The organism is Micrococcales bacterium, assembly GCA_009784895.1.
GTDB lineage: Bacteria > Actinomycetota > Actinomycetes > Actinomycetales > WQXJ01 > WQXJ01.
In genome coordinates this window covers 57,672-114,492 of sequence record WQXJ01000001.1, presented here as the reverse complement: position 1 = coordinate 114,492, position 56,821 = coordinate 57,672, and the positions used below count along the sequence as shown (strand labels likewise).

At 62.0% G+C, this 56,821-nt stretch carries 48 protein-coding genes (1 of these 48 running past the window's edge); 38 read left to right on the top strand and 10 right to left on the bottom strand.

Going from position 1 to position 56,821, the window contains the following annotated elements; genetic code table 11:
- From FWD29_00500 to FWD29_00480, 5 genes are all read left to right on the top strand, one after another.
- A partial coding sequence (locus tag FWD29_00500; protein MCL2802425.1) for a peptide chain release factor 1 occupies positions 1-530 on the top strand: 530 nt, incomplete at its 5' end.
- A 1-nt stretch (position 531) separates the two neighbouring features.
- A complete protein-coding gene (gene prmC, locus FWD29_00495) occupies positions 532-1,395 on the top strand; it encodes a peptide chain release factor N(5)-glutamine methyltransferase (protein ID MCL2802424.1) in 864 nt (287 codons plus the stop codon).
- A gap of 426 nt (positions 1,396-1,821) precedes the next feature.
- Entirely contained in the window at positions 1,822-3,663 is a 1,842-nt protein-coding gene (locus tag FWD29_00490; GenBank protein MCL2802423.1) for a polysaccharide biosynthesis protein, read from the top strand.
- 166 nt (positions 3,664-3,829) lie between these two features.
- A complete protein-coding gene (locus tag FWD29_00485) occupies positions 3,830-5,125 on the top strand; it encodes a glycosyltransferase family 4 protein (GenBank protein MCL2802422.1) in 1,296 nt (431 codons plus the stop codon).
- Positions 5,122-6,201 (top strand): glycosyltransferase, encoded by a 1,080-nt coding sequence (locus FWD29_00480; GenBank protein MCL2802421.1) that lies wholly within the window; start codon positions 5,122-5,124, stop codon positions 6,199-6,201. The genes FWD29_00485 and FWD29_00480 overlap by 4 nt, the downstream gene beginning before the upstream one ends.
- A gap of 16 nt (positions 6,202-6,217) precedes the next feature.
- Here FWD29_00480 and FWD29_00475 read toward each other — a convergent pair whose 3' ends face one another.
- A complete protein-coding gene (locus tag FWD29_00475; protein MCL2802420.1) occupies positions 6,218-7,519 on the bottom strand; it encodes an oligosaccharide flippase family protein in 1,302 nt (433 codons plus the stop codon).
- A gap of 729 nt (positions 7,520-8,248) precedes the next feature.
- Between FWD29_00475 and FWD29_00470 the strand changes: the two genes are divergently transcribed.
- Positions 8,249-9,379: an O-antigen ligase family protein gene (locus FWD29_00470; protein MCL2802419.1), complete on the top strand. Its 1,131-nt coding sequence runs from the start codon at positions 8,249-8,251 to the stop codon at positions 9,377-9,379.
- Between the two features lie 86 nt (positions 9,380-9,465).
- On the opposite strand, the gene FWD29_00465 is transcribed toward FWD29_00470, so the two are convergent.
- Positions 9,466-10,581 carry a glycosyltransferase gene (locus FWD29_00465; protein MCL2802418.1) on the bottom strand — a complete coding sequence of 372 codons (1,116 nt, stop codon included), beginning with the start codon at positions 10,579-10,581 and terminating at the stop codon, positions 9,466-9,468.
- Between the two features lie 350 nt (positions 10,582-10,931).
- On the opposite strand from FWD29_00465, the gene FWD29_00460 reads away from it, so the two are divergent.
- From FWD29_00460 to FWD29_00395, 14 genes are all read left to right on the top strand, one after another.
- The gene (locus tag FWD29_00460; GenBank protein ID MCL2802417.1) at positions 10,932-12,311 is read left to right on the top strand and encodes an LCP family protein; all 1,380 of its coding nucleotides are present in this window, start codon (positions 10,932-10,934) and stop codon (positions 12,309-12,311) included.
- Between the two features lie 141 nt (positions 12,312-12,452).
- On the top strand, positions 12,453-14,168 hold the full coding sequence (locus FWD29_00455) for a polysaccharide biosynthesis tyrosine autokinase (GenBank protein MCL2802416.1): 1,716 nt from the start codon (positions 12,453-12,455) through the stop codon (positions 14,166-14,168).
- Positions 14,169-14,759 carry a low molecular weight phosphatase family protein gene (locus tag FWD29_00450; GenBank protein ID MCL2802415.1) on the top strand — a complete coding sequence of 197 codons (591 nt, stop codon included), beginning with the start codon at positions 14,169-14,171 and terminating at the stop codon, positions 14,757-14,759.
- Between the two features lie 34 nt (positions 14,760-14,793).
- Positions 14,794-15,429: an L-threonylcarbamoyladenylate synthase gene (locus FWD29_00445; GenBank protein MCL2802414.1), complete on the top strand. Its 636-nt coding sequence runs from the start codon at positions 14,794-14,796 to the stop codon at positions 15,427-15,429.
- Positions 15,426-16,562, top strand: coding sequence for an undecaprenyl/decaprenyl-phosphate alpha-N-acetylglucosaminyl 1-phosphate transferase (locus FWD29_00440; protein ID MCL2802413.1), 1,137 nt, complete (start codon positions 15,426-15,428; stop codon positions 16,560-16,562). Before FWD29_00445 ends, FWD29_00440 begins: the two co-directional genes overlap by 4 nt.
- A gap of 8 nt (positions 16,563-16,570) precedes the next feature.
- Positions 16,571-16,993 (top strand): hypothetical protein, encoded by a 423-nt coding sequence (locus FWD29_00435; protein MCL2802412.1) that lies wholly within the window; start codon positions 16,571-16,573, stop codon positions 16,991-16,993.
- A 271-nt stretch (positions 16,994-17,264) separates the two neighbouring features.
- A complete protein-coding gene (gene atpB, locus FWD29_00430; GenBank protein MCL2802411.1) occupies positions 17,265-18,089 on the top strand; it encodes a F0F1 ATP synthase subunit A in 825 nt (274 codons plus the stop codon).
- A 57-nt stretch (positions 18,090-18,146) separates the two neighbouring features.
- On the top strand, positions 18,147-18,374 hold the full coding sequence (atpE, locus tag FWD29_00425) for an ATP synthase F0 subunit C (protein ID MCL2802410.1): 228 nt from the start codon (positions 18,147-18,149) through the stop codon (positions 18,372-18,374).
- A gap of 5 nt (positions 18,375-18,379) precedes the next feature.
- The gene (locus FWD29_00420) at positions 18,380-18,937 is read left to right on the top strand and encodes a F0F1 ATP synthase subunit B (GenBank protein MCL2802409.1); all 558 of its coding nucleotides are present in this window, start codon (positions 18,380-18,382) and stop codon (positions 18,935-18,937) included.
- Positions 18,938-19,750, top strand: coding sequence for a F0F1 ATP synthase subunit delta (locus tag FWD29_00415; GenBank protein ID MCL2802408.1), 813 nt, complete (start codon positions 18,938-18,940; stop codon positions 19,748-19,750).
- A gap of 43 nt (positions 19,751-19,793) precedes the next feature.
- Complete coding sequence (gene atpA / locus FWD29_00410; GenBank protein ID MCL2802407.1) at positions 19,794-21,422, top strand: F0F1 ATP synthase subunit alpha; 1,629 nt, start codon at positions 19,794-19,796, stop codon at positions 21,420-21,422.
- Between the two features lie 6 nt (positions 21,423-21,428).
- Positions 21,429-22,382 carry a F0F1 ATP synthase subunit gamma gene (locus FWD29_00405; protein ID MCL2802406.1) on the top strand — a complete coding sequence of 318 codons (954 nt, stop codon included), beginning with the start codon at positions 21,429-21,431 and terminating at the stop codon, positions 22,380-22,382.
- A gap of 32 nt (positions 22,383-22,414) precedes the next feature.
- Complete coding sequence (gene atpD / locus FWD29_00400; GenBank protein MCL2802405.1) at positions 22,415-23,890, top strand: F0F1 ATP synthase subunit beta; 1,476 nt, start codon at positions 22,415-22,417, stop codon at positions 23,888-23,890.
- Position 23,891: 1 nt separating this feature from the next.
- Positions 23,892-24,164 (top strand): F0F1 ATP synthase subunit epsilon, encoded by a 273-nt coding sequence (locus FWD29_00395; protein ID MCL2802404.1) that lies wholly within the window; start codon positions 23,892-23,894, stop codon positions 24,162-24,164.
- Between the two features lie 50 nt (positions 24,165-24,214).
- Here the strand turns inward: FWD29_00395 and FWD29_00390 are convergent, their stop codons facing one another.
- Positions 24,215-24,826 carry a cob(I)yrinic acid a,c-diamide adenosyltransferase gene (locus FWD29_00390; GenBank protein MCL2802403.1) on the bottom strand — a complete coding sequence of 204 codons (612 nt, stop codon included), beginning with the start codon at positions 24,824-24,826 and terminating at the stop codon, positions 24,215-24,217.
- 59 nt (positions 24,827-24,885) lie between these two features.
- Between FWD29_00390 and nucS the strand changes: the two genes are divergently transcribed.
- The 3 genes from nucS to FWD29_00375 all read left to right on the top strand — a co-directional run bounded on the left by nucS (position 24,886) and on the right by FWD29_00375 (position 27,535).
- On the top strand, positions 24,886-25,581 hold the full coding sequence (gene nucS, locus FWD29_00385; protein ID MCL2802402.1) for an endonuclease NucS: 696 nt from the start codon (positions 24,886-24,888) through the stop codon (positions 25,579-25,581).
- Between the two features lie 362 nt (positions 25,582-25,943).
- Positions 25,944-26,711 carry an alpha/beta hydrolase gene (locus FWD29_00380; protein MCL2802401.1) on the top strand — a complete coding sequence of 256 codons (768 nt, stop codon included), beginning with the start codon at positions 25,944-25,946 and terminating at the stop codon, positions 26,709-26,711.
- Positions 26,708-27,535 (top strand): alpha/beta hydrolase, encoded by an 828-nt coding sequence (locus FWD29_00375; protein MCL2802400.1) that lies wholly within the window; start codon positions 26,708-26,710, stop codon positions 27,533-27,535. Before FWD29_00380 ends, FWD29_00375 begins: the two co-directional genes overlap by 4 nt.
- On the opposite strand, the gene FWD29_00370 is transcribed toward FWD29_00375, so the two are convergent.
- On the bottom strand, positions 27,532-29,265 hold the full coding sequence (locus tag FWD29_00370) for a hypothetical protein (GenBank protein MCL2802399.1): 1,734 nt from the start codon (positions 29,263-29,265) through the stop codon (positions 27,532-27,534). The genes FWD29_00375 and FWD29_00370 overlap by 4 nt on opposite strands.
- 36 nt (positions 29,266-29,301) lie before the next feature.
- Positions 29,302-31,218, bottom strand: coding sequence for a hypothetical protein (locus FWD29_00365; GenBank protein MCL2802398.1), 1,917 nt, complete (start codon positions 31,216-31,218; stop codon positions 29,302-29,304).
- 221 nt (positions 31,219-31,439) lie between these two features.
- Between FWD29_00365 and FWD29_00360 the strand changes: the two genes are divergently transcribed.
- The 4 genes from FWD29_00360 to FWD29_00345 are packed head-to-tail and all read left to right on the top strand — an operon-like array spanning position 31,440 to position 36,568.
- Positions 31,440-33,392 carry a hypothetical protein gene (locus FWD29_00360; protein ID MCL2802397.1) on the top strand — a complete coding sequence of 651 codons (1,953 nt, stop codon included), beginning with the start codon at positions 31,440-31,442 and terminating at the stop codon, positions 33,390-33,392.
- Positions 33,389-34,423, top strand: a complete 1,035-nt coding sequence (locus FWD29_00355) for a hypothetical protein (GenBank protein MCL2802396.1) — start codon at positions 33,389-33,391, stop codon at positions 34,421-34,423. Before FWD29_00360 ends, FWD29_00355 begins: the two co-directional genes overlap by 4 nt.
- A gap of 19 nt (positions 34,424-34,442) precedes the next feature.
- Complete coding sequence (locus FWD29_00350; protein ID MCL2802395.1) at positions 34,443-35,681, top strand: DUF1015 domain-containing protein; 1,239 nt, start codon at positions 34,443-34,445, stop codon at positions 35,679-35,681.
- Positions 35,678-36,568 (top strand): tetratricopeptide repeat protein, encoded by an 891-nt coding sequence (locus tag FWD29_00345; protein MCL2802394.1) that lies wholly within the window; start codon positions 35,678-35,680, stop codon positions 36,566-36,568. Before FWD29_00350 ends, FWD29_00345 begins: the two co-directional genes overlap by 4 nt.
- A gap of 50 nt (positions 36,569-36,618) precedes the next feature.
- Here FWD29_00345 and FWD29_00340 read toward each other — a convergent pair whose 3' ends face one another.
- Complete coding sequence (locus tag FWD29_00340; GenBank protein MCL2802393.1) at positions 36,619-37,860, bottom strand: glucose-1-phosphate adenylyltransferase; 1,242 nt, start codon at positions 37,858-37,860, stop codon at positions 36,619-36,621.
- Between the two features lie 54 nt (positions 37,861-37,914).
- On the opposite strand from FWD29_00340, the gene glgA reads away from it, so the two are divergent.
- From glgA to FWD29_00305, 7 genes are all read left to right on the top strand, one after another.
- Entirely contained in the window at positions 37,915-39,123 is a 1,209-nt protein-coding gene (gene glgA, locus FWD29_00335) for a glycogen synthase (protein ID MCL2802392.1), read from the top strand.
- Between the two features lie 151 nt (positions 39,124-39,274).
- Complete coding sequence (locus FWD29_00330) at positions 39,275-40,060, top strand: ABC transporter ATP-binding protein (GenBank protein ID MCL2802391.1); 786 nt, start codon at positions 39,275-39,277, stop codon at positions 40,058-40,060.
- 190 nt (positions 40,061-40,250) lie between these two features.
- Positions 40,251-40,688, top strand: coding sequence for an NfeD family protein (locus tag FWD29_00325; GenBank protein MCL2802390.1), 438 nt, complete (start codon positions 40,251-40,253; stop codon positions 40,686-40,688).
- A gap of 13 nt (positions 40,689-40,701) precedes the next feature.
- Entirely contained in the window at positions 40,702-41,832 is a 1,131-nt protein-coding gene (locus FWD29_00320) for an SPFH/Band 7/PHB domain protein (protein MCL2802389.1), read from the top strand.
- A 42-nt stretch (positions 41,833-41,874) separates the two neighbouring features.
- Positions 41,875-43,608: an ABC transporter ATP-binding protein/permease gene (locus FWD29_00315; GenBank protein ID MCL2802388.1), complete on the top strand. Its 1,734-nt coding sequence runs from the start codon at positions 41,875-41,877 to the stop codon at positions 43,606-43,608.
- Positions 43,609-43,811: 203 nt separating this feature from the next.
- A complete protein-coding gene (locus tag FWD29_00310; protein MCL2802387.1) occupies positions 43,812-45,791 on the top strand; it encodes an ABC transporter ATP-binding protein/permease in 1,980 nt (659 codons plus the stop codon).
- Between the two features lie 12 nt (positions 45,792-45,803).
- Positions 45,804-46,613: an RNA methyltransferase gene (locus FWD29_00305; GenBank protein MCL2802386.1), complete on the top strand. Its 810-nt coding sequence runs from the start codon at positions 45,804-45,806 to the stop codon at positions 46,611-46,613.
- A gap of 68 nt (positions 46,614-46,681) precedes the next feature.
- Here the strand turns inward: FWD29_00305 and FWD29_00300 are convergent, their stop codons facing one another.
- Both FWD29_00300 and FWD29_00295 read right to left on the bottom strand, forming a co-directional pair.
- Positions 46,682-47,617 carry an aldo/keto reductase gene (locus FWD29_00300; GenBank protein MCL2802385.1) on the bottom strand — a complete coding sequence of 312 codons (936 nt, stop codon included), beginning with the start codon at positions 47,615-47,617 and terminating at the stop codon, positions 46,682-46,684.
- Between the two features lie 15 nt (positions 47,618-47,632).
- Complete coding sequence (locus tag FWD29_00295; protein MCL2802384.1) at positions 47,633-48,166, bottom strand: YbhB/YbcL family Raf kinase inhibitor-like protein; 534 nt, start codon at positions 48,164-48,166, stop codon at positions 47,633-47,635.
- Between the two features lie 368 nt (positions 48,167-48,534).
- On the opposite strand from FWD29_00295, the gene FWD29_00290 reads away from it, so the two are divergent.
- From FWD29_00290 to rarD, 4 genes are all read left to right on the top strand, one after another.
- Positions 48,535-49,284: a hypothetical protein gene (locus FWD29_00290; protein ID MCL2802383.1), complete on the top strand. Its 750-nt coding sequence runs from the start codon at positions 48,535-48,537 to the stop codon at positions 49,282-49,284.
- Between the two features lie 11 nt (positions 49,285-49,295).
- The gene (locus FWD29_00285) at positions 49,296-51,005 is read left to right on the top strand and encodes a DNA polymerase Y family protein (GenBank protein ID MCL2802382.1); all 1,710 of its coding nucleotides are present in this window, start codon (positions 49,296-49,298) and stop codon (positions 51,003-51,005) included.
- On the top strand, positions 50,998-54,372 hold the full coding sequence (locus FWD29_00280; GenBank protein MCL2802381.1) for an error-prone DNA polymerase: 3,375 nt from the start codon (positions 50,998-51,000) through the stop codon (positions 54,370-54,372). Before FWD29_00285 ends, FWD29_00280 begins: the two co-directional genes overlap by 8 nt.
- A 71-nt stretch (positions 54,373-54,443) precedes the next feature.
- Positions 54,444-55,343 carry an EamA family transporter RarD gene (gene rarD, locus FWD29_00275; GenBank protein ID MCL2802380.1) on the top strand — a complete coding sequence of 300 codons (900 nt, stop codon included), beginning with the start codon at positions 54,444-54,446 and terminating at the stop codon, positions 55,341-55,343.
- A gap of 114 nt (positions 55,344-55,457) precedes the next feature.
- Here rarD and FWD29_00270 read toward each other — a convergent pair whose 3' ends face one another.
- Entirely contained in the window at positions 55,458-56,087 is a 630-nt protein-coding gene (locus tag FWD29_00270; GenBank protein ID MCL2802379.1) for a hypothetical protein, read from the bottom strand.
- A gap of 51 nt (positions 56,088-56,138) precedes the next feature.
- Positions 56,139-56,821: the 3' portion of an AI-2E family transporter gene (locus FWD29_00265; protein MCL2802378.1), read on the bottom strand. Its footprint extends 412 nt past the window's final position; 683 of the gene's 1,095 nt are visible here — the last part of the coding sequence; the start codon falls outside the window, past its right edge; its stop codon occupies positions 56,139-56,141.

Sequence of the window (56,821 nt, the reverse complement as noted above, 5' to 3'; positions counted from 1 at the left end):
GAGTTCAGCGAGTCCCGGTGACTGAGTCGCAAGGCCGGGTCCACACCTCAGCTGCGGGGGTGCTGGTGATGCCGGAGGCGGACGATCCAACCGAACTCGAGATCGACGCGCACGACCTGAAGATTGACGTCTACCGGTCTTCTGGGCCAGGCGGGCAGTCTGTCAACACGACTGACTCGGCCGTCAGGATTACCCACCTGCCGACCGGCCTGGTGGTTTCGTGCCAAAACGAAAAGTCCCAGCTGCAAAACCGCGAACAGGCCCTGCGGGTGTTGCGTTCGCGCTTGTTGCAGATAGCAGCAGAGGCGGCCGCGGCCGCCGCGGCCGAATCGCGGCGTTCGCAGGTGCGCACAGTTGATCGCTCGGAGCGGATTAGAACCTACAATTTCCCGGAAAACCGGGTCGCCGACCACCGCACCGGTTTCAAGGCCTACAACCTAGACCGGGTGCTGGCCGGCGAACTTGGTCCGGTGGTGGCCTCAGCCATTGAGGCGGAGGCGGCGGCCCGTTTGGCCGGGACCGCCAGTTGACGTGAAAAGCGCCGATGCCGCCTGCCGGCTTGGGTGCGCCGCTGACCGGCTTGAGGGCAGCGGTGGGGGCAACGGCCAGTTAGAGGCCGAGCTGTTGGCGGCTGACCTGCTGGCTGTGAGCCCTGGACGGCTTAGAGCCTTGGCCCTGACTGGGAACCTGAAACTGCCTGCTAGCTTCGAGGCCGCCATCTCGCGGCGATTGGCCGGTGAGCCGCTGCAGTACATCACTGGCAAGGCGGCTTTTCTTGGACTGGACCTGGCCGTGGGCCCAGGGGTTTTTGTACCACGACCGGAGACAGAATTGTTGGCCGAAGAGGCCATCAACCTTGCCATAAGCCGTGAACTAGACCTGGTGGTCGATCTGGGGACCGGCTGTGGGGCGCTGGCCGCGGCTTTGGCGACGGCCTGCCCGGATCTGCGAGTGGTGGCGGTAGAGGTCTCAACGGTGGCTTTGGGTTACGCCGAGCTGAACACTGCCGGCCTGGCAGTGGAGCTAGTTGAGGGCGATGCCACCTGCGGGCAAACCTTGGCCAACTTAGATGGTCAAGTGGGGTTGGTGGTGGCTAATCCGCCGTATTTGCCCCAGGGCACGCCGCTGGAAGGGGCGGCCGCCGGATACGAGCCTGATTTGGCCTTATGGGGTGGGGGAGAGCGTGGCCTGGAGTTGCCGCGGGCTTTCCTCAACACTGCCCGTCGGCTGCTGGGCCCTGGCGGATGGGCGTTATTCGAGCTCGACCCCTCCCAGGCTGGGGCTTTACGATCCTGGGCCAGTTCAATTGGGTTCGAACAGGTGACAACGAAACCGGACCTAGTTGGACGGACCCGCATTCTCCAGGCTGGGCTGGCTGAACTGGGCGTCGGCTAGGTAGAAGTCCTTGAAGCTTTGAGGCCGTTCGCTTGTGGCCAAGCCGGGTAGGCCAAGGCGACACTGGCAACCAAGTGGCAGCTCCGCGGAGAATTCACATGCGGGATTGAGGCATCAACGCTGCTCAGGCAGCTGGGTATTTCTACAGCCGGTTCCCTGGGCCGCTGGATGCCATTCGGCTCGGCTGGCTGGCCCTGTGACATGGGCTGTTGCCCGGCGCGCCGCTCTTGCCACTGGTTACAGCTGGCCCTAAAGTGGCTCAGAGTCGACCAGATAGGGCCATGTGACAGCCGTCACAGTGGAACCGAAAAAAGGGGGAAGCCGGCCATGGGCTGGGACAGCGTTACTGTGATCGAGCCGCCTAATTTGGCGGGTGGGTCGCTAGATATGCACCCCAGGACGCGGGTTAAAGGCTAATTCTCGGTAATGGAAACTGCTGAATACCCATCAGGCCGGGCCCAGGTAAATGGGACCGACCCGACAATTGGCGTGAGCCGGCTGTCTGCTCGTTGGGCCGTGCTTGATGTCGCCTGTTGGGCTTTGGCGGTGGTCGTGGCGGAAGTATTGCGCTACGACCTGGAAGTCTCGCGCATAAGCCTGTTGCCGACGGCCATTCTGATTGGCGTGGTCATGGTCGTGTGGCTGTGTTGCGCCTGGCCGGCCCGCTTGTACAGCCGGCGGCACGTTAGCGGATCCTTTGAAGAAGCCAGGGCCGTGACGGGGGCCGGTTTGGCTTGTGGCCTGGTGGTTGGTGTACCAGTTTTGCTGATCGGTTCGGAACACGGGATTCCTAGATCAACCCTACTTATGACCTTTCCCTTGGCCGTAGTGCTGATGCTGTGTTTGCGCTACTTACGGCGCCTTGTTAGTGAACAGCGCCACCTCAAGCAGGTTGACCGGGACCCGGCCGTGATCTACGGGGCCGGTTTTCTGGGCGGCGTGCTGGTGCGTCACGTCACAGGTGATAATCAGTCGCCTTACCGCCCAGTTGCCCTGCTTGACGACGACCCAAGCAAGGCCAAAGCCCGCATTGGCAACGTCTCAGTCATGGGGGCGCTGGATGATCTGCCGGCGGTGGCCGCAAAGACTGGAGCCAAGGCCCTGCTGGTGGCGATAGCGGCGGCCGATGCCGAGCTGATGCAGCGAGTCGCCAACGTGGCTGACAAGACCGGCATCGTCGTGAAAGTGGTGCCCCCGCTCGACCGGATCCTAACCGGGGCCGCTCGGCAAATTGACCTGCGTGATCTCTCGATAGAGGACGTGGTTGGCCGCCGGCCAGTCAAGATCGACGTTGAACAAACTTCAGGCTATTTGTCATCCCAACGTGTGCTGGTGACCGGCGCGGGTGGCTCCATCGGCCGGGAGCTTTGCGCCCAAATCAACCGTTTTGGACCGTCTCAGCTGATCATGCTGGACCGCGATGAGACGGCCCTGCAGGGTGTTGACATGGACCTGCACGGCAACGGACTGCTCAACACGCCGGCCACAGTGCTGCTGGACATCCGTGACGAGACGGCTTTGACAGAAGTTTTTGAGCACTACCGGCCGCAGGTTGTCTTTCACGCCGCGGCGCTCAAGCACCTGCCCATGCTCCAGCGCTTTCCTGAGGAAGCCTGGAAGACAAATGTGCTTGGAACGCTTAACGTTCTCAAAGCGGCGCATGTGGTTGGGGTGGAGGTTTTTGTCAATGTTTCAACCGACAAAGCGGCTGATCCGACCTCTGTGCTGGGCCAGTCGAAACTCCAAGCAGAGCGATTGACAGCCTGGATGGCAAAGCAAAACGGTGGCGTCTACCTTTCAGTTCGCTTTGGCAACGTCCTGGGTAGCCGCGGTTCGATGCTGCCGGTGTTTAACAAGATGATTGAAAAGGGCGGTCCTGTGACCGTGACCGACCCAGAGGCCACGCGCTATTTCATGACCATCCCCGAAGCCTGCCAATTGGTGCTGCAGGCCGGTGGCATAGGTCGGGCCGGCGAGGTGCTGGTGCTTGACATGGGTGAGCCGGTCAAGATCGACGACATCGCCCGGCGCATGATCGACTTGTCCGGCCGGGACATAGATATTGTCTACACCGGTCTCAGACCTGGTGAAAAACTGCACGAGACCCTGATTAGCCGGGACGAAAGCGCTGCCAGACCGTTCCACCCGCTGATATCGCACACCCCGGCCGAACCACTGTCGCCAACGGCGCTTGAGGCCAGGCCCTGGCCTGTGTCCGCCCCAGCGCCAGGCACGCCTTTGCCGGCGGCGTCCAAGAGCGCCCGATAGGCAGCTTGTGGCTGTCGCAGGCTTCTCAGGCGCGCCGCCAATCCGGTCCGCTGGTTATCCAGGGCGTCGAGCGCAACTCCCAGAACAAGCCCTGGTTGCTGCACCTAAGTGGCGGTTGAGTCGGCCCGCCCCGGCCGATCCAATATGAACAAGAGTCGGCGCCCACATGAATGAAATGACGGGCGAGGAGGGGAGAGGGCCGAAGGTTTCGGCGAAGACCCGCCATGTCTGGATCGTCAACCACTACGCTGCGATTCCCTCCAAGGACGGCGGTGAGGGCAGGCATCTTGGGTTGGCCCGGCATCTGGCCAACCATGGCTGGACGGCAACCTTGTTTGTCGCCAGTACGAGGCATCCTGCGGGCACCCAGGCGATCTCTGGGCCGGCGCTCAGGCGACGGACAATCGAGCAAGGCGTGCGCTGCCAATGGATACGGACGCCCAAGTACGACGGCAACTCCGGGGTCATGCGGGCGGTAAACATGGCCGTGTTCACGATAAGTGTTCTCGCACCCGGGTTGACCAAGGGCATGCCTCACCCTGCCGTCATTGTCGGTAGCACCGTCCATCCATTTGCCGCCTGGGCTGCCTCGCGGCTGGCCCGGCGCAAGAAGGTGCCATTCGTCTTCGAAATTCGCGATGTTTGGCCTGAAACGCTGGTTGACCTGGGGAAACTCCGGTCAGGCGGCCTGTTGGACAAGGCCATGGCCGGGTTGTTCACCACTTTGTGCGCCAGCGCCGCCGCAGTGGTATCGCCGTTGCCGGGCCTGCGGAAATACCTGGACGAGCGCGGGTTTTCAGACACTCCATTCTTCTGGATCCCGAACGGCGTGGAGGCAGAAGCCGCCTCCAGGACCGTTGCAGGCGACGGAAAGGGGTTCTCGTTTGGCTACCTTGGGTCTCACGGTAACGCCAACGCGCTTGACGGGTTGCTTGATGGATTTGATGAGTACTGCCGGCGGTCGAAAGACACCACTTCAACATTGACGCTGATTGGCGACGGCCCGTTGAAGCCATCTCTGATTGAGCAGAGCACCAGGCTTGCCTCGCGCGACAGGATCCGCTTCGAAGCCCGGGTTCCCAGGCGTGAGGCGATTCGCAGAAGTCGCCGGGCCGATTGCCTTGTCGTCACGTTCCGGGATCTGCCGGTCTATCGCTATGGCGTCAGCCCAAACAAGCTGTTTGACTACATGCTGGCTGGACGGCCAATCATTTTGGCCGGCGGCGCATCGGAAAGCCCGGTCATAGCGGCAAACTGCGGACTGGTTGTCGAGCCAGATGACAAAGGTGCACTGGCCGATGCAATGGCCGCCTTGCGGAGTATGAGCCCTGAACACCTCAATGAAATGGGAGCGCGTGGCCGTGATTACGTTACGGATCACTACACCTATGCGGCACTGGCGGGGCGACTGGCAACCGCACTGCAATCAGTATCGCCAGGTCAAGGGAGAGGGGCGACATGAGGATCTGCTTTCTGGCTGATTCAGGCAGCGCCCACACGCGAAAATGGTGTAGGTACTTCTCGGATAGGGGCCATGAAGTCCACGTGGTCACGTTTTGGCCAGGCTCGAATGGACACGCCAGGTGCCACGAATTGCCTTGGCCGGTAGACCCACATGGAAGTCAATTCACCAAACTGAAATACCTAGTCCAAGGGCGCTCTATTAGACAACTGATAGCACGGATTGCCCCGGAAATAGTTCACGCACACTACGCGTCAAGCTACGGTGCAGCCTGCGCTGCGGCAGGCCTGAGCGGACACTTCTTGTCAGTCTGGGGATCTGACATCTATAGTTTCCCGGGGTCCAGCCCACTACACAGAGCACTAATATCGCGGTCACTGGCGAAGGCCGGCTTTCTGTTGTCCACAAGCCGCGCGATGGCGAAAGAGGCTAGCAAGTACACCAGCCGCCCATTTGGAATTACGCCGTTTGGGGTGGATATGAATCTCTTCTCCCCGGCGGCGCGGGACCGAATTCGGGGTGACGGGCAGTTCGTGGTCGGTACTGTGAAGACCTTGACGCGAGGTTACGGTATTGACCGATTGCTGAGAGCGAGCAGGCTGCTGCTCGACAGAAATCCGGATGTACCGCTGAAGATAAGAATTGCGGGGCGTGGGCGAGAAGAAGCTGAATTGAAGGCTTTGTGCCACGAGTTGGGGCTTGCCGGTCGAACGTGTTGGCTTGGCCAGATATCTCAAGAGGCGGCAGTGAAGGAGTGGGCCAACATGGACATCGCCGTCATTCCAAGTCTGCGAGAGAGCTTTGGCGTGTCAGCGATCGAGGCACAGGCCTGCGCCCGCCCGGTAATCGTAAGCGACGCTCCGGGACTTCTCGAGTCGACTGCACCCGGAACGAGCAGCATTGTGGTAAATGGCGCAGAGGTGAATGGGCTGGCCCTGGCGATGGAAACGCTGTACCTGGATGCCGGTATTAGAGCTGCAATGGGTGCGGCTGGCAGGCGATTCGTCAGCGGTAATTTCGAACTGTCATCCTGTTTCCGCCGGGTTGAAGAGCTTTATGAGGAGAGCATTGCCTGAAAGCGATGCTGGCTCTCTATTCGGTCGGGTGACCATTGGCGCCGTGGCTTGGATCTGGGTCGGGGGCATTCGCCCGCGCGCGTTCCTCCCGGGTGACGATCCTTAGTCCATAGGACCACAGGGCAACGTAGTAGATCACCTGTGCCGCCACAAGGAACCAACATGCCTCGAGGGGACCATAGGAATTGAGCTGGATGAAAACGGCGACGGCGCAGATGAGGGCAACACGTGACAGATCCATGACAAGGGTGGCGGCCGACTGAAATAGCAGATAAACCGTGCTGACCGGTGCGACCACGAGGGCGCAAGCCGCAGAGAGCGCCAGAGCCTGCGCCAGGGTACCGCTGTTTTGCCACTGCGAACCAAGGAAGAATGGAAAGGCCCAAGGGCTGAGCAGAACGAAGGCAACCAGAACGACGAGCGCCAACCCGCCAGTGGCGAGAGACGTGCGCAAGTAATAGCGCCGACAACCGCCACTGCGTTCGCGTAGCCTTCTGGCGGTCTCGGCACCAAAGACCTGGGCGATGGCGCCCCCAATCACGGAGCCGGGCAGAATCACGAGACGCTGGGCCATCCCTAGTTCACCTGCGGTGGTGGCGCCAAACCAGGCCGCCATTAGGAGCAGCGGTAGCTGGATGCCTAGGGAGTTAAGCAGTGCCGATGGCGCCAGAATGACCGGAAAGCGCCAGTATTGCCTAACGGTGGCGGCGTAGCTACCGCCGCGCGGGCGGACCAGAAGAGGCCGGATGGTCTTGAGCAGGGCGGTCAGGCCAAAGGCGCGGCCAACGACCTGCGCCGCGACGAGACTGACCGACGAGCGCGACAAGGCAGCGAACCCGACTTGGGTTATCGCCGTCGCGGCGGACTGGATGGGAGCTCTCTTGGCCACGACCTTGTAGGCCCTAAAGCGCAGGGCGGCTTGGGTCAGTACGGTGAAAGTGCCGCCCAAAAAGACTAGAAGTCCAGCCCACAACGGTGCCAGGGGAACGGCCGCCCAAGGAGTACCTGGCCATGCAACCCAAACCACACCGACGGCGATGGCGGAGAGCACGGAAGACAAGACCACTGCCCCAAGGGCGATACGGACTAGCCTTCGGGCCTGGTCTAGGTCTTCGGGCAGGACAACTGAGAATTCGAAGCGGAACGCCGCAGCGGGGATGATGACCGCCGTAGCGGCAATGAGGGCCGAATACCGACCGAATTCTCCGGTCGAATAGAGCCTGGATACAACCGGCGCCATCAAGACGATAATCGCTTGGCTCGCTACCGTGCCACTGGCAATTGTCGCGACTCCGCCTAGCGATCCTTTTAGCTTCATCGCTATCGCGTGTCCCTCTGGCGTGGGCGCGGCCCAACGTAGGTTTGCCCCGACTGAGCGAGAGAGCCACTGACGGCCTGGTCTGGCCCGCCGTGCGGCCACCGGCCGTTGGCTCCCGCCGCTGGGCCGACCTCTACCCTGCGATGCGCCACCTAGCCCCGATCCCCGCCGTCAACGTGCACTGTAACCAACCCTCCGGGCCGCAGGCGCCTCCCGGGCCGCAACTATGGAGTCTGGCCCGTCGCGTGCCTGGTCCACCCTCTGGGAACAACTGAATCCTTAGAAGACTACTTGACAAGTGCCGTGGACAAAAGCGACCCCGCAGGCTGCAGCAGCACTGGCGGCGTCGGTTCAGGTTATCAATTGCCGGCTGGGCCTGCCGGCGGCGTCAGGCTGCTGACAGGCGGATCGAAAGCCGGGGTATCCAACCGAGCGGTGCTACAGTTGCTGCCCACGGCATCGGCCCCCTGAGAAAGGCCTCGACCTTGTGACTAGTATCAAGCCGGCGAGCCTCTAATGGCCGAGAGAGTCTCAGGCCACCTGTCGCTTGGCCTCGGCCGAAGGTCCCCAAGGCGCCAAGCCGGGCTCGAGGCAGACCTGGCGGCACCATCAGGGGGCAGGGTTTCCGTCTCAGGGGCTTTTGCGCTGGTATTCATCGCTGTCTACACAAGCGGAGCAACGTATTCCTGGTATGGGTACATTGGCATCGCTTTGTTTGGCCTGTGGGTGGTGTCAATAATTCCGGCCCCCTGGCGACCAACTTCACGGGCCATTCAAACCAACACCCTGCACGATGGCGCGGTCATCGCCCTGGCAGCTTTTCTCGGGTATTACGCGGTAACCGGTCTGATGGGCGAGACTCCATCCTACGTCATTCCTCACGTCGGGGCACATTTGCTCGTCTATTCCCCGCTGCTAATGTATCAATTCTACTTCAACAGGAACCTAGAGGAATTGAAAACACTTGGAACCGCTGCATCGTGGATCCTTGCCGCCTACGGCGTTGCCTATTTGGCGTTTCTTATCAAGAACCCCGGCATCGGCCGGGTGTTGGCCAGCCGCTCACTACCCTACGCGACCATCCTCGGTTCGGCCTATTATGCAGCCTATGCTGCGGCCCTGGCTTGCCCATTCCTGCTGGCGTTGTGGCGATACCACGCAACAAAACGCCAGATTCACAGGTTCGCCTATGCGTCTATCCTTGTAGTATGCGTGCTGGTCGTGTATCTAACGGGATCAACCATTACCATGGTAGCCATGGCGGCTGGAATTGTCTTGAGCCTAGTCCTATTCAGCCGTAACAGACTGGTTACGGTCTTCTTTGTAGCGGTGGTTATGGTGTTCTTTTCTTTGATCAGGCAGTCGGTTGGGAAATTCATTCTTGACTCGCAAACTGACTCCAGTGGCGCAGTTGCGGTTCGCCTTCGAGAGTTGGGCGAATTGATAATGTATGGCGAGACGAGCGGTCACGGCCTAGATGCTCGCAACGCAACGTACGTACGCTCAATTAGGGTGTTCCTTGACTACCCAGTGTTCGGAGTGGGACATCGATTTGGGAACAACGCAGCTGTCGCAAAGATGGAAGTGGCTTTTGGCAACCATTCGGAGTTGTTTGATACGTTGGCGATGTACGGGTTAATCGGGTTTATCCTCTTGGCGATAGTGTTTTGGCGGTGCTATCGGAGAATCCGGGAGGCGGCCCCTGGTTTGTTGGTGTTGCCGATGGTAGTAACATTCGGTATTATGGCCATGTTCAACCCATTGTCGTGCTTTCACGTGAGTCTATTGTTGATGTTTGTTATTCCCGCGCTGCTTTTGAGGATAAAGCCGGTCGAAGGGGAACGCCCAAGGGCTCCGTAGGGCCGATAGGGCGTGGAGACTTGCCTTAGGCGAAGTCAGGGTTTGAGCTCGGGGCTTCACCGGAGATTCAGGAGAGACACTGGCTACTATGTCTCGTGGTTCGAAGGCGAGGGACCGCGTTGGACAAGGCGGACTATCAGGCGTTCATATTGTTGATTGGCTGCACGCCGGGAGTATTGTTGGCGGTTGGACAAACCCAGTTCAGTGGTGTCCTGCCTGAGAGCTTTGAGGACGGCGGTCTTCACATCTTCCCGGCTGTGGCAAAGCCATCCGCCGTTGGCTTTCTCGATGAACCGGGCCAGACCACTATTTGGCTCAACACTGGCAATAATGGGCACATTGGCGCCGATATAGTCGAAGACCTTGGTTCCGTATGCGTTCATATAGGAACCGCTCACGATTCCGGCTATAGACCCTGCTACCAGGGCCATCCCAACGGCGTAGTCGACATAACCGGTATTGAGTACGGTGCCGGGCGGCAATCCGACTTCAGCCGCGATTTGCTCGACCGCGCCCTCGGGTTCACCGATGTGAAGGAGGCGAATCTCTTGGCCTGACTGGATAACATCGCCTAGGCCCTCCAATACCTGGCGGACATGCTTGAGTCCGTAGTACGAGAATTTACCGAAGTACGCAAGGTAGGGTGATTCCGAGCGGCTGGAAACATCCGCGCCTAGGCCCAACTCGTCGTAGCCGTTGAGTATGCAGTGAATTTTGTTTGCGCTGCGGGGATATCGCCTGCGCATTACTTGTTGATCCGGTGGACACACGACGACCATTCCGAGAGCCCTGGTTAGTGCGTGGTGCTCCGCAGGAAGACGCCCAAAATGCGCCAAACGTCGCAGCACCCGGTAGTACACTGGTTTCGGTTGCAACAGCTGCCTGAATAGCCAGAGATCACGCTGCTCAATGATGTATTCCTGGGCATACTTGCGCCGGATCCAGGGGCCGAGCCTGATGGCATAGAACGGGCCGCAAGAGAAGACAACGACGTGAAACCGCCTGACCCGAAGCAGACTCTTCAGACAGGTCCGGTAGTCCTTCAAGCCTGGAAGTCCGCCAGTGGCAGAGCGGACGTTGATGAAGTCGGTTTGAGTGCCGGTATGCGCGGGAGTCTCGGTACTCGTAGTTTGTGCCGGTGAGTTGCGCATAACCGTAACGTTGTGGTCATTTGCTTGTAGGTGTCTAGCAAGGCTGGTCATCCGAAGGGCTCCTACTCCGGCGTAAGGGGCGAAGTACGGCGACACGATTAGTATCTCCATTGAACCCTTCTTGCTAGCCCGGGATCGGCCTGTCTGACCTGGCGCGAGGTGGTATCCGGGCGCTGTGGCACCGTATCACGGGGGAGCTGGACGGGGTGGTGGTGTGTCCTCTGGGGCGCGGCGTTGCCGGGTGTTGGGGCTGGGCGCCGTGTAGCCTTGTTACCCGTGAAGAGTCATCGCCGAGAGGACCCGGCGGCGCGTTTGTGAGCGAACCATCTTCCGCTCGTGGCAGTTTTCGGCGACGCCATTCTCGACGAAGAGGTGGTCGAGGCGCCGGGCGCATTCTCAGTGTGATCTTCGTGGCCATCTACCTGGTGTCAGTGGCCGTAGCATGGGGTGTTGGGGTTGTCCCTAGAAACAAACTGCTGGTTGCGGCCGCCTGCGGAGCCTGCCTGGTGGGTGTGGTCGCGGCTGGGCTTTGGCGGACCAAGGCCAGGCGCCACAAGGTGCGTTTTGGCGCGCTGGTCACCCTTGCAGCCATCGGTGCAGCAGTGTCGGTTGTGCTGGCGTTGGTTAACCTTGACGTGGCCGGATTCGTGGGCCGGATTCAAAACTCTGTCCCTCCATCGGTGACCTACGTGGTGGTGGCTCCGCCCGATCACCCGGATGGCGTGGAATCACTTGGTGGCGAGGTGGTCGGCTTTATCCCTAACGACCCGAACGTTGACCGGGTCAGAGCCCACCTGACTTCGCGGGTAGAGATAACTATGGCCGCCACCGGGGACATCACCAAGGCGACCCAGGCAGTGGTCGCCGGAAACATTGACGCGGCAGCCATTAACTTGAACATTTGGCAAGTGTTTGAAGAGAACGATCCCGGGCGGGCTGGCGACCTAAAGGTCATTTACCAGTTCGAAATCACCCAGCCGCTCGGCGACTTGCAGGCACGCGACCGGGATCCCAAAGAAGGCTTCATTGTCTACATCAGCGGTATCGACGTGGCTGGTCCGCTGACGACAGTGTCCCGAAGCGATGTCAATATGCTTATGGTGGTCAACCCAACCACTCACAAGGTTCTGCTGGTTAATACGCCGCGCGACTACTACGTCCAACTGCATGGCACCCAGGGGACGAAAGACAAGCTGACTCACGCAGGTATCTATGGAATTGACATGTCGATCAACACCCTCCAGGACGTCTATGGGGTGGAAATCGACTACTACGTCAGGCTCAATTTCTCATCGATGGTCACCTTGGTCGACACCGTAGGCCCGATTCAGGTCAACTCGGACTACGACTTCACCACGGGCCAGCACCACTTCGTCAAAGGCTGGAACGAAATGAACGGCACCCAAGCGCTTGCCTTTTCGCGGGCCAGGAAGAACTTTGCTGAGGGTGACCGGCAGCGTGGCAAGCACCAACAGGCCGTCATTGATGCCCTTATTAGGAAGCTGACCGAGCGACCTAACCTGTTGCGCTACAACGAGATCCTGACCGCCCTAGAGGGGACAATCGGCACCAATGTGACGACTACTCGAATCCGAGCACTAGTTGACGCCCAACTCAGTTCAATGCGGGGATGGCAAGTCGAAAGCATCAGCGTAGACGGCGCCGGTGCTTCAGAACCGACTTACTCAATGGGATCGATGAAGCTCTATGTCATGGTGCCTGACCAGAAGACCGTAGACGCGGCCAAGACGAAGATCGATCAAGTCCTGGCGGGCAACTAGACGTCGCTCCTGGCAGCGCGCCTGGGACAAGCCAATTAGCGGTCCGTCTAGTATGGTGGCCTGTCGGCTCAAAGTGACCCGACGGGTTGAGGCATATGACAGAGGCACGGGGTACCGCCCAACGCCCCAGGAGCGACAAAGGTGCAGATAAAGGACTACCTAGACATCATCCGTCGGCATTGGCTGATTGTGTTCATCCTTCTGGTGCTCAGCACCGCGACCGGTATGACCTACTCGTTACTGGCTACCAAGCAATACGACGCTACTGCCAAGCTCTACGTTTCGGTTAGGGGTACCGACAGCGCCACTGACATGTTGCAGGGCACCAACTACGCCAGGCAGGCCGTTACCAGCTATGTCGATGTGGTCAAGAGCAAGCTGGTGTTGGATCAGGTTATCGAGGATCTGGGCCTCGACCTAAGTACCGGCCAGCTGGCCAGCAAGATATCGGCCCAGTCTCCTGCCAACAGTGTCTTGATCAACATCACGTTGAGGGATCCCAATCCCCAAATGGCGGCAGAACTGGCCAATTCGGTGGCTCAGGTCTTCACTGACGTTGTCGCAAACGAGCTCGACCGGCCAGTCGAAGGTTCCAGCCCGGTTCGGGTGACAGTGGTTTCACCGGCGGCGGCGCCGAGTCGCGCGGCCGCGCCACGGGTCAGCCAGAACCTGGCGTTGAGCATCCTGGTTGGGCTGGCTTTTGGGGCCGGTGCGGCCCTGTTGCGCAACGCCACCGAGACCCGGATTCGCTCGCGGGAGGACATCGAACGGCTTTCAGACAAGCCGATACTCGGTTTGACCGCGCGCGATTCCGATCCGAAGAAGCGCTCGCTCTTGCTCGACTCTGACACCCTTGACCCAAGGGCAGAGGCCTACCGGCGCATCCGCGCATCGCTGATGTTTTCCAACATAGAAGGCTCGGCCAACACCATCATTGTGACTTCGCCTGGCCCATCCGAAGGCAAGACCGTCACGGCCGCCAATTTGTCCATTTCGCTGGCCGATTCGGGCTTCAAAGTTCTGCTAGTGGACTGTGACCTGCACCGGCCGCGAATCGCCACGTATATGGGCCTTGAAGGTGGTGCCGGTTTGACCGATGTTCTGATTGGACGGGCCACAGTTGAGGAAGTCACCCAACGTTGGGGCAACGATCAGCTTTATGTCTTGGCCGCGGGACGGTTGCCGCCCAATCCCAGCCGCTTGCTCGGTAGCTCGGCCATGCAGGGACTACACCAGGCGCTGGCCAGGCAATACGACTTTGTCTTGCTTGATTCGCCGCCGCTGCTGCTAACCACCGACGCGGTTGTGCTGTCACGCACGGTCGAATCAGAAGTGGTCCTGGTTGGGGCCATGGGTACCACTCGCAAACGTAGTATTTCGGCGGCGTTGGCGGCCCTGGAGACGGTCGACGCCCAGGTGCTTGGCCTGATCTTGACCATGGCGCCAACTAAGACCATGGATGTCTACGGCTACGGCGATTACAACTACGGCTACGCCTATAGGCATGGCGGACCAGGCCTGCGTGGCCGCAAGCGGCGGCAAGCCGCCAAGAAGCAGGCCCAGCTGGCCCGGGAGCAGATCCGGACCCAGGCTCGAGCCACTAGCCCGGCCTCGCCTGAACAAGGAGCAGGCATCAAGCGGCCGGCCCGGCCTCGGCAGGCTGGCCCCAGCCGCCAGCCGCAACAAGCCTCGTGGGCAGCCGTTGTCACCGGTGAAGGCTATCCACCAGGCCAAGGTGCCAAAGGCACATCGCCGCGGCCAGCCGAGGGCGAGGAGCCATCCTGGCCGGTGGAGTGGCCTGCCTCCAACGGTGCGCCGCCCTGGAGCCCGGTTGGCCCTGACAAGTCGGCCCACTAGGTGGAACCCTTTAGAGTCCTGGTTGTCTGCACGGGCAACATCTGCCGCTCGCCCATGGCCCAGTTCATTCTGGCTGCCGCGCTGCCCAAGGAACAGGTTGAAGTTACCTCTGCCGGTACGGCCGCGATGGTGGGCTACCCGATTGAGCCGGACGCCCTTCGGGTGCTAAAGGGCATGGGCCTGGCCAAGGCCGCCGCCGGCCACCGGGCCAGGCAGGTGACCAAGCCAATGGTGGCGGAGGCTGACCTGATCTTGACCGCCACCCGGGACCACCGCGCCCGCCTGGTTGAGGCCTATCCGGCCTTGATGCGCCGGGCCATGACGCTGCGTGAATTTGCCCGGCTGGCCGGGCCAGCCCAGTCCGATGCCGCTTGGCCGGGGCGCGAAAGTGGGGCTCAGTCAGTCGACCGCTTGCGCCAGGCGGTCACGCTGGTGGTGGCGCAGCGCGGCCGGGCGCCTGTTCCCGCCGTCGCAGCCGATGACGATGTCATGGACCCCTATGGCCTAGGTTTGGAGGCGTTTGAAGCCTCGGCTGGCCAGATCAGACCGGCCGTTATTGCCGGTGCTGCCGCCCTGCGGTCCCTGCTCTAGGGGTCGCGGCCGCCGGTCGTTATGATGCTTGCCAATGACGAATCCAGCTGTTGTAGGGCCTGACAGGGCCGGATTGGCCCGGGCAGTTCAGGCCCTGAAGCGTGGTCAACTGGTTGTAACCCCTACTGACACTGTCTACGGTGTGGCGGCCAAGCCGGATTTGGCGCCGGCAGTGGCGGCCTTGTTTGCCGCCAAGGGCCGTGACCGGCGCCAGCCGGTGCCGGTCCTGGTGGCCAATCTTGCGCAGGCAGAAAAACTGGCAGAACTGTCCGATCAAGCCCGAGGTCTAATAGCGGCCCACTGGCCAGGTGCCTTGACCCTGGTTCTCCCAGCCAAAGATGCAGTGACCTGGGATCTGGGCCAACGTGGTGGCACCATCGCGCTCAGGCAACCGAGAGACGAAACCTGCCTTGAGCTATTGGACTTGGCCGGGCCGCTAGCCGTCAGCTCGGCCAATCGCAGCGGGGACGTACCTGCCTTGGACGCCAGCGAGTCCCTGGCTAAATTGGGCCAGCAAGTAGCGGTCTACGTTGACGCCGGACCGGCCAGGGGCGGACAGGCCTCGTCTGTGCTGGATCTAACCGGCCTGGCGCCTGGGCTACTGCGGCCAGGGCCAATTGGCGCCGACCAACTCTTGCCCAGGGCCAAGCGGGGGAGCGGGACCAGGTGAGGGTACACCTGCTGCTATGCGCCATTGCCGCCATCGTGACCTACCTGGCGGTCTGGCCGGTGCGACGCCTAGCCACCTGGACCGGGGCCATCACACCGGTGCGCCCACGCGACGTGCATGACAGGCCCACCCCACGCCTGGGTGGGCTGGCCATGGTCCTTGGCATTGCGGCCGGCCTGGGCGTGGCCTCGCAGCTGAGTTTCCTTTCCCCGGTTTTCTCATCCTCGCACGCCGTTTGGGGTGTTTTGGGCGCAGCCGCACTGGTTTGTCTGCTCGGGGCGGCCGATGACTGGTTTGACCTCAGTTGGTGGACCAAACTGGCCGGTCAAGCCTTAGCCGCAGGCATCTTGGCCTGGCAAGGGGTCCAGCTGGTGACCTTCCCGATTGCCGGGCTGACAATTGTCTCATCAAGGCTGTCACTGGTGGTATCGATCGTGGTGGTGGTAGCCGCCATCAACGCCATCAACTTTGTTGACGGTCTAGACGGGCTGGCGGCCGGGATAACCGCCATCGGCTGTGGCGCCTTTTTTGTCTACTCCTATTTCCTCTCCCGGGAGATGGGCATGGCCGACTACGCCTCGTTGTCGACCCTGCTGCTGGCGGTTACCGTGGGCGCCTGCCTCGGTTTCTTGCCCCACAACTTCCACCCGGCCTCGATTTTCATGGGGGATAGCGGCTCAATGCTGCTTGGGTTGATGTTCGCCGCCGCTACTATCGCGGTCACTGGCCAAGTTGACCCCGGTGCGGCCGGAGACATTACGCAAGGTCAGGCCTGGGGTGCTTTCCTGCCCATCCTGTTACCCTTCGCCGTACTGGCCTTGCCCTTGCTAGACATGCTGATGGCGATCTCGAGGCGAATGCGAGCCGGACTCTCCCCCTTCCACGCCGACCGCATGCACCTGCACCATCGCCTGCTCCGACTGGGCCACACCCACCGCCGGGCTGTGGTGATAATGTACTGCTGGACTGCGGTCTTGGCCTTTGGGGCGGCGGCACTAGCGGTCCTTCCGGCCCGGCAGGTCGGCATTGGGGTTGGCGTCGGTTTGGTTTTGGCCTTCGTCTTGACCGTTGTCCCAAGCCATCTGGGCGAACGCTCGCGCCAGCGGGCGCGCGGACCGAGCCACCGAATCTAGGAGGGACAGTGGGAACCACCGGTAAACCGACCAACTACGCCCAGGTCTACCGACGCATCATCCAGCAAGTGTTCCTCTTCGCGGCCGTGCTCGGTGGGCTGGCTGTGGTGATGGGCTACCTGGTTGATGGCACTAATGGGCTCTGGGGCGCCTTAATTGGCGCCGGTGTCATCGCGATTTTCTTTACTGTCTCGGCTGTGGTCATGCTGAAGAGCCAGGGTCAGCCCCCTGTGACTCAGATTCGTAACCAGGTCATCTCCTTCGCCATCAAGATCATCTCGCTATTTGGCTTGATCTTCGTTTTGGGCCAGGCCACCTGGATGAACCCCAAGATCTTCGCGGCCACCATCTTGGCCGGCGTCATCGGTTCTCTTATGCTGGAATGGCGGGCCATAGTTGGAGCCCGGGTGCCGCCCAGTGGTGGCGTCTAACTAGCGCTTTGATTGGCCGATGCCGGGGGCCTAAGGTCCCGCTCATCCCGCGGCCTCAGCATTTCGTCAAATTCCCGGCTTGACCTCGACTGACAGAACCCAGAAAAGCCCTCGCTGGGTGGTTGATTAGTTTGCGCTGAAATTGGCGCGCCTTGTGCTAGGTTAGTGACGACCTAGTGAGCTAAACCCCAGCCAGACCGACAGCGACGTGCGTGGCAACTGGCCCGGGGTGACCGTGGCAGGAGGGCCCAGGTTGACAGGCATCGGCGTCGTGGCAACCAAGTTGTTCGGCAGCACCCTATGTGCCAGCCCCGGGATTCTGGCTGAAGAGGGCGGCGGCATTCACTATCCAACAATGAATGAGCTTTACCCAAAGCCATTCGTCGAGTGGGGCTGGTTCGCCATTGGCCGCCTCGACCTAGCGCGATTTATCGCCACCGTGGTGGTGGTACTCCTAGTTGTCCTGGCCGCCCGGCGGATGAAGCTGGTGCCCGGTCGTGGACAATCGACCTGGGAGATGGCGGTGGGCTTTGTCCAGAACCAGATTGTGGCTGTGGCGATGCCGGCGCATATGGTGCGCAAGTATCTGCCGTTCATCGCCACCATTTTCTTCGGCGTGCTCGGCTTGAACCTGACGGGCATTATCCCGTTTATTAACGTCTCGTCTAACGCATTGGTGGCGGTGCCACTGCTCTTGGCGCTCTGCGCTTGGGTGGCGTTCATCGTGCGAGGCGTCCAAACCCATGGCGTTGGCCATTTCCTGGCCGACAACCTCTTCCCCAAGGGCGCACCGAAGGTTATGTACATCCTGCTGGCGCCAATCGAACTGGTCTCAACCTTCATCTTGCGGCCAGTCACGCTGACCATCCGGCTTATGGGCAATATGATCGCCGGCCACTTCTTGCTAGCGGTTTTCTTCGTCATGACCAGTTACCTGGTGATGGAAGCCGGCCCGGCGCTGAAAGGCGTGGGCGTGGTGACCTTCTTGGCCGCCTTCATCTTCACCTGCTTTGAGATCTTTGTTGCCGGCCTACAGGCCTTCATTTTCTCTTTGCTGACCTCTGTTTACATCGGGCTCTCAATGGAAGGGCACTGATGAACCAAACGCGCCGCCAGGCCCCTGGTGGTTTGCACAACCGAAAGGAACCGAAACGTGGATCTGTTAGCAGCTGCTGATGTGACCGGTAGTCTCTCGGCCGTCGGCTATGGCCTCTCGGCGATTGGCCCCGGTATTGGTGTCGGTATCGTCGTCGGCAAGGCTCTTGAGGCCACTGCGCGTCAACCGGAAATGGCCGGCAAGCTCATGGGCACCATGTTCATTGGCGTCGGCATGTCTGAGGCGCTGGCCCTGATTGGCCTTGTGGCCGGCTTTATCTTCTGACGATCATGTGGTTGGCAGAAGAGAGCTTGGTGCCGGACGGCATCTTGATGTTCGTCCCCCCGTGGGACGAGGTCATTTTGTCGGCCATCTGCCTAGTTCTGATCGCCTTGGCGGTGGCCAAGTACGGCGTACCGCGCTACCTCAAGATGCTCGATGAACGGGCGGACCTAATCGAAGGTGGGCTGAAGCGAGCCGAAGCCGCCCAAGATGAAATTGACCAGGTCCGGTCCGGCTTGGGCGATGAGATCGAACAGGCCAGGGTTGAGGCTGCCCGCATCAGGGAGGAAGCCAAGGCTGACGCCGCGGCGATTCAAGCCGATTCCCGGACCAAGGCCAAGGATGAGGCTGGTGCCATTTTGGCAGCGGCCCAGCGCCAGATCGAATCCGAGCATAAGTCTGCCCAGGTGGCGCTGCGCCAAGATGTTGGCGCCTTGGCTACCGAACTGGCCGAGCGAATTGTCGGCGAGGCGTTGAAGGACTCGGCCCTGGCGGGCCGCGTGATCGACCGCTTCCTAGCCGATCTTGAAACGAACGAGCAGGCCACAGCGGCCAAGGAGAGCTAAATGCTTGGAGGATCGCTCGCTGCGCTGAATCAATGCACCGACCGCCTCGACCAGGTGGTTGGCGATGACGCGGCCACGGCCGAGCAGGTTTCGCAGACCTTGTTTGCCTTGGTCTACGCGCTTGACAAGTCACCAGCACTGGTGAGGGCGCTGGCCAACCCAAACCGGGACGCGGCCTCGCGTGAGCAGGTGCTGCGGCAGTCGTTGGAGTCCTTTCCGGCCAAGGCGGTTGAACTAGCAGCCTTTGTTGTCTCCCAGCGGTGGAGCCATGATGCTGATCTAGCCGACGCGCTGGAGCAACTTGGCTACGACGCTGTCCTATTGGGGGCGCAGCTCAAGGGCCTGCTGAAGCAGGTTGAATCCGAGCTATTCGAACTTGATGTCATGCTCGTGTCCAACCGCGACCTGCGCACCGCCCTGGGGGACATAGTCGCGCCCAGTCAGGCTCGGCTGGTGCTGGTTGACCAAGTCTTTGACGGACAGGTGTTACCCGAGACCCTGCTATTGGTGCGCCGGGCCTCAACCCATCCGCGGGGCAAGGGCATCCGCACTTCACTCGGTCACCTCGGTGACTTGGTGGCGGCCCGCCGCAACCGACTGGTGGCAGTGGTCACCACGGCCAAGGCCCTGAGCCAAGCCCAAATCGACAAATTGAGTGCCCTACTCGAAAACGAGTACGGTCAAGCAATCCAAATCAACGTGGCCGTTGACCCTGACATGGTGGGCGGCCTGAGGATCCGAGTTGGTGACGACGTGGTCGATGGCACCGTCGTGGCCCGCTTTGTTGATCTGAAACGAGCTATCGCCGCATAACTACCGCACCGCTGAGGCATACAACTACCAAGGAAAGAACACCATGACTGACCTGCAAATCAGGCCTGAGGCAATTCGTCAGGCGCTGGACCAGTTTGTTGAGGCCTACAAGGTCCCGCCGGCCGCTGCGGACGAGGTTGGCCGCGTCACCATGACTGGTGACGGCATCGCCTCGGTCGAGGGGCTGCCCGGAGTGATGGCCAACGAGCTTCTGCGCTTTGCCGATGGCACCTTGGGCATTGCCCAGAACCTCGACGTGCGGCATATTGGCGCCATCATTCTGGGTGATTTCTCCGGGATTGAAGAGGGGCAAGAGGTCCGCCGCACCGGTGAGGTGCTGTCGGTTCCAGTCGGTGACGCCTATCTGGGCCGCGTGGTCGACCCGCTCGGCGCGCCGCTTGACGGACTGGGCGAGATCGAGTCGGAAGAGCGCCGTGCCCTTGAGCTCCAGGCGCCAACGGTGATGCAACGTAAGTCGGTGCATGAGCCGTTGCAGACCGGTCTGAAGGCGATTGACTCGCTGATCCCGGTTGGCCGCGGCCAGCGCCAGTTGATCATTGGCGACAGGGGCACCGGCAAGACGGCCATCGCCACTGACACCATCATCAACCAGCTGGACAACTGGAAGACCGGCGATCCTTCCAAGCAGGTGCGCTGCATTTACGTGGCGGTTGGGCAAAAGGGCTCAACTATCGCTGCGGTTCGTGCTGCCCTCGAAGACGCCGGTTCGTTGGAGTACACCACGATCGTGGCGGCGCCGGCCTCTGACCCGGCGGGCTTCAAGTTCTTGGCTCCCTACACCGGTTCGGCCATTGGCCAGCACTGGATGTACCAGGGCAAGCACGTCCTGATCGTCTTCGATGACTTGTCGAAGCAGGCCGAGGCCTACCGCGCCGTGTCGCTGTTGCTACGGCGCCCGCCAGGCCGCGAAGCCTATCCGGGTGATGTCTTCTACCTCCACTCGAGGCTGCTCGAGCGTTGCGCCAAACTGTCAGACGAAATGGGCTCTGGTTCGATGACCGGGTTGCCGATTATCGAGACCAAGGCCAATGACGTTTCGGCCTATATCCCGACCAACGTCATCTCCATCACCGACGGTCAGATCTTCCTTCAGTCCGATCTGTTTAATGCCAACCAACGCCCAGCCGTTGACGTTGGTATTTCGGTCTCCCGTGTTGGTGGTGCGGCCCAGGTCAAGGCCATGAAGAAGGTGGCCGGTACGCTCAAGATTGACTTGGCCCAGTACCGCAGCCTTGAAGCCTTCGCCATGTTCGCCTCTGACCTAGACGCGGCCTCACGCCAACAGCTGACTCGCGGTGCCCGCCTAACGCAGCTGCTAAAGCAGCCGCAGTACACGCCATACCCGGTGGCCCACCAAGTCGTGGCGATCTGGGCTGCGACCAAGGGCTACCTTGACCAAGTGCCTTTGGACAGGGTCAACGAGTATGAGACTGATTTGCTGGACTACATGGGCCGTCACACTGACGTGCTGGACACAATCGCCCAAACCAACGATCTGTCTGATGACGCCATGGAAGCGATGAAGGCTGGAGTCGAGAAGTTCACGGCTGAGTTCCTAGCCCATATCGGCGTCACCACCGAAGCCGAGGAGGCGGACCAGCTCGAGGCCGAGGTCTCCCAAGAGCAGATTCAGAAGACAAAGCGGGGCTGACACCAAATGGCAGGATCGCAGCGGGTATACCGGGCCCGCATCAGTTCGACTCAGTCCCTGAAGAAGATCTTCAGGGCCATGGAGTTGATCGCGGCCAGCCGGATTGGGCGGGCCCGCGATGCCGCAATGGCCCAGGCGCCGTACTCGCATGGCCTGACCAAGGCGGTGGCTTTGGCGGCCGCCCACGTGGCTGACCTGAAACACCCTCTAATCACCGAACGCACTGACACCGACCGGGTTGCGCTGCTAGTGCTTTCGGCGGATCGGGGTATGGCCGGGGCCTACACCGCCAACGTGTTACGTGAAGCCGAAGCCCACGCGGCGGAGCTCGAAGCGAAAGGCCTCAAGCCGGTGCGCTACGTCGCTGGCCGGCGGGCGATTAGCTTCTACGACTTCCGTGGCGTCGAAATGGCCGGCCAGTGGACCGGGCACTCCGACTCGCCCAGCTTCGACATTGCCTCCGAGATTGCCGACACCATGCTGGAGGTCTTCACAGCCGAGGAGGGCGACCCGAGCGCCGTCTGCGAAATGCATGTGGTCTACACGCACTTCAAGAACATGGTCTCTCAGTCGCCGCGCATCATCCGGATGCTGCCACTTGAATTTATCGATATTGAAGACCCGGATGAAGACAGCAAGGAGATTAGGAAGCTGCCTGGCGGGGAGCAGGTGCATATCTCTGACGATCTCTATCCGCTCTACCTGTTTGAGCCGGAAGCCGAAGACGTCCTGGACGCCCTGCTGCCGCGCTATGTCAGGTCGCGGATCTACGACTGCCTGCTGCAATCGGCCGCCAGCGAGCTGGCCAACCGGCAGCGGGCCATGCACACGGCTACTGAAAATGCCGAGGACCTGGTGCGCAAGTACACCCGCTTGGCCAACCAGGCCCGCCAAGCCGACATCACCCAAGAAATCAGCGAAATCGTCTCCGGTGCCGACGCCATGGCGTCCGGCAGCTAAGACCGACCGAAGCGAAAGGTAAGCGAGAAGAAATGACCAGCACCGTCGAAGCCTCGGTGACACACGACTCCCAGCCCGCTGTGGGCCGGGTGGCACGCGTAATTGGCCCTGTGGTGGACATCGAGTTCCCAGGGGACGCCATCCCTGATCTATTCAACGCTCTGACCACAGAGATTGAAATGGAAGAGGAAGGCGCCGAGAAGCGCACAATCCAGGTCACGCTTGAGGTCGAACAGCACCTAGGTGACAACATGGTGCGCGCTATCTCCATGAAACCAGCCGATGGCATGGTGCGTGGGGCCAAGGTCTATGACACAGGCAAGCCGATTTCGGTGCCTGTGGGTGATGTCACCAAAGGCCACGTCTTCAACGTCACCGGCGACATCCTCAACCTTGAAGAAGGCGAGAAAGTCGAAGTCAAGGAGCGTTGGGGTATCCACCGTGACCCACCTCCGTTCGATGAGCTCGAGGGCCGCACCACCATGTTCGAGACCGGCATCAAGGTCATCGATCTGCTGACGCCTTACGTCCAAGGCGGCAAGATTGGCCTATTTGGTGGCGCCGGTGTGGGCAAGACCGTTTTGATCCAGGAGATGATCTACCGCGTGGCCAACAACCACGATGGTGTCTCGGTCTTCGCCGGCGTCGGTGAGCGCACCCGTGAGGGCAATGACCTGATCGAGGAGATGACTGATTCCGGAGTCATCAAGCAAACTGCGCTGTGCTTTGGCCAGATGGATGAGCCGCCGGGTGTGCGTCTGCGCGTCGCTCTTTCGGCTTTGACCATGGCTGAATACTTCCGCGATGTTCAACAGCAGGACGTGCTGTTGTTCGTCGACAACATCTTCCGCTACACCCAGGCCGGCTCTGAGGTCTCGACCCTGCTGGGCCGCATGCCTTCCGCCGTGGGTTACCAGCCCAACCTGGCTGATGAGATGGGTGAGCTGCAAGAGCGCATCACCTCAACCAAGGGCCACTCGATTACCTCGATGCAGGCAATTTACGTGCCGGCGGATGACTACACCGATCCGGCCCCGGCCACGACATTCGCTCACCTTGACGCCACCACCGAGTTGTCGCGTGAAATTGCCTCACGTGGCCTCTACCCGGCGGTTGATCCGCTGGCCTCGACCTCACGTATCCTCGACCCGCGCTACGTGGGCGAAGAGCACTACACCGTGGCGGTTAGGGTCAAGCAGATCCTGCAGCGTAACAAGGAGCTCCAGGACATCATCGCCATCCTCGGCGTTGACGAACTGAGCGAAGAAGACAAGATCGTGGTCAACCGGGCCCGGCGCATCCAGCAGTTCTTGTCCCAGAACACCTATATGGCCACCCAATTCACCGGCATTGAAGGTTCAACGGTCGAGCTAAGCGAGACCATCGAAGCCTTTGGCCGGATCAGCGAAGGCGAATTCGACCACGTAGCCGAACAAGCCTTCTTCAACATTGGTGGTCTGGAGGATCTGGAAGCCAACTGGGCGCGGATCCAGAAGGAAATCGGCTGACATGGCCAGCGACCTGACTTTAGCGGTTCAAATCGTCGACTATTCGGGGACGGTTTGGCGAGGTGACGGCAAGTTCGTGCTGGTGCCCACCGCTGGCGGGCCCCTGGGGATCTACCCTCAGCACCAGCCGCTGTTGGCGATTTTGGCCGATGGCGAGGTCAAGGTTGAAAAAGCAGGCGGCGGTGAGATTCACGCTCAAGTTATTGGCGGCTTCGTCTCGGTTGACTCCGACCAAGTCACTATCGCCACAGACGAGGGTTCACTAGCTGCCTAGGAACGTCTCTATTGCCTCGGGGTCTGGTCGAAAGCCAGGCCCCGATGGCTTTAACCGGCCCGTTCAGCCTTCGACCGCCAGAGGGTCTCTTGGCCTTGACTAGCGACACGTGCCAAAGCAAAAACCAGGTCTGAGAGGCGGTTGAGGTAGCTCAGGGCGAGCGAATTCAGCCCACCGGCACAATCAGTGCCAAACCGCTCCGCGGCCGCCCAGGCGGCGCGTTCCGCCCGCCGCAGGACCGTCGCCGCCAGATGCAGCCTGACTGCCACCTCGCCGCCGCCTGGCAAGACAAACGAATGCAAAGGTGGCAAGGAGGCGCTAAGGCCATCGATTTGGGTTTCTATGGCCTTGACTTGCTCTGGCGAAATCCTTGGCGCCCCAGCCGAAGTCGCCCCTGGGCCGGGTGCCCGGCAGGCGGCATCGGCCAAAGGCAAAGGCATGGCAATATCAGCCCCAAGGTCAAAGAGCTCTTGCTGCAGTGCCTCGATGGCTTCTGCCGGGCCGGCGCCAGCGGCCAAAGCCAAACCCAGCGTCGCGTTGGCTTCGCTCAAGGCCCCCAGCGCCACGATGCGCCAGTCGGTTTTGGCCACCCGCGCGCCGTTGGCCAGGTCAGTTTGACCTAAGTCACCACGGCCGGTGTAGAGGCGAGAGATTGTGACCATGTCGGCACACTAGTGCGCTAGGCGGCTGGCACCGGGCAGCAACACGGTAGGTTGGGTCGGTGCGAGCGATTATCCTGCGCTGCGCCGTTGACTACTCCGGGCGGCTTGAGGCTCATTTGGACCCAGCTGTCAGGCTTGTACTGATAAAAGCCGATGGCTCTGTCCTGATCCACTCTGACGGCGGTTCGTACAAACCGTTGAACTGGATGAATCCGCCTTGCCGGCTAAGTCAAACCGAGCCAACTGCCGCTGAACGGCAGGCCGGGGCCAGGCAAATCTGGCAGGTCGATCACCTCAAAACCGATGACCGCCTGCGGATCGTTGTTTTTGAAGTGATCGAGGAAATCGCCCATGAACTAGGTCGGGATCCGGGTCTGGTCAAAGACGGGGTTGAGGCTCATTTGCAGGAGTTGTTGGCTCAAAGGGTTGAGCTGCTAGGTCAGGATCTGCAACTGGTCAGGCGCGAATACCCGACCCCGCTGGGACCGGTTGATTTGCTACTGCGGCATTTAGGCGGTGGTTCGGTTGCGGTTGAAGTTAAGCGGCGAGGTGAAATCGACGGTGTTGAACAGCTCAGTCGCTACGTCGAAATGCTCAACCGGGACGCCTCCCTTGGGCCGGTGACTGGTTTGCTGGCTGCCCAGGTGATCAGGCCACAAGCCAGGGTTCTAGCCCAGGATCGAGGCCACCGTTGCGTAGTCATCGATTACGACGCGTTGAGGGGTCTGGACAAACCAGACGAAAGGCTTTTTTGAGGCCTTGGTCAAGAATTTGGCCAATCCGCGTCAGAGGTAGGGGGGTAGCGCCTCTCTTGTATAGTCCCTGGCGGGTCTGGCGAGGCGAGACCCGGTGGCGGCCGGTGTATAGTGCGGAAGCAGCTCCCGGTAGCTCCAGCCTAAGGAGCGGCGGCTTACACCTGGTCCCGCTGGTCGCGCCTTAGCCGCCGGCTGGCTTGACCGTGAGGCAGTTTCGCCCCGCCGCCCTCAAAGGGCGCCAATGATTGGGCGTTATTCGGTCGGGCCAGCCGGCTTTTTCTTTTCCACCCAGGGGGCTGGTGAACAATTCCCGCCGGCTGCGGTCGCCCCCAGGCGACACCAAGTGATCTAAGCTCAAAGGCGTGAGCCAACCGACCGCCACCCGGGTAAAGCTTGGGGCCCACACTATTTTGCCGGCCAGGCGTGAGGTTGTCGCGATCCATACAGCTGATGGTTTGGAACTGGTCGGTGAGCTGGCATTACCGGAGGACCAGCCGCCCAAGGCGACAGTCGTCTTGCTCCATCCCTTGCCAACAGAGGGCGGCTCGATGGACTCGCATCTATTCCGCAAGGCCGCCTGGCGCCTGCCGGCACTGACCGGGCTGGCGGTGTTGCGGTTCAACTCGCGTGGTACCGAATCCTCGCTGGGGCGCTCCAGCGGCGTGTTCGAAGGCGGGGTAGGGGAGCGGCACGATGCCGAAGCGGCTTTGGCTTGGGTCCTAGACCATGGCTTGGGTTCGCCTTGGTTAGTTGGTTGGTCCTTTGGCAGCGAAGTTGTCCTAATGCACGGAGCCACTTTGCCGATCGAAGGGGCGGTTTTGCTGTCGCCTCCGCTAAAGCGGACCGGTTCAGCTCACCTGCTGGCTTGGGCCGCCAGTCGCAAACCGCTAGTCGCCTTGGTGCCCGAGCGCGACCAGTTCCTGCCTCCGGCACCGGCCAAGCTCCGTTTCGCCATGGTTAGTCAGGCCAAGGTGGTCCCAGGCAAGGGCTTTGGTCATCTTTGGATTGGCGAACGGGCGGTGCATTGGGCCTTGGGCAATTTGGCCATGTCGACCGGTGTGACGGATATGCCCCTGCCGGAGACTTGGCTTGGCCCCTATCAGACCTACGCCAAGAAGGAGACGCCATGACGCCGTTGGCGATTGGTTTGACCGGGCGGTTTGGGCCGTTCGAGCCACCGGCCTTGTGCCAACAGGTGGTCGAACTCGAAGCCGGGGTGGTACCGCTGGTGCTACTGCACGCCTACCCCTTTGATTCGACTATGTTTACCGCCTTGACCGGGGTCATGACTTCGGTCCCAATCGTTTTGATCGATTTGCCAGGGCAGGGCCAGTCGCCCATTTGTGCCCAGGCCACGGTCGAAGCGGCGGCAGATCTGGTGGCTCAGAGCTTGCGGCGGCTTGGGGTGAACCAGGCGGTGGTGGCGGGAGTGTCGATGGGTGGCTACGTCACCATGGCCCTGATGCGACACCACCCGGAGCTGTTGGCCGGTGTGGTGCTAATGCACACCAAGGCCGAGGCCGATGCCACCGCCGCGCGGCAGAGCCGGCTGGCGGTGGCGCGGCGGGTGACAGAGGAAAACTCGGTGGCCTCCTTAGTGCCGTTGGCGGACCAAATGGTTTCGACCACCACGGCCAGCCAACACCCCGACCGCCTGGCCCAGGTGAGGGCTTGGATTGGGGCAGCCAACCCCCCAGGTGTGGCTTGGGCTCAAACAGCCATGGCAGCGCGGCCTGACTCCTTTGGCACTTTGCGCCGGTGGGGACTGCCGGCCACGGTGGTTAGCGGAGCCGAAGATCCCTTGGTGCCAACCAGCGCAGCCGAGGCCATGGTCGAGGCCTTGGGCGTGCAGGCCAAATTGGTGGTGGTAAGCGATGTGGCCCATCTCAGCCCGGTTGAGGCCCCAGATCTGGCAGCCGGCTTGCTGCGCGAGGCCTATCGCCAGATGAACTAGGGCCCGGGCCTCTTGCTGGATTTGCCTGGGCGTCCCAGGTCACGTGACAACAAGCGGCGCAGGCGCGTCAGGTAGGAGTCGAGCGCCTGGCGCTGGCCCTGCAAACGGTCAATCTCAAGTTGCTGGCGCTGGCGGTGCTCTGAGGCCTCGGCAATGGCCTGGTCCATCGTGGCCTGGGCCGTGGCGTTGGCCTCGGCCAGGATTGAGTCCGCCTCTTCACGGGCCCCCAGCATTAGCACTTCGACGTAGTCATCGGCGTGGGAGATGACCTGGCTGGCCTGTTCCTGGGCCTCAAGTAGTTGCTGGGTGGCCTGGGAGCGCTGCTCGGCCGGCCCGGCGATCAATCGCTCGGCATCCCTGACTGATCGCTCATGGTCCTCACTGAGGCGAGCCAGATTGGTCTCAGTGCGCTGGGCAATAGTCGTCTCCATCCGCTCCATGGCTTGGCGAGCTTGAGAGACCAATTGGTCGGCTTCGATCCTGGCATCCTCTAGCCGGCTGGCAGAGACCTGGCGCGCCGCAGTTAGAACCTGTTCGGCCGCCAAGCGGGCGTCGGCCGTGGCCTGGGCCGCTTCTTCCTCGGCCGTGCGGCGAACAGTGGTCGAATTGGCCGAGGCTTCAGCCCGGATCTGGGCGCCTTCCATCCTGGCCTTGGCGGTTAGCGAAGCGGCGTCTTGTTCAGCTTGTTCGCGCACGGCTGCGGCGTGGGTCAAGGCATCGGCCCGCCTGACCGAGGCTTCGGTATCAGCCTGCTCGCGCAAAGAGCGGGAATAGGATTCGGCGTCCGCCCGCATAACGCGGGTCTCACCTTGGACGGCAGACCTGACTTGACCAGCCTCAGCGGCGGCCATATTGCGCTGCTCAAGGCCGTAGGCATCGACCTCAGCCATGGTCGCGTCGTAGTCCTCCCGGGCGCTCTCCAACGCCATTGTGGCCTCTAGGTCGGCTTGGGAGCGGATGTCGTCAGCCTCCAGGCGTGCGGCCACCAGAACCTGCTCGGCTTCATCCAAAGTGGCCTCGCGATAGGCTGCGACCTCAGCCTGGAGGTCGCCAATAACCTGATCCAATTCGGTATTGGTGGAGTGCATGAGTTCGTCAGCCTCACGCTTGGCGCCACCGAGGACTTCGTTGACCTCACGCTCGGCCACTGCCCTCATGGTGTCGATTTCGCGCCGAGCTGACTCGGACAGGGCCGTTGACTCGGCCACTACGACTTGACGGCGTTCAAGCGCGGCCCGGTTGGCCGTCGAGCGCAACTCTTCCGCCCGGGCGTTGGCCTCGGCCGTGATCGAGTCGCATTGGGCTTGGGTCTGTTGCCGGTAGACCCGAGCCTGGGCTTGAGTTGTGGCTTTGAGCTCAGCCACCTCTTTGGCGGCTAGGGAGACAAGGGTCTGATGGGAGCTTAGGGCTGTGTCACGCTCCCGTTTGGCCGCTGTGTCACCGTCAGCCAGCATCGTTTCGGCCCGTCCCAGGATTCGGTCTAAGCGGTCCGAAACCTCAGACTCTAGGGCTTCAGCGTATTCGTTGACCTGGCCTTGCCGGCGGCCGGGTTGGCGCCACGCTAGATCGGCTAAGGCCCCCCTGACCTGCTCTAGTTCTTTGGCCAAGGCCTGGCCACGGGCGGTCAGGGCAGCGGCTCTGGCGCGCGTATCGGCCAGGGCCGCCTCCAGCCGTGCGGCCCTCGATGCCGGATCGCCACCTGGGGTCAGGGGCGGCCCTTGGGCTACCACTGTTTACCAGTCCCTCAGGTCCTCGGTCGCAGCGGTCTAGGACCGCTCATCCTCGGACAGGTCGTCCGCCTCATCGGCGTAAACCTCAGGCTGGCTGAGTTCTTGATCGAAGCCAAAGGCCAGTTCCTGCGCCACCGGCTCGGCTGGTGCCATGGCTGCGGCCTCAAAGGCCGGGAGTTGGTCTTCGGCTTCGAAGGCCGGTGCGGCGCTGGCCTCTGGGGCCAGAACCGCTTCGAGGTTGGGAATCGGGGCGCCACCGAGCAGACCACGCAGTTCCTCAAGGTAACCGGTGATCGACTCACGCTGGCGGTTAAGGTCATCGACCTGACGCTGAACCGCGATCCGCTCGCGCTCAGCCTCTTCGACCGCCTCGGACAGGGTCCTATCGGCAAAGGAACGAGCATCTTGGAGCACCCGGTCAGCGTTGCGCCTGGCGTTGGCCAATAGCTCGGCGGCCTGAGAATCGGCGTCGTGGCGCAGCTTCTCGGCCCGGGCCAGAGCTTGAGCGACACGCTCTTCGGCTTCCTCGGCACGGGCGTTGGCCTCAGCGATGAGGCGGTCAGCCTTGGTCTTGGAGGATTCGAAGCGCTCGGCGTTGGCTGCCTCGGCCGCCTCAATCCGCTGGGCGATCTCGATCTCAGCCTCGGCCTTCCATTCCTCCGCCCTTTCGGTCAAGGCGGCAGCCTGCTTCTTGGCCTCAGCCAGTAGGGTTGAGGCTTCCCGCTCGGATCGGGTGGTCAGATCCTCGGCCTTGGAACGGGCCTCTTCATATAGGTCAGCGGCGGCCCGCTCAGCCTCAGAGCGGGTTTGCGAGGCGTAGCGGTCAGCCGATTCCTTTAGCTCGATGGCCTCACGCGAAGTGGTCGAAAGCAACTCGGTGGCCTCACGCTCTGCCGAGTTGCGCATCTCTTGGGCGGCCAATTCGGCTGTGCCGCGAGTAGTGGTCTCGAACTGTTCGGCATCTGACCTGGTCTGTTGAGCGTATGTCTCGGCCTCGGACCTGATTTGGAGAGCGTATTGCTCAGCGTCAGATCTGAGCTGCCCGGCGTATTGGTCGGCGTTTGAACGGACCTGCTGGGCGTATTGGTCAGCCGCACTGCGCCTCTCTGAAGCCTCGGACTCTGCTGCAGAGCGCAGTTCGGAGACCTCACGCTGAACCGTTGAACGAGTTTGGGCGGAATACTCCTCGGCTTCAACCCGCAACTGGGTGGTCTCTTGGTCGGTGGTCGAACGCAGGGCGGCGGTCTCTTGTTCGGCGGCTGAGCGCAGCTGGGTGGCGTAGCGCTCAGCGTCCTCGCGTTGCGTGGCGACCTCCACCGAAACGGCCGCACGCAGCTCGGAGGCTTCGCGCTCGGCTGTCACCCTCAGCTCAGTTGTCTCGCGTTCGACCGAGGCGGTTAGGGCCGCCACTTCGCGCTCGAGCGCGGCGCGGCGCTCGGCCTCTTCTGAGGCAATAGAGCCCATTACTCGGGCAGCTTCGCGCTCGGCTGAACCAACTACTTCTTCGGCTCGCCTGGAGGCATTGGTCAGCTCTGCCTCGGCCTCAGCCATGGCGGCAGCCTGCATTTCCTCGGCCTCGCGCCGAGCCGTGGCCAGCATTTCGGCCACCTCGTTCTCGGCGCTGGCCTTGAGCTGGTCCGTTTCAAGTTTGGTCCTGGCCATCAGCGCCGAAGACTGTGAACGGGCCTGATTGAGCACGTCCATCGACTGTTCCTCAGCTGATCGCATGAGCTGCTCAATCCGGGCGCCAAGGCCGGAATAGCTGGGACGCTCAGCCTCTCGCAACTGGCGATGAGCCTCGTTTAGTTCGGTTGATAACGAAGCGACCCGGCCATCAAGCTCTTCGACCTGGCCGTGGGCTTCGGCCAGAGACTGCTCAAGGGTCGTTAAGTGTTGGTCGACGGCTTGTCGTTCGTATCCACGCACGGCGGTGGGAAAGCCGTTCTCAGGCACTGGAACCTCCAATAGACTTGCGCAACGCAGCACACCTTAGTTGAAGGTGCGCACGGTAAGCCTAATGGGTCAACGGCCTTTCGGGGAATGGCACGGTCAACCTCGACCGATCGGAGGGGAGAATTGGGCAGCAGCCGAGATCCCGGCCAGTCTTGCCTGCGAGCCAAGGGCGGCTACCCTGTATTGAACGGTGCGGCCACTGCGACGGTGAGGATAACTAGTTGATCAAGCGTTTCTTGGCACCCGCCATAGGCGTGTTAGGCCTGGTCGCGGTGGCTCTGTCGGTTGCCTCAGCGACCGTATGGCGGCCACCAGATCACTACACCGCCGTCCATCAAGTCGGTAGCGAAACGGCCTATTTGGTGACAGATCCAGGTGTCTTGGAGGCTCAAGGAGAGGCTGTCACTATTCGGGTGACGGCCGGCCCAGGACCCGGCGTGTTGATGGCCGTGGGCCGGGAAAACGACGTCCTTCGCTGGGTCGGAGACACTCCCTCTGAGCACCTAACCGGTCTGGCCAGCCGGGAGACTTTCAAAGTCAGTGCGGCCGGCTCGGATGAAGAACTGGCCAACGCCAAGGGCTCTGACCTTTGGGTGACTTCGCGTGAGGTGGGCAAGACCCAAAGCTACGAATGGTCGAAACGGCCTGGGCGCTGGTCAATGCTGTTGGCTCCGTTGCCGGCAGAGAACGGCGAGCTCAGCCCGATCACTGGCACCAAGATCGAGATGACCTGGCCACAAACTGTCACCACTCCGTACTTATGGCCGGGTCTGGCGCTAGGGATCGTGCTGCTGGTGGTGGCCACGGTGGTGGCAGTCTGGTCAATCCGCCGCCGCCGGCGCCTAGCGCGTCAGGAGGACCGTCGCCAAGCCCGGGAAGCCGGTCGGCAACGCGAAGCTGGCCCGGAGATTACCCGCCGCGACCGTGAAGTCGATGAGACGTCGGTAATGGCGCCGGTGAAGGACAACCAGGCCCCGGAACTCGAACCGGGCGGCACGGCCCCGCCGGTGCCGGAACCAGCCGAAGAGGTAACCACGCCAGCGGCCAAAGCCGAGGCGGTTAAGGCCAAGGAAGCTAAAGCCGAGGCGGCCAAGGCTAAAGAAGCCAGAGCCGAGGCGGCTAAGGCCAAGGAGGCTAGAGCCGAGGCGGCCAAAGCCGAGGCGGCCAAGGCCAAAGAAGCCAGAGCCGAGCGCCGGGCGGCCAGACGGGCCGAGAAAGAGGCCGCCGCGGCCAGCGTCGCGGCACCAAGTCCGCCACCATCTGAGGCTGAGCCGGCCGCCCAAGTTCCAGCCCAGACGGCAGCGGAACTGGCCCCGGCCCCGCCCCCGGCGGAACCAACCACCCGGCCTCCAGCCCAGACGGCAACGGAACTGGCCCCGGCCGAGCCAGGCGCGCCGGGCCAGGCAGAAGCTGACTTGGCGCCAACCCAGCCCGGTTTGGCTGGCCCCGGCCCAACTGAAGGCGACCCGGCCCCGGCCGAGGTAGACCAGGGGGTCGCCGATCTAGCCGAAGCGCCCGCACCAAGGGCCAAACGGCGATGGTTTGGCCGGGCCAAAACAGCCAAAGCCCCACCTCACGACGAATCCAGGGCGCCGGTAGTCGAAGAAACCGCCGAACCGGCCCTGGACTTGGGCCGGGCAACACCTTCACGGAATTGGGAACGTTTCGCCCAAAGCGAGGCAGTCCGGCCCAAGGCGGGGGAGGCGGCCAAGCCGTCACTGGTCGAAACCGGCCCGCAGGCGCCTATTGGCCCCGACCCGGTGCTGGGTCCGGTAGGGGCGCGCCCCAAACCGCGTCCGTTGGAGCCGTTAGCCTGGCCCGATCCGCCAAACATTAGACCGAACCTGGGCCATACCCCAGCTGAGATGCCCAGGCCAGCTGCACCAACGGCATCGGACCGGGCACAGCCAACCGCCGCCCAACAGATCGAAGCCCTGCGGGCCAAGCGCGATGGCACCGGTTCCCAAGCCGCCGCCACCATTGCCGCCGCCGTAGCCGCGGCCCAGGGCCAGGGCACAACCGCGGGTTTGACGCGGCGACAGATCCGCGAAGCCGAGCAGGCCGCACACCAGGCCTTGCGGGCCAGGCCTGGCCAAAACACCGGTGAGCTACCGGCGGTGAGCTCGCAGCAATGGGTGGCCATGCAAGACGAAACTGGGCAGGACGGTCAATGAACGGTAAAGCCAAGCCCACCGGGGTCACAGCCATCGTGGTGGCCCTGGCCATCAGCTTGTCGGCCTGTGCCTCAGGTCCGCCGCCGCTGGACCCCGATCCGATTCCCAAGCAGGCGCCGCCGGTGGTCGAAGCGGTGCAGGTAGACCGGATACTGAAATCGCTAGGCGAGACCCTGGCCGAAAGCCAGGAGGCCAATGACCCGGCCTTGCTGAAGCGGCGGGTGGCCGGAGCCGCCCTGACCATGTTGACTGCCGAGTCGACCGTCAAGGCCGCCAACGCTGAAGCTAAAACGACTGTGCTCGGCACCGGTTTTGTCGATGGTCAGATCGTGGCTCAGCAAGACAATTGGCCCCGTTCGTTCATAGCCGTGACCCAACCGATTGCCAACCAGGCTCGGTTCTTGTACCAGCTGACCCAAGGTGAAGCCAGGGCCAACTACAAGATGGTGGCTTGGGCGCGGATGCTGCCGGGCTCAGAACTACCGGCGGCGGCCCAGGCCACTGTTGGCTCACCCGTGGTCAAATCCGATGAGGCCACCGGCCTGAAAATGTCACCGGCAGCTGCCCTGGCCTCCTACGCTAAGGCCAAGGATGACCCGGCTGGTGAGGAAGCCGCCAACTTTAACACCGCCCTTGAGGACGACAAGGCCAAAGACACCGACCCGGTGCGCGCCCTTTGGACTGCCACACGCAAGGCCTACGCCGATGCCGCCGGCCAAATGTCTGGTGCGGTCAAGGTGCTGTCTCAGCCCGTTGACGGCTCGATTATGGCGCTGCGCACGGCCGATTCAGGTGCTTTGGTCTTTGGCCAAGTGACATCGGTGTTGGACGTGACAGTGGCGCCGGCGCCGGGGCAAAAGGCGACCAACGATAAGGGCCTAGTGCCACTGGGCGCCCCGGCCGAATTCACCCAATCAATGCATATTGAGTACCTCCAAACAGTGGTCTTGGCGATTGGACCAGAAGGCACCGACGGTCCGGTCCGAGTCATCGCGGTGGCGCAGACCACAGTCAAGGCCTCAGGTTCGTAGATCGGATACTCTCTAAGCCATGCCGGGTTTTGAGCCGTTTCCAGCGCTGCGTTTTGCCCCAGGGACCGACCTGGATGCCGTCCTAGCCCCGCCCTACGATGTCCTTTCAACTAAGGATGTCGCCGCCCTGCACCGGCGAGACCAGTACAACATCACCCACATTGATGTCCCGGCCAAGGCCGGTTACGACCAGGCCGCCCAGCTGATGCGGGCCTGGCTGGGCAGTGGTGTGTTGCGAATCGATGACTGCCCTAGTCTCACCATCTATCGGCTTGGCTTTGTCGACGCCACCGGAGCCAAGCGCGAGATTGCCGGAGTGCTGGGTGGACTCGAAGTAGCCGACGCCCCGTCAGGCCAGGCTCCTAGCAAGTCCGGTTCGTCCACGGTGCTACCGCATGAACGGACCACGCCTAAGGCCACCACCGACCGGCTGGACCTAATGCGGGCGACGGCCGCCAACACCTCGCCGGTCTGGGGATTGTCTTTGGCCAGTGGGCTGGCCGCTGCCTTGCAGGCGCCGGCTGAGCCGCTGGGTGGCGTTGAAATCGAAGGGGTTAAGCACAGCGTTGAGCGCATCTGTGATCCGGTCCGGATTAGGGACATCCAAGAGATTATGGCCGCAGACGATGTTCTAATCGCTGACGGTCACCATCGTTACGGGGTCTCGCGGATCTACCGGGACCAGGTTCGCGCCGCCACTGGCCGCAGCGACAGCCCGGCTGAACAAACCCTGGCATTTGTTTCTGAGTTGATTGAAGACCAGCTGTCGATAGAAGCCATCCATCGGCTCTACGCCGGTGTGTCAGCTGAGATGCTGCGCCAGGGGCTGGCGCGGTACTTTGAGTTGTCCCAGGTTCACCGGCCGGTCGAGGCTGCGCTACTGGCGCAGATGGCCAACCAAGGGCGCTTGGTCATCTTATGGCCGGGCGGCAAAGCCGAATGGTTGACTGCCCGGGCCGGAGCCTTTGACGGTGTCAGGGCGCTTGATGGCGCCTGGTTGGAGACGGCTCTGGAAGACATTGGCGCCCAGGTGACCTACCAACACGGTTTGGCTGAAATGGCCCAGTGTTTGGCCAGCGGCGACTACACCGCCGGGGTGCTGATCCGTCCCACCTCAATTCGTGAGATTCGCCGCACGGCGCGAGAAGGACTGCTGATGCCGCCCAAATCGACTTTCTTCACACCCAAATTGCTGACCGGCTGGGTTTTGCGCCCAACTGAAGCCGTGCCGGGCCAAGACCAGAAGGACGTCGCATGAGCCAGACCGAATCGCCCACGCCAGGGTCAGACCGCTTCGCCAACTCTTCGCTGCCTGATTTGGCCGGGGGCAAAGCAGACGACGATCGGCCAGTTGTGATGCCATGCGACGAAGCCTCGTTTGGCGAAGTCGTAGCTCGCTCCAATGAGGTGCCGGTGGTGCTGGTACTGACAGCGCCGGCCTCCCAGCCCTCCCAGCAGCTGGCTGAATTGGTCGAGCGTCTGGTCAAGGCCCACCAAGGCCGCCTGGTCATGGCCACGGTCGACCTGACAGCCAATCCGGGAATTGCCCAAGCCCTCCAGGTCCAGGCTGTGCCCACAGCTGTGGCACTGGTTAAAGGCCAACCGGTGCCGCTGTTCCAGGGCCTACCAACCGAAGAGCAGATCACCGATGTGCTGGCAGAGCTGTTGACGATGGCCTCAAAGGCCGGGGTCACGGGCCAGGTGACCGATGGCGGTGAAGTCGAAGTGCCGCTGCCGCCGTTGCATCAAAGCGGTTTTGACGCCCTTGAGCGCGGCGACATGGCCGCCGCTCGGCAGGCCTTCAGCCAGGCCCTAGCCCAGTCGCCGGCTGACCAGGCCGCCAAGGCAGCCCTGGCCCAGATCGACTTGCTTGAGCGTTTGGCCGCTCCAGATTTGGCCGATGCCGTAGCCCGGGCCGAAGACGGCAGTGGCAGTCTCGAAGACGAAATGGCCGCAGCCGATGCCCTGCTGGGTCAGGGGCAAGGAGAGGCGGCCTACGAGCGGTTGCTGGCTCGCCTGCCGCTGGCCTCGCCCGAAGACCGCGAAACGATTCGACTGCGGTTGCTGGAACTATTTGAGGTGGCCGGGCCAGATGATCCGGCGGTTGCCAAGGGCCGCCGCCAACTGGCGGCGGCCCTGTTCTAGCAGTCCGTCACAAGGACAGACGTTTTGAGGGTGTCGTTAGACGTGCTCTTCTATGGCTCGATGACCTCGCCCTTAGGCACCACAGTGATGCCGTTGGCCGTGACAACTAGGCCGCGAGCGGTGTCCTTCTCTTGGTCGACACCAACGGTGGCGCCTTCCAAAACCACGACGTTCTTGTCCAAAATGGCGTTTGAGACCTGGGCGTGGCGTTGAATCTCAACTCCGTCCAGCAAGACCGCGTCATTGACCTGAGACCAGGAGTGCAGTTGCCCACCGGGCGAAATAACCGAATTGGATACCTCAGCACCGGAGACAATCACGCCAGGTGAGACCAGCGACCGGGTGGCTTGACCAATCCGGCCGGGCTCGGCGTGAGTGAACTTGGCCGGAGGCAAACCGGTGTTTGACGTCATCAGCGGCCATTGCCGGTTGTAGAGGTTGAAGATCGGCACGGTCGAAATCAAGTCCATATGGGACTCGAAGTAGACATCAAGGGTGCCGACATCGCGCCAATAGGCCGCGTCACGTTCGGTTGCGCCTGGCACCGAGGCCAGGTTGAAGTCGAAGTAACCGGCATCGCCCCGCTCGACAAAGGCCGGCACAATGTCGCCACCCATATCGTGTTTGGATGAGACTTTGGCGGCGTCGGCTTGCACGGCATCAATTAGGGCAGCCGCGTCGAAGACATAGTTGCCCATCGATGCCAGGATCGACTGGGGGTCGTCTTCGAGCCCAACGGCGTCGTCGGGCTTTTCCCTGAAGCGGTTGATGAAGCCGGGACGTGAGGTATCAGCCTCAAGCACACCAAACTGGTCGGCCAGTTCGATCGGCTGGCGGATTCCAGCTACGGTCAGGCCGGCGCCGGAGGCAACGTGGTAGCGAACCATTTCGCCAACGTCCATGCGATAGACATGGTCTGCCCCCAACACCACGACAATGTCAGGGCGTTCGTCTTCGATCAGGTTAAGGGATTGGTAGATGGCGTCCGCTGAGCCCAAGAACCAGTTCTTGCCTTTGCGTTGCTGCGCCGGCACCGGTGCCACGTATTGGTGCAGCAGCGAAGACAAGTGCCAGGTCGCGGCGATGTGACGGTCGAGCGAATGCGACTTGTACTGGGTCAATACGACAATTTGGTGATAGCCAGAGTTGACCAGGTTGGACAGCGGGAAATCAATCAGACGGTAGATGCCCCCAAAGGGGACGGCAGGTTTGGCCCGCTCTACGGTCAGTGGCATTAGGCGGCGGCCTTCGCCACCCGCCAGGACGATGGATAGAACTTTCGGTGTGGCCATGACTATTAACCTACAGACATCGCGAGCAGTCGGCGGGAAGACTAGCCTATTAGTGTGGCTGATACGACCAAACCAAGAGTTGACCTACTTACCCGCGAATACCCCCCGCACATCTACGGCGGTGCTGGCGTCCACGTGGCCGAATTGGCCAAAGTGCTGCGCACCCAGATTGAAGTTCGGGTCAAATGTTTCGACGGCCCGCGTGAAGAGGCCGGTGTCACCGGCTTTGACGCGCCTTCAGCCGATGACCTGGGCAATCCCGCCCTAGCCACTTTTGCCGTCGATTTGCATATGGCCGGTGCCGCTGCCGGCGCCGATATTGTCCATTCACATACCTGGTACGCCAACCTGGCCGGCCACATGGCCAGCCTGCTGCACGGTGTGCCCCATATCCTCAGTGCCCACTCACTCGAACCGCTGCGGCCCTGGAAGGCCGAGCAGCTTGGTGGTGGCTATGCCTTGTCATCTTGGGCGGAGAAAACTGCCTACGAAGCTGCCGCCGGCGTCATTGCCGTATCGCACGGCATGCGGCAAGACATTTTGCGCTGCTATCCGGCTGTCGACCCAGATAAGGTCCATGTCATCCACAACGGCATTGACCTCGATGTTTGGAAGCCGTTGCAGAATGACGAGACCGAAAAGACGGTGCGTGGCCTGGGCATTGACCCCGAGGCGCCAACGGCGGTTTTCGTTGGCCGCATCACCCGGCAAAAGGGTTTGCCCTACTTCCTCAAGGCCGCCCGGAAGCTTGATCCGGCCATTCAGCTGGTGCTTTGTGCTGGCGCCCCGGATACGCCGGAGATTGCCGCCGAGGTTCGTGGCCTGGTCGACGACCTACGTCAGGAACGTCAGGGTGTCATTTGGATCGAGCAGATGCTGCCGCAGGTTCAGCTCAACGCCGTGCTGTCGCACGCCTCGCTGTTCATCTGTCCGTCGATCTACGAACCGCTTGGGATCGTCAACCTTGAGGCCATGGCCTGTGGCTTGCCGGTAGTGGCCTCTGCCACCGGTGGCATCCCGGAGGTGGTGGACAATGGCGCGACTGGCTGGTTAGTGCCACTAGCTCAGGTTGACGACGGCACCGGTAGGCCTTTGGACCCCGAGGGCTTCATCGGTGACATGGCCAACGCCATTAACAAGGCCATGGCTGATCCGGCCGAGCTGACCCGGGCCGGTGTGGCCTCCCGGCAAAGGTGTGAGGATCACTTCGCCTGGACTGCCATTGGCCGCCAGACGGTCGAGATCTACAAGACCCTGCTCTGAACCCAACACCCAGGTGGCTGGCGGCTGCCCAATCGCCTGAGTACCGGCATCGGGCAGGCGCCGCCCCGCCGCCGGGCAGACGCCCCGGCGGAATGGCGATTCGCGGCGTGGGGGATTGGGCTGGCGGGGTGGTCACAATAGGCTTTGGCCCGTGAAGGCTGAGGTGCTGCGTTTTGCAGACGTCACGTTACGGCGGGGCCAGAAACACATCCTGGATCAGGTCAATTGGCAGGTCAGGGAGGGCCAACACTGGATAGTGCTGGGCCCAAACGGCGCTGGTAAGACCACCGCCCTTCAGATTGCTGCCGCTCGGCTGCATCCCACCAGTGGCCAGGTCTGGGTGCTGGGCCAACGGCTCGGCCGGGTCGATGTCTTCGACCTGCGCGGCCGGATTGGTTTGGCCACGGCCACGCTGGCCGGGCGGATTCCACCAGGTGAGTTGGTCCGTGACACTGTCATGACCGCGGCCTACGGTGTCACCGGTCGCTGGCATGAGGACTATGGCCTACCGGACCAGGAGCGGGCTCAAGAGCTACTTGATGACTTTGGCGTTGGCGATTTGACTGAAAGGTACTTCGCCTCGCTGTCTGAAGGCGAGACCAAACGGGTTCTGTTGGCCCGCGCGCTGATGGCTGACCCGGAGGTCTTGTTACTCGACGAGCCGACCGCCGGGCTCGATGTTTCGGGGCGAGAACAACTCTTGTCAACTTTGTCCTCGCTGGCCAGCCAGGCTGGATCAGCCATCATGATCTTGGTGACCCACCACGTCGAGGAGATTCCACCCGGCTTCACCCACGCCGCGCTGATGCGGGATGGACGGTTCATTCACGCCGGACCGATCAGTCAGGTGTTGACCTCGGCCAAAGTGTCTGAGGCTTTTGGCCTGGACTTGTCTTTGCACAAGTGGGGCCAACGTTATTCGGCCACGGCCAACTGAAGTCTGCCCAGGTGCCGCGGCGCCTTTGGGTTGGTGAGTAATGCGCGCCGATGGCGCGGGCCGGTTCCTAAGGCGGTGCTCGCCAACCGCTGGCTCGGCTAGGCTCGTGGTGGCGGGCGGTGCTGTTCCCACCCTTCGGGAAGCAAGTGGCGTCAGGGCCCTGGCGGCGGCAAGAGACTAGGAGCGAGACATGTCATGGCAGTGGGTTTGGTGGTTTTGCGGCGCGCTAGTGCTCGGTGCGGTCGAAATGCTGACAGTCGAGTTCACCTTCCTGATGCTGGCTGTGGGCTCGATCGCGGCCGGCATTGCGGCGCTAATTGGCGCCCTTTGGTGGGGCAGCGCCATTGTTTTTGCCGTGGTCACGCTAGTGCTGCTGGTGTCACTGCGGCCCATGTTGATCAATCGTCTACACCGCAAAGCCGAAGGTGACCCGATTACTGGTACCGCCGCGCTGGTCGGTCGGATTGGCGAAGCCGTCACCGGTATTGACTCAATCGGGGGTAGGGCCAAGATTGACGGCGAGGTTTGGACCGCCCGGGTTGAGGCCGCCGATTCGATTTCCAAAGGCGGCCGTGTCAAAGTGGTAGCCATTGACGGCGCCACCGCAGTGGTTGAGCCAACTGTCTAGAAAGGTAAGCCACGTGGAAAGCATCGATCCCCGCCATCACCCAGCTAACTTTTTCCTTGTTTTGCTGTTGGCCATCCTGGTCATTTTTGTGGTGGTGCTAATCAAGAAGGCTGTGCGGATTGTGCCGCAGACCCAGGCCCAGCTGGTCGAGCGCCTGGGCCGGTATTCGCGCACTATGGACGCCGGTATTCACCTGCTGGTGCCGTTCTTAGACAGGGTCAGGGCCTCGGTCGACCTACGCGAGCAAGTCGTCTCCTTCCCGCCGCAACCGGTGATTACCTCAGACAACCTGGTGGTTTCCATCGACACTGTCATCTACTTCCAGGTGACCAACCCGGTGGCGGCGGTCTACGAGATCGCCCACTACATCACCGGTATTGAGCAGTTGACCGTCACCACTCTGCGTAATGTCATCGGCTCAATGGACTTAGAACAGACCCTAACCTCGCGCGATCAGATCAACGGCCAGCTGCGCGGCGTGCTTGATGAGGCCACCGGCCGCTGGGGTATTCGCGTCAACCGGGTTGAGCTCAAAGCCATCGACCCGCCCCATTCGGTCCAAGACTCCATGGAAAAGCAGATGCGGGCCGAGCGTGACCGCCGGGCCGTCATCTTGACCGCTGAGGGCGAAAAGCAGTCGCAGATCCTGACTGCTGAGGGCGCCAAGCAGGCCCAAATCCTCAGGGCCGAAGGCGAGGCCCAATCGGCCATTCTCAAGGCCGAAGGCGACTCCAGGGCCATTTTGCAGGTCTTTGACGCCATCCACGAAGGCAACGCTGACCCGAAGCTGCTGGCCTACCAATACCTGCAGATGCTGCCGCAAATCGCCCAAGGCCAGGCCAACAAGCTCTGGATCGTGCCGGCCGAGTTCACCCAGGCTCTCGAAGGTATGGGCTTGGCCTTTGGTGGGGTCGGCAGTAGTGATGGGCCCAAGGCTTCGCCGGCCGCCCGGGCACTGCGGTCAATGGCCTTTGGTGACGTCAAACTGGAAGACCCGGCCAAGGCCCTGCTGAGGGCGCGCGGGGCAGCCGACCAGGCGACATCGGACGCGGCTGGGGCTGGCACCGGCTCGGGTGTACCCTTCGACCCGTCGGTTGAGGCCGGCCAAGCGCCGGTGGTACCTGAGCCGACCGAGCCGGAGTGAGGCCCTGGCGCCTGCACCAAATTTGGCTAGGAAAGGAACGGCATGCTAACCAAGCTGCTTAAACAGTTCCTTAAGCCCTACACGGTTCCCATCGCCGTCATCTTGGTTCTACAAACCATCCAGGCGCTGGCCAATTTGTTCCTGCCATCACTCAACGCCGACATTATCGACAAAGGCGTGGCCGTAGGCGACACCAACCAGATCCTGCGCCTAGGTGGCTTCATGTTGGCAGCCTCACTGGGGCAGGTGGCCTGCGCCGCGGCAGCGGTCTTCCTGGGCGCGCGCACAGCCATGTCGATGGGCCGCGACATCCGCCAAGCCGAGTTCGAACGGGTCCAGACCTTCTCAGCCCGGGAGGTGGCCAAGTTTGGTGCTCCCTCGCTTATCACCCGGGCCACTAACGACGTCCAACAGGTCCAGATGGTGGTCTTGATGACGCTGGTGCTGATCATCTCGGCGCCCATGACCATGGTTGGCGGCGTCATCATGGCGCTACGGCACGATGTCAAACTAACCGGCCTGCTGCTGGTGGTTATCCCGGTCCTAACCGTCTTCTTGGGTTTTGTGCTCAAGCGAATGCGGCCGTTGTTCATGAAAATGCAAACCACTATTGACCGGGTCAACGGTGTGCTGCGAGAGCAAATTGACGGTATCCGGGTGATCAGGGCTTTTGTCCGCGACTCGGCTGAACAGGACCGCTTCGATGAGGTCAACCTGTCCTTGACGTCACTGCAGCGCTCAGTCGGCTACATGTTTTCGCTGTTCTTCCCCTTCATCATGCTGGTGATGAACCTGACCTCGGTGGCCGTGATCTGGTTTGGCGGCCACCGGATCGCCTCAGGTGGCATGGAAGTTGGATCGCTGACCGCTTTCATCACCTACCTGATGCAGATCCTCATGTCGGTGCTGATGGCGGCCATGATGTTCTTCTTTGTGCCGCGAGCTGAGGTTTGCGCCGGGCGCATCAACGAAGTTCTGGGGACCTCGTCATCGGTCGTGCAGGTAGCCGACGCCCAGAAGGCAATGCCCAAGGCGGGCCGGATCGAAATGCGCCAGGCCTCGTTCCGTTATCCCGGCGCCGACAGCCCGGTGCTGCATGAACTCAGCTTCACCGCCAAGGTGGGCCAGACCACGGCCGTAATTGGTGCCACCGGTTCAGGCAAGACCACGCTGATCAACCTGGTGCCGCGCCTATTTGACGCCACCTCGGGCACGGTCGAAGTTGGCGGCGTCGACGTCAAAGACCTCGACCTGCAACAGCTTTGGAGCACTATTGGCTTGGTGCCGCAAAAGCCGTACCTCTTTTCCGGCACGGTGGCCTCGAATATCCGCTACGGCAAAGCCGAAGCCAGCGACGAAGAGATCTGGCAGGCCCTGGAGATCGCCCAGGCGGCGGAATTTGTGCGGCAAAACGAAGACGGGCTGGAGATGGAGATCGCCCAGGGCGGCACCAACGTCTCCGGCGGCCAACGTCAACGCCTGGCCATCGCCCGGGCGGTGGTGCGCCGGCCTGAGTTGTATATCTTCGACGATTCCTTTTCCGCCCTAGACTTCGCCACTGATGCCCGCGTCAGGGCAGCGTTAGGTGAGGTCACGCGCGAATCAACGGTCTTGTTGGTAGCCCAACGGGTCGGCACCATTATGGACGCCGACCAAATCCTGGTGCTTGAGGCCGGCCGGATCGTGGGCCAGGGCCGCCACCAAGAGTTACTTCAGGCCTGCCCCACCTACCGCGAGATTGTCGAATCTCAAATGACGCTGGAGGAAGCCCGGTGAGCCGGCGGCGGCGGATCAAAGGCGGGGGAGTTGGCTCACTGGCCGCCTCAGCCGGGGCGCAGGCCGGTGCGGCTAAGGCTTCAGCCGAGCCGGGTAAGGCGGGGCCCGATGCCGCCCGGGGCGCTCCTAAGCCAAGTGCCTCAGTGGCGGTGCCCCGGCCAGGTGGGCGCAGTGGTGGGCCTCAGCGGCGTGGTGGCGGCCGTATCGGTGGCGGCCACGGTGGCGGCATGCCGGTGCAAAAGGCCCTGGCCTTTCGAGCCTCGGGTCTGCGTTTTATCAAACTGCTGCGGCCCGAGGCTTTCCGCCTGAGCTTGGGGCTGGCGCTAACAGTGATTTCGGTGGCGCTGAGCGTAGTTGGACCTAAGCTGCTGGGCCGGGCCACCAACCTGGTCTTTTCAGGTTTCCTGGGCGATCGGATTGGTCAGGAGATGGCCAAAGCCAAGGTGATCGAACCTGGCACCGTCCTGGACCACGCCCAGTCGATGAAGCTGCTGGAGCAGGCCGCGGCCCACCCCCAAGCTAATGGGCCAAATGTCACGCCGGACATGCTGGACATGATGGGCTCAATGGACTTCCGGATCGGTGCCGGCATCGATTTCACGGCTGTGGGTCACATCTTGGTGGGCGTGCTGGTGGTCTACCTGGCCTCGGCCCTGGCCGGTTACATCCAAGGCTTGCTGGTGACCAACGTCATCCAGAACACCTTGTACCGGATCAGGCAAAACGTGGAGAAGAAACTCTCCCGCCTGCCGCTGAGCTATTTCGACTCCCAACCAAAGGGTGAGGTCCTGTCCCGGGTGACCAACGATGTCGACAATATGGGCCAAGTCTTGCAGCAGACCATGACTCAGCTGCTCTTTGCGGTCTTCACGCTGATTGGCGTCTTCATCATGATGCTGACCATTTCCGGCTGGTTGACGCTAGTGATGTTGGTGTCGGTGCCGGTGGCCGCCCTGATCACGGCTCTGATCGCCAAACGCTCCCAACCCCAGTTCATCAAGCAATGGGATTCAACCGGTCAGCTCAACTCCCACGTCGAGGAAATGTACACCGGCCACGCCCTGGTCAAGGTCTTTGGCCACCAGCCCCAGGCCGAGAGCGAATTCGAGGACCGCAACCGCCAGCTATACGAATCGAGCTTCAAAGCCCAAGCCATCTCGATGATGATCCAGCCGGTCATGATGTTCATCTCCAACCTGGCCTATGTGGCGGTGGCGGTGTTAGGTGGGTTGCGCGTGGCCAGTGGCACTATGTCGCTGGGTGATGTCCAGGCCTTCATCCAGTATTCGCGGCAGTTCTCCCAACCGGTGGGCCAGATCGCTTCAATGATGAACCTGCTGCAATCAGGTGTGGCCAGTGCCGAGAGAGTCTTTGAGCTGCTCGACGCCGAAGAACAGGATGAAGATCCCTGCGAGCCAACCGAACTCTATGAAGTCGAAGGCCGGGTCGCTTTTGCCGATGTCACCTTCAGCTATGACCCGTCGACCCCGCTGATCGAAAACCTCAACTTGACGGCCAAACCTGGGCAAGACATCGCCATCGTCGGTCCTACCGGTGCCGGCAAAACCACGCTGGTCAACCTGTTGGAGCGGTTCTACGAAATCCAAGGCGGCCTGATCACCATTGACGGCGAGAACACGCGCACTATGGCGCGGGAGGATCTGCGTATCACCATGGGCATGGTGCTACAAGACACCTGGCTGTTCAAAGGCACCATCTGGGAGAACATCAAGTTTGGGCGGTCCGATGCAACCGATGAGATGGTGCTCGAGGCGGCCAAGGCGACCTATGTTGACCGCTTTGTCCACGCCTTGCCTAACGGTTACGAAACGGTTATCGACGAGGAAGCCTCGAACCTGTCGGCTGGCGAGAAGCAGCTGCTGACAATCGCCCGGGCTTTTGTGGCCGACCCGGAAATCCTGATCCTGGACGAGGCCACCAGCTCGGTTGACACCCGGACCGAGGTGTTGGTGCAAAAGGCCATGAAACAGCTGCGGCAGGGGCGGACCTCGTTTGTGATTGCCCACCGACTTTCGACTATTCGTGACGCCGATCTGATTTTGGTGATGGATCACGGCGACATTGTTGAGCAGGGCAACCATGCCTCGCTGCTGGCGGCCAGGGGAGCCTACTTCCGGCTCTACCAATCGCAGTTTGCCGGGGCTGTGGCCCACCACGAATAGGCGGCCGCGCCAGTGATCATTGAGGTTGACGAGGCCGGCGAGCCGTCTTTGGACCCCTACCTGCGGCTGACCGATGTGCAACTGAGGCGGCGGATCGAACCGGAGCGCGGGCTGTTCATGGCCGAAAGCGTCGAGGTGCTGGGGCGGGCGCTGGACGCCGGGATCGAGCCGATCTCGCTCCTCATGACACCCAAGTGGGTTGACCGCTTGGAGCCCATGTTGGCGCGTCTGCCAGCGTCGGTGCCGGTGTTGGTCGGTTCGGAGCAGCTTTTGCAGCAGGTGACCGGTTTCAGGATGCATCGCGGCGTGATTGCGGCTATGCGCCGGCCCCAGCTGCCTTCGCTCGACCAGGTCTTGGCCCCGGCGCGTCGACTGGTCATTGTTGAAGACCTGGTTGACCACACCAATTTGGGTGCCATTTTTCGCGGCGCGGCCGGGTTGGGCGTGGACGGCGTGCTGGTGACCCCACGCAGCGCCGACCCGCTTTACCGCCGCTCTGTCAGGGTTTCGATGGGCGCGGTTTTCCAGGTGCCGTGGACCAGGATTGATCCTTGGCCAGGAGAGTTGGTTCGCCTAAGGCAGGCCGGTTTCGTGGTGGCGGCCATGGCCCTGACGCCCGATGCCGTCCCGCTGGCAGACTTCGCCACTGACTTGCCTGAGCGCCTGGCTTTGATGGTCGGCAGCGAAGGTGATGGGCTAACGGCCCGTGCACTTGAGCTGGCTGACCTGTCCGTGCGGATCAATATGTCCGGTGGGGTCGACTCTTTGAACGTCGCTGCGGCCGCGGCCGTGGCCTTTTGGGCTATCCGCGCCCAAAGCTGACGCCAGGCCAGGACGCGGCCCATAGCTGGATTGGCCGCACCTCAATTGGGCGGGGGTAGGGACATTTTCTAGGGCACTTCGTGGCCGGCGGCGATAAACAGTTCGTACCACTGTTCGCGCGTTAGGCGGATGTCGCTGCCGGCGGCGGCAGCCCGGATCCTTTCGGGCTTAGATGAGCCCAGCACTACCTGAATGTTGGCCGGGTGGCGCCAAATCCAAGCGGTCGCGATGGCGACAGGTTCGACCCCGTATTCACCGGCCAAGCGATCAATCACATCGTTGAGCGGCCCGTATTTGTCTCGATCGGCCAGGAATGTACCGGTCAAGAACCCGGCTTGGACTGGCGACCAGGCCTGGAGGGTGATGTTGTTGAGAATGCAGTACTCCACCAGGCCACCGGCCCGCTCGACCGATCCGTCGACTGCCGACATATTGGCGGCCAAGCCCTGGGCAATGATGGGGCAGTGAGTCAGAGACAACTGAACCTGGTTGGCCACTATGGGGCGGTTGACGTAGCGGGTCAGCAGTTCGATCTGACTGGCGGTGAAGTTTGAGACGCCGAAGTGTTGCACCTTGCCGTCGTTCCACAACTGGTCGAAGACCTGGGCCACTTCTTCTGGTTCCATCAAGGCGTCAGGCCGATGCAACAACAAGATGTCGATGTAGTCGGTGCGCAGGGACTTGAGTGACTCCTCAACGGTGCTCATTAGGTGCTTGGCCGAGAAGTCATAGAGCCAACCAGCATCTTGTCTGATCCCAGCCTTGGTTTGGATAATCAAGTCCTGGCGCTGGCTTGGAGTCCACTGCATGGCCTCAGCCCAACGGCGCTCACAGCGATGGTCTTTGCCGTAGATGTCGGCGTGGTCGAAGAAGTTGACACCGCAATCCAGGGCCGCTTCGGTCATGGCCCTGATCCGGGCCAGTGGAATGTCTCCGGCTCGCCACATGCCGAGGGACATTACGGGGGCATCTAAGAAGCTGCCGCCCAGAGAAATGGTTCGCATGGTGGGTACTCCGTCTTAGGCTGGCGCTGACCAGGTTGAGGTCATAACCGCCCGAGCGATGGTGTGGAAGGTCATATACAGACCGGAGCAGGCAGCCGAGGTGTCCCTGTCAATCTCGAGCTTGTCGGTGTCTAGGGCGTGAACGGCGAAGTAGTAGGTGTGCGGGTAGTCACCCGGGGGCGGGGCCGAGCCGGCGTAGGCCCAAACCGAGTTATCGCATTTGATGTGGTAGGCCGGGCTGGGCAGGGTCTGGTCGGACTGGCCGGCGTTGCGCTTGAGCTCGGTCACACTGGGCGGCAAGTCGACCAGCATCCAGTGCCACCAACCGGACGGTGTTGGTGCATCTGGGTCAAAGTCGGTCACAGCAAAGCTCTTGGTCTCAGGGGGGAAACCAGACCAGGCCAGGTGGGGGGAGATATTGTCGAATTCGAGGACGTGGCGCTTGTCCAACGGTCCGCCGTCGACCAGGTCATTGCTGGTCAATTGGAAGGCTGGGACAGCTGGTAACAGGGTGTAAGGATCGGGCGGCGGGGTTCGTTCAAGGTTCATAACTGGATGCTACTTCAATGGTGCGCTGATAGCACGGTGGTCCAGCCAATCGACTTTCACCCGCACCGGGGCCCAGCCGAACGACTTTCACCCGCACCGGGGCCCAGCCGAACGACTTTCACCCGCACCGGACACCGTTCTCCGTAAAACCCCAGTTCAAGCCGGAAGCCCAGGCCGGCCAGGGTGAGACTCGATCCAGGGCAGTGCGGCCAGGGTGAGACTCGATCCAGGGCAGTGCGGTTTGGACAGACTAGATGCCGGGCGGTGCCTCGGCTGGGCTGGGGTAGGCCAATTGGGCTTGGACAAATGTTCTAGCAATGTTAGACTGATAGGTCTAGAACAAATGTATTGACTTTGAGGGACTAGACGTGGGGGAGAGCCAAGCACTACGCCTGGCCAGGGCCAGCCAGGCGCTCAAGCAGGCCGAGGTTTCAACTGGCACCCGGCCGGTTAGCCAGGCTGGGCTCGACCGCTCGTTGGACCCGCCGCGGTTGCGTTTGGTGGCCGCACAAGACGGCGGGACCAGCCAGTGCACTTTAGATGAGGTCAAGACCACAGCTGCGGCACTGTTGGCACCAGGGCAGGTAGCCCAGGTTACTGGTTCAACTAGCGCCTTGCTGGCGGTGGCAGCCGGGGTTTGGCAGGCCCAAACCTGGGGCGCCTTGGCCCACCTGCCTGATCTGGGTTACCTGGCTGCGGCCCAGGCCGGGGTGGCCTTGGAACGAGCGGTGGTGGTACCGGATCTGGGCGATGGTGGGGTCAAGGCGCTAGCCAGTTTGATCGACGCCTTTGGCGTGGTGGTATTAGGTGATAGTTGGACGGCCACTGCCTCCCAAGCGGCAGACCGGCGGCGCTTAGAGGCCCGTTTGCGTCACCATCAAGGCTATTTAGTGACTAGTGGTCAATGGCCTGGGGCTCAACTCAAAGTCGAAATCAGCCAGATCAGCCACCGGTCATTAGGGCAAGGCGATGGCCTGCTAGAAGCCGGGTGGCTGGATGTGCGTTGGTCCGGAGCGCAGGTTTTGGCGGCCGGCCAGCCACATCAGCCACCCGACCACCAGCACCAACAAGATCCGCTAGCCACCAACCAACAGCCAAAGCGATTGGCAGCGATATGACCAGAAGGCTAGTGAATAGTGCGCCGCCTGGCCGCCGCCTGGCCGCTTTGTGGGTACCGGATTGGCCGGTGGTAGCCGCCATCATGGCTGGCCAGGCGCCGGCTGACCAGCCTGTCATTGTGCTTGGCTCTGGGCGGGTGAAGGCTCTTTCGGCCGCCGCCAGAAAGGCCGGAGCTAGGCGCGGTATGAAACGCCGCACCGCCCAAGACGCCTGCCCCGCAGCCCAGCTGGTGCCAGCCGACCAAGCCCGCGACGCTCGAACCTTTGCGCAGCTGGCTAAAGCCTTGGATGACCAGGTGCCAGGGGTCGAGCTGCTTAGACCCGGTTTGGCCTTATGCCCCGCCGGTCGGGCTGCTCGTTACCACGGCTCTGATCAAGCTCTGGCCGAACACCTATTGGATGAGCTCACCACTCAGACTGGTTCTGAGGCTTGGGTCGGGGTGGCTGATGGCCCGTTGGCCGCTATCTTGGCGGCGCGGGAGAACCGGATCGTTCAAACGGGGCACTCTAGTCAATTCCTTGAACCTAGGCCATTACCAGAGCTCCAACTGGCTCTGCAAGGCACGGTCCAGGCTGACGTTTTGAACCCTCTGATCGACCTGCTAGCCCGCCTAGGCGTGCGGACTTTGGGGGATCTAGCCAATCTGCCAGCCAGCGCCGTCAGCGAGCGTTTTGGCACCACCGGTATTTGGGCTAGGCGCCTGGCCAGGGCAGAAGACGCCCTGATCGTGACGGCTCTGAGACCAGAGCCTCAGTTCGTGGTGCAAGCCCAACCCGACCCGCCTGTCACCCAGATTGAGGCTGCCGCCTTTTTGGGCCGCCGCTTAGCGGAAGATCTTCACCGCCAATTGGCCCATCACGGCCAGAGCTATGACCGGCTCAGGATCGAAGCCACCACCGAACACGGCGAAACCCTCAGCCGCAGCTGGCGGCTTGACGGCGTTGACGCGACCGGGGTGCGTGACCGCCTGCGTTGGCAGTTGGAGGGCTGGCTGACTGGTCGCAGTGGTCTAGCTCCGACCGGAGCCCTAGTGCTGATCCGCCTACAGGCGGAGGAAGTTCATCCAGCCGGGGGATCGGCCGCGCGCCTATGGGACAACGAAGGCCAAGCCCAGGCCAGGGCCGCCCGCGGGGCTGATCGTCTCCAAGCCATGCTGGGCGAAGGCGCCGTCTTCCAGCCAGTTGAACAAGGTGGGCGTGACCCCCGTAGCCGCATCCGCCTGGTCCAATGGGGCGATGAGGCCGTGCCGTTGCGCCCGCTAAACCAACCTTGGCCAGGCAAGTTACCTGACCCAGCACCAGCTTTGGTGCCATCTAAGCCGTGGCCGGTCAATCTGTCCGATGCCGGTGGCAACCTGGTGCGCGTCAGCGCCACTTTGGAGTTGTCGGGGGAGCCAAGCCGCCTAGACAACGCCCCGGTTAAGGGTTGGGCCGGCCCTTGGCCCGTAGTAGAGCGGTGGTGGACCAGACAACCACAGCGCCGGGTCTACCTCCAGGTCGAATCGGATCAACCCGTGTCGCACGCGGCAGAGGCGCAGCTTCTGCCGGCGAAGACGCGGCCAAATAGCGCCGCCCTTGACACGACGGTGCCTGAGGGCACCCCCGTGTCGCACGCGGCAGAGGCGCAGCTTCTGCCGGCGAAGACGCGGCCAAATGGCACCGTCTTGTCCTTGTTGGCCTGTCAAAACGGGGTTTGGCAGATTGAGGGGGTCTATGACTAAGAGGTTGGTGGATGAGGCGCCCGGGCCACGTTATGCCGAGCTGCACGCCCACAGCGCTTTCAGTTTTCTAGACGGGGTCAGTCAACCGGCCGATTTAGCTGAGCGGGCGGCCCAATTGGGCCTATCCGCCATGGCCCTGACTGATCATGACGGGCTCTACGGCGTAGTCCAGTTTGCCGCCGCCGCCCGGGCAGTTGGCCTGCCCGCGCTCTACGGCGCCGAACTGACTCTAAGTGACGGCGCCCATCTGCTGGTTTTGGCCCGGGGACCGGCCGGTTACAGCCGGCTATCCCGCACTATTGCCCGCGGCTATTTGCGCTTAGGGGGGCGTTGCCAAACACCCCCCGCCGTGTCGCACGCGGCAGAAGCGAAGCTTCTGCCAGCGAAGACGCGGCCAAAAAAGGCTGCACCGGACCCTGGGAGAGTGGCGTTAGGCAATCTCCCAGGGCCGCAAGGTCAACCGAGTTTTGAACTGGAAGAACTGGCTGAGCAAGGTGGCGGCGAATGGCTGGTCCTAACCGGCTGCCGCCAAGGACCCTTGAGAGGGATCGAGAGCGTCGATGGGTGGAACCTGGACGCGGCCGGGCGGGCTCTTGACCAACTGACCGCGCTATTTGGCCGGGACAATGTGGCCGTCGAGATCACCCAGGGCGGTGATCCCTTCGACCCGGCCCGCTGTGACGCCCTGGCCCAGGTGGCCCAGCGGGGCCGGACGGCTTTAGTTGCCACCGGCAATATTCACTTCGCCAACCCAAGTCAGTTCCCACTGGCCACAGCTATGGCCGCGTTGAAGCAGCGCCAATCGCTGGACCAAATGGACGGCTACCTGCCCGCCGCACCGACCGCCCACTTGAGATGCCCTGCCGACGTGGCGCGCCGGCATCGGACACACCCTGAGGCGGTCGCTATGGCTGCCGCTCTGGGTGCCGAATGCGCCTTTGACCTGCGGTTGATAGCACCTCAGCTGCCGCCAGTGGCGGTGCCGGCCGGGCACAACAACAACAGCTGGCTGCGCCATTTGACCTTGGCCGGCGCCAAGAGGCGCTACGGACCACCAGGGGCAGGCAACGACAAGGCTTACGCCGTGCTTGAACACGAACTGACCATCATCGCCCAGCTCGACCTGGCCGGCTACTTCCTGATCATGTGGGAGATAGTCGACTTTTGCCGTGACCAATCCATCCTGTGTCAGGGGCGGGGTAGCGCGGCCAATTCGGCCGTTTGCTACGCCCTTGGCATCACGGCGGTCGACGCGGTCCGCCACGGGCTGCTGTTCGAACGGTTCTTGGCCCCAGAACGTGAGGGTTATCCCGATATTGACCTCGACATCGAATCCGGCCGGCGCGAGGAGGTAATTCAACATGTCTACGCCAAATACGGCCGGGAACGGGCGGCCTTAGTTGGCGCGGTGATCTCCTATCGCACCCGTTTGGCCTTGCGTGATGCCGGCCGGGCCTTGGGCTATGACCCGGGGCAGCTGGCCGCTTGGTCCAAGCGGATCGAACGCTATGGCGACCTCAAGCGGGGCCAGATCCACTACCGGCCCTGGGGCAAGGCCGGGGCCAAAGTGGAAGTGGCTGATGACGACCTCAGCGGCATCCCCAAAGATGTCTTGGACCTTGCTGAGCAGTTGACATCTTTGCCTCGCCACCTGGGTATACACCCCGGCGGCATGGTCTTATGCGATGGGCCGGTGATCGACGTTTGCCCGGTGCAATGGGGCCGGATGGCGGACCGTTCGGTGCTGCAATGGGACAAGGATGACGTGGCCCAAGCCGGGTTAGTCAAATTCGACCTGCTGGGACTGGGCATGCTGGGGGCAGTCAGTCTGGCCTTTGATGAGATTGAACGGACCGAGGGCAAACGCTGGGAGCTGCACACCATTCCGCCGGAGGTGGTAGAGGTCTACGACCTGCTTTGCGCTGCGGATACGGTCGGGGTTTTCCAAGTCGAGTCCAGAGCCCAAATGGCGACTTTGCCGCGGCTTAGGCCACGGAAGTTCTATGACCTAGTGGTCGAAGTCGCTCTGATCCGCCCCGGCCCAATCCAGGGCGGATCGGTTCACCCTTACATCGAACGAGCCCGCGGGCGCCAGGCTGTCAGCTACGACCACGAATTGTTGCGCCCAGCCTTAGAAAAGACGCTTGGCGTGCCACTGTTCCAAGAGCAGCTGATGCGAATCGCCATCGACGCGGCCGGTTTCAGCCCGTCCCAAGCTGACCAGCTACGCCGGGCCATGGGCGCCAAACGTTCAGTCGAGCGGATGGCGGCGATCAAAGATGATCTGTTGGCCGGTATGGCCGCCCACGGCATTGACTCACCTAAAGTGCGCCAACGAATCTGGGACCAGTTGCGGGCCTTTGCTGACTTTGGTTTCCCCGAATCGCATTCCTTTTCCTTTGCTCTGATTGTCTACGTCAGCGCCTGGCTTAAGGTGTTCCATCCGGCCGCCTTCTACGCCTCAATCCTGGCCAGCCAGCCGATGGGCTTCTACTCGCCGCAAACCTTAGTGGCGGACGCCCGGCGGCACGGCCTGGTGGTGTTAGGGCCAAACGTGGCTGTCTCCGCCGCCAAGGCCAGTGTCGAAGCGGTTGGGCCAAGCGGGCCGGAGCCAACGCCGCCGCCTTCTAACCGGGTTGGACCGCACCCCGGGCTGCTACGCGGCGACCGGGGCCTTGGCCTGCGTCTAGGGCTGGCCGAGGTCCGCGGGATTGGCTCAGCGGTGGCGGAAAGCATCGTGGCAGCCCGCCAAGAGGCGGCCTTTAGCTCGCTGGAGGACCTGGCCCGGCGGGCCGAACTGACCACGGCCCAACTCGAAACCCTGGCCACCGCTGGGGCTTTGGACACTTTGGCCGGGGACAGGCGGCGAGCCTTGTGGGCGGCCGGCGCAGTGGGCGGGGCCGGCACTTTGCCCGGCACATCGGTGGGCTTAGAGGCCCCGGCGTTACCGACTATGAGCCGGGCGGAACTGGCCTACGCCGACTACTGGTCCACCGGGGTGTCACTGGGGGAGTACCCGACAGCTCATGTCCGCCACAAATTGGACGCCGCCGGGGTTTTCCGACTGATCGAAGTCCAAGACCAGGTTGAGGGCCTGTGGCTAAAAGTAGCCGGTGTGGTCACCCACCGACAGCGTCCCGGCACCGCCAGGGGTGTCACCTTCATCTCGCTTGAAGACGAAACCGGCCAGCTCAATGTGGTCTGTACGGCCGATGTCTGGAATAAGTACCGCAAAATCGCTCGCGGCGCCTCAGCCCTGGTGGTTAGCGGTCGCCTGGAAAAGCAAGATGGTGCGGTTGGGGTCAAAGCCGGTCATCTCCACCCGCTCTATCTGCCGGTGCCGGCCCGCTCCCGCGATTTCCAGTAAGGCCCTGCCAACGGTGTGGTCAGCCGAGAAGGCGGGCACCTGGCACAGGCCAAGGCACCTATGATGAATCCGTGTCGACCCGCCGCTACCGAGACGGCCTGGCGCTGGCCATTGGCTCGTATATCTGGTGGGGCTTTTTCCCTCTCTACTTGCTGCTGGCGCGACCAACCTCATCGTTGGAGCTAATCGCCCAACGAGTGGTCTGGTCGCTGCTGGTCTGTGTCCTACTAGTCGGTTTGACCGGCCAGAGGCGTGTGGCTCTGGCGGCACTGCGTAACCGCCGCCAATTCGGCCTGCTGACCGTGGCCGGCCTACTCCTCACCATTAACTGGCTGACCTTTATCTACGCCACTTTGTCCGGTCAGGTCATTGACGCCGCCTTGGGGTATTTCATCAGCCCACTGCTGGCCGTGGCCATGGGCGTGACCTTTCTGGGCGAACGTTTAGCAGTGGTGCAGTGGACGGCGGTCGGTGTGGCCGCCATCGGCATGAGCCTGGTTTGGTGGGCCACCGGTCACCTGCCTTGGATCGCGCTGACCGTGGCATTAACCTTCGCCGTCTACTCCTTCATCGAAAAAACGGTCGGTCAGGCGCTACCCACTTTGACCACACTGGGGATCGAAACCTTGGTGGTCGCCCCCGTGGCGGTGGGCGTGTTGATCTGGTTTGGCGTTACTGGGCGTCAGTCGTTCCTCGGTTTTGGCGCTTGGCACGCCTTGGCCATAGTCGGCTTGGGCGTGGTCACAGTGGTGCCACTGTTGCTGTGTAACGGCGGGCTGAGACGCATCCCGCTGTCCACGATGGGCCAAATCCAGTTCTTGGGCCCAGTGCTGCAGTTCTTAGTTGGCGTGATCATTCTGGGTGAAGCCATGCCGCTGGGGCGGTGGCTCGGTTTCGCCGCCGTCTGGGTAGCCCTGGTGATCTTGGGGGCAGACGCTAGCCGGCGGGCTTGGCGCCGGCGGTCCGGCTAAGTCCGCTGAGGTGGCCAAAAAACCAAAAGGCGGCGGTGAGCCCATGGCTAGGCGCCGGCCAGGGCGGGGGCAGGCAGTTTCTAACCGCCAATGAACGTGGGCCAAGAGATAAGGTCAGAAACCCTCAGGGGTTGACTCGGCGGCCTGTTTCAGCGCCTTCATAATGTTGCGGAAAAGCAGGCCTTTGACAAAGTCCGTAGTTTGGATGTTCAGACCTATGACCCAGCTGGCCCAATCGGCGTTCTCGCGCAGCACCACCCGTGAGCCGCCTTCACCCTCAGGCATGACGTTGATGGAGTGAACCGAGGACCACGGTTGGGCCACATAGTTGCGCCTATCCGACATGAAAACCAAACTGTTCGGTGGTTCAACCTGCACCACGGTGAAATAAACCTGGTCGGTGGCGTCGATGACATCACCCACGGCCAGGTTCTGGAACTCCTCCAGGATTTCGCTGGCCGGCGGAGTTGTGCTCGTGGCCAGGACTTTGAGCAGTTCACCGCCCAAAAAACCGCCGCGGCCGTGGCCAATCTGGGCTATCCAGGGCCAGACCTTTTCCGGTGGGGCATCGATCGAAATGGCCCTGGTGGCTCGCCACCGCGGTTGGCTCAACAGGTCCTCGCCGGGGTAGTCCGCTGCCCGCTCGGCGGCGGTGGCGCCCCACCGGGCCAGGATTCGGCTCAGGCCCAAAGCGGCCAGCAGCAGTGAGACCAGCGTGGTGGCCACGACCCGAGTTAAACGCACGCCACCATCCAAGCACCGTTTGGCCTCGAAGGTAAAGCCGATTTGACCTATCTACGAAGGTGCAGTGACATCCACCTCAAGGTCACCTGGATCAGGATCGAAAGCCCGCAGCCGGTCGAAAACCGACCAGGCCACGGCCACTAGTGGCACGGCCACGACGGCACCAAGCAAGCCGGCAGCCAAGGCGCCGGCCACGACCGCCACTGCCACCATCACCGGATGCAGCTTGACCTGCTTGGCCATGATCAGTGGTTGAAGCAAATGGCCCTCAATTTGGCCAATTACCACGATCAACGCCACCACGCCCAAGGCCCACCAAGGCCCCTTGGCCGCAAAGGCCACGATGACGGCCGTCGACAAGGCAATGGCCGAGCCAACATAGGGTAGAAAAGTGCCCATAGTCACCAGTAGACCAATTGGTGCGGCCAATGGGATACCCATAATCGACAGGGCGATGCCGCAGAACAGGCCGTTGGTGGCGGCCACCAGGCTGATGCCGCGAACATAGCCGGAAAAGGTGTGCCAGGCAGCCGAGCCGCCCGCATGCCAGCGGCCGCGAGCCGACTTGGGTATTTGGTCCAGGAACCACTGCCACATCGAGCGCCCAGAGTTGACAAAGAAAACCGAACAAAACAGCGCCAAGACCACACCGGTGAGGATCTCAGCCGCCATTCCGGCCCTGGTCACCACAGCGCTGACAATGGTGCCCTGGTTGTTTTCGACCCAGTCTTGGA

What these genes read in the sequence shown, in the direction of transcription:
- FWD29_00445 (MCL2802414.1), top strand. Translation starts at nt 14,794, where the DNA reads ATGACGAATCCAGCTGTTGTAGGGCCTGACAGGGCCGGATTGGCCCGG.
- FWD29_00405 (MCL2802406.1), top strand. Translation starts at nt 21,429, where the DNA reads ATGGCAGGATCGCAGCGGGTATACCGGGCCCGCATCAGTTCGACTCAG.
- atpD (MCL2802405.1), top strand. Translation starts at nt 22,415, where the DNA reads ATGACCAGCACCGTCGAAGCCTCGGTGACACACGACTCCCAGCCCGCT.
- FWD29_00295 (MCL2802384.1), bottom strand. Translation starts at nt 48,166, where the DNA reads ATGAACCTTGAACGAACCCCGCCGCCCGATCCTTACACCCTGTTACCA.
- FWD29_00415 (MCL2802408.1), top strand. Translation starts at nt 18,938, where the DNA reads ATGCTTGGAGGATCGCTCGCTGCGCTGAATCAATGCACCGACCGCCTC.
- FWD29_00315 (MCL2802388.1), top strand. Translation starts at nt 41,875, where the DNA reads ATGCTAACCAAGCTGCTTAAACAGTTCCTTAAGCCCTACACGGTTCCC.
- FWD29_00350 (MCL2802395.1), top strand. Translation starts at nt 34,443, where the DNA reads ATGCCGGGTTTTGAGCCGTTTCCAGCGCTGCGTTTTGCCCCAGGGACC.
- FWD29_00395 (MCL2802404.1), top strand. Translation starts at nt 23,892, where the DNA reads ATGGCCAGCGACCTGACTTTAGCGGTTCAAATCGTCGACTATTCGGGG.
- FWD29_00345 (MCL2802394.1), top strand. Translation starts at nt 35,678, where the DNA reads ATGAGCCAGACCGAATCGCCCACGCCAGGGTCAGACCGCTTCGCCAAC.
- FWD29_00475 (MCL2802420.1), bottom strand. Translation starts at nt 7,519, where the DNA reads ATGAAGCTAAAAGGATCGCTAGGCGGAGTCGCGACAATTGCCAGTGGC.
- FWD29_00300 (MCL2802385.1), bottom strand. Translation starts at nt 47,617, where the DNA reads ATGCGAACCATTTCTCTGGGCGGCAGCTTCTTAGATGCCCCCGTAATG.
- FWD29_00280 (MCL2802381.1), top strand. Translation starts at nt 50,998, where the DNA reads ATGACTAAGAGGTTGGTGGATGAGGCGCCCGGGCCACGTTATGCCGAG.
- FWD29_00325 (MCL2802390.1), top strand. Translation starts at nt 40,251, where the DNA reads ATGTCATGGCAGTGGGTTTGGTGGTTTTGCGGCGCGCTAGTGCTCGGT.
- FWD29_00485 (MCL2802422.1), top strand. Translation starts at nt 3,830, where the DNA reads ATGAATGAAATGACGGGCGAGGAGGGGAGAGGGCCGAAGGTTTCGGCG.
- FWD29_00390 (MCL2802403.1), bottom strand. Translation starts at nt 24,826, where the DNA reads ATGGTCACAATCTCTCGCCTCTACACCGGCCGTGGTGACTTAGGTCAA.
- FWD29_00490 (MCL2802423.1), top strand. Translation starts at nt 1,822, where the DNA reads ATGGAAACTGCTGAATACCCATCAGGCCGGGCCCAGGTAAATGGGACC.
- FWD29_00465 (MCL2802418.1), bottom strand. Translation starts at nt 10,581, where the DNA reads ATGACCAGCCTTGCTAGACACCTACAAGCAAATGACCACAACGTTACG.
- FWD29_00355 (MCL2802396.1), top strand. Translation starts at nt 33,389, where the DNA reads ATGAACGGTAAAGCCAAGCCCACCGGGGTCACAGCCATCGTGGTGGCC.
- FWD29_00480 (MCL2802421.1), top strand. Translation starts at nt 5,122, where the DNA reads ATGAGGATCTGCTTTCTGGCTGATTCAGGCAGCGCCCACACGCGAAAA.
- FWD29_00340 (MCL2802393.1), bottom strand. Translation starts at nt 37,860, where the DNA reads ATGGCCACACCGAAAGTTCTATCCATCGTCCTGGCGGGTGGCGAAGGC.
- atpA (MCL2802407.1), top strand. Translation starts at nt 19,794, where the DNA reads ATGACTGACCTGCAAATCAGGCCTGAGGCAATTCGTCAGGCGCTGGAC.
- FWD29_00375 (MCL2802400.1), top strand. Translation starts at nt 26,708, where the DNA reads ATGACGCCGTTGGCGATTGGTTTGACCGGGCGGTTTGGGCCGTTCGAG.
- FWD29_00420 (MCL2802409.1), top strand. Translation starts at nt 18,380, where the DNA reads ATGTGGTTGGCAGAAGAGAGCTTGGTGCCGGACGGCATCTTGATGTTC.